54 protein-coding genes and 1 riboswitch (1 of these 55 cut by a window edge) are annotated in these 56011 nt (G+C 71.1%); of the genes, 20 read left to right on the top strand and 34 right to left on the bottom strand.

The features are described from left to right. The 5 genes in view from KCH48_RS36480 to KCH48_RS36460 are tightly spaced (at most 43 nt apart) and all read left to right on the top strand, a layout consistent with a single transcriptional unit that may run on beyond the window. Positions 1-897, top strand: partial view of an MFS transporter gene (locus tag KCH48_RS36480; protein WP_210581408.1) — the 3' portion only. It extends 405 nt beyond the left edge of the window; 897 of the gene's 1302 nt are visible here — the last part of the coding sequence; its start codon lies off the left edge, out of view; it ends in the stop codon at positions 895-897. Beyond that, the gene (locus KCH48_RS36475) at positions 894-1715 is read left to right on the top strand and encodes a putative hydro-lyase (RefSeq protein ID WP_210581406.1); all 822 of its coding nucleotides are present in this window, start codon (positions 894-896) and stop codon (positions 1713-1715) included. The genes KCH48_RS36480 and KCH48_RS36475 overlap by 4 nt, the downstream gene beginning before the upstream one ends. Positions 1716-1758: 43 nt before the next feature. Next, positions 1759-2517: a LamB/YcsF family protein gene (locus KCH48_RS36470; protein ID WP_210581405.1), complete on the top strand. Its 759-nt coding sequence runs from the start codon at positions 1759-1761 to the stop codon at positions 2515-2517. Next, positions 2514-3131 (top strand): 5-oxoprolinase subunit PxpB, encoded by a 618-nt coding sequence (pxpB, locus tag KCH48_RS36465; RefSeq protein ID WP_210581403.1) that lies wholly within the window; start codon positions 2514-2516, stop codon positions 3129-3131. Before KCH48_RS36470 ends, pxpB begins: the two co-directional genes overlap by 4 nt. Further along, positions 3128-3997, top strand: a complete 870-nt coding sequence (locus KCH48_RS36460) for a biotin-dependent carboxyltransferase family protein (protein WP_210581401.1) — start codon at positions 3128-3130, stop codon at positions 3995-3997. The genes pxpB and KCH48_RS36460 overlap by 4 nt, the downstream gene beginning before the upstream one ends. Before the next feature lie 118 nt (positions 3998-4115). On the opposite strand, the gene KCH48_RS36455 is transcribed toward KCH48_RS36460, so the two are convergent. The 3 genes from KCH48_RS36455 to KCH48_RS36445 are packed head-to-tail and all read right to left on the bottom strand — an operon-like array spanning position 4116 to position 7266. Beyond that, the gene (locus tag KCH48_RS36455) at positions 4116-4976 is read right to left on the bottom strand and encodes an SGNH/GDSL hydrolase family protein (RefSeq protein ID WP_210581399.1); all 861 of its coding nucleotides are present in this window, start codon (positions 4974-4976) and stop codon (positions 4116-4118) included. Then, positions 4973-6139, bottom strand: a complete 1167-nt coding sequence (locus KCH48_RS36450) for a glycosyltransferase (protein ID WP_210581397.1) — start codon at positions 6137-6139, stop codon at positions 4973-4975. Before KCH48_RS36450 ends, KCH48_RS36455 begins: the two co-directional genes overlap by 4 nt. Further along, positions 6136-7266 carry a glycosyltransferase family 1 protein gene (locus tag KCH48_RS36445; RefSeq protein ID WP_210581395.1) on the bottom strand — a complete coding sequence of 377 codons (1131 nt, stop codon included), beginning with the start codon at positions 7264-7266 and terminating at the stop codon, positions 6136-6138. The genes KCH48_RS36450 and KCH48_RS36445 overlap by 4 nt, the downstream gene beginning before the upstream one ends. Here KCH48_RS36445 and KCH48_RS36440 point away from each other — a divergent pair. Continuing rightward, a complete protein-coding gene (locus KCH48_RS36440) occupies positions 7168-7386 on the top strand; it encodes a hypothetical protein (RefSeq protein WP_210581477.1) in 219 nt (72 codons plus the stop codon). The two genes, KCH48_RS36445 and KCH48_RS36440, sit on opposite strands and share 99 nt — an antisense overlap. Positions 7387-7405: 19 nt before the next feature. Here KCH48_RS36440 and KCH48_RS36435 read toward each other — a convergent pair whose 3' ends face one another. Further along, on the bottom strand, positions 7406-8824 hold the full coding sequence (locus KCH48_RS36435) for a HEAT repeat domain-containing protein (RefSeq protein WP_210581393.1): 1419 nt from the start codon (positions 8822-8824) through the stop codon (positions 7406-7408). A 323-nt stretch (positions 8825-9147) separates the two neighbouring features. Next, a complete protein-coding gene (locus tag KCH48_RS36430; RefSeq protein WP_210581391.1) occupies positions 9148-9540 on the bottom strand; it encodes an ankyrin repeat domain-containing protein in 393 nt (130 codons plus the stop codon). A 256-nt stretch (positions 9541-9796) separates the two neighbouring features. Between KCH48_RS36430 and KCH48_RS36425 the strand changes: the two genes are divergently transcribed. Together KCH48_RS36425 and KCH48_RS36420 are read left to right on the top strand one after the other, a co-directional pair. Then, positions 9797-9991, top strand: a complete 195-nt coding sequence (locus KCH48_RS36425) for a hypothetical protein (protein WP_015661880.1) — start codon at positions 9797-9799, stop codon at positions 9989-9991. Positions 9992-10030: 39 nt separating this feature from the next. Continuing rightward, the gene (locus KCH48_RS36420) at positions 10031-11635 is read left to right on the top strand and encodes a hypothetical protein (protein ID WP_210581389.1); all 1605 of its coding nucleotides are present in this window, start codon (positions 10031-10033) and stop codon (positions 11633-11635) included. A gap of 40 nt (positions 11636-11675) precedes the next feature. Here KCH48_RS36420 and KCH48_RS36415 read toward each other — a convergent pair whose 3' ends face one another. Continuing rightward, complete coding sequence (locus KCH48_RS36415; RefSeq protein ID WP_210581387.1) at positions 11676-13184, bottom strand: PLP-dependent aminotransferase family protein; 1509 nt, start codon at positions 13182-13184, stop codon at positions 11676-11678. Between the two features lie 101 nt (positions 13185-13285). Here KCH48_RS36415 and KCH48_RS36410 point away from each other — a divergent pair, with 101 nt between their 5' ends. From KCH48_RS36410 to KCH48_RS36395, 4 genes are all read left to right on the top strand, one after another. Continuing rightward, on the top strand, positions 13286-13939 hold the full coding sequence (locus tag KCH48_RS36410; RefSeq protein WP_210581385.1) for a YitT family protein: 654 nt from the start codon (positions 13286-13288) through the stop codon (positions 13937-13939). Then, a complete protein-coding gene (locus tag KCH48_RS36405; RefSeq protein ID WP_210581383.1) occupies positions 13936-14703 on the top strand; it encodes a glycerophosphodiester phosphodiesterase in 768 nt (255 codons plus the stop codon). The genes KCH48_RS36410 and KCH48_RS36405 overlap by 4 nt, the downstream gene beginning before the upstream one ends. A 42-nt stretch (positions 14704-14745) precedes the next feature. Continuing rightward, positions 14746-16092: an MFS transporter gene (locus KCH48_RS36400; RefSeq protein ID WP_210581381.1), complete on the top strand. Its 1347-nt coding sequence runs from the start codon at positions 14746-14748 to the stop codon at positions 16090-16092. Positions 16093-16360: 268 nt separating this feature from the next. Continuing rightward, a complete protein-coding gene (locus KCH48_RS36395; protein ID WP_003977404.1) occupies positions 16361-16735 on the top strand; it encodes an RNA polymerase-binding protein RbpA in 375 nt (124 codons plus the stop codon). Positions 16736-16853: 118 nt separating this feature from the next. On the opposite strand, the gene fxsA is transcribed toward KCH48_RS36395, so the two are convergent. The 4 genes from fxsA to KCH48_RS36375 all read right to left on the bottom strand — a co-directional run bounded on the left by fxsA (position 16854) and on the right by KCH48_RS36375 (position 20952). After that, entirely contained in the window at positions 16854-17429 is a 576-nt protein-coding gene (gene fxsA / locus KCH48_RS36390; protein ID WP_210581380.1) for an FxsA family membrane protein, read from the bottom strand. 72 nt (positions 17430-17501) lie between these two features. After that, entirely contained in the window at positions 17502-18302 is an 801-nt protein-coding gene (locus KCH48_RS36385; protein ID WP_210581378.1) for a polyprenol monophosphomannose synthase, read from the bottom strand. 554 nt (positions 18303-18856) lie between these two features. Beyond that, positions 18857-20464 carry an amidohydrolase gene (locus KCH48_RS36380; protein WP_210581376.1) on the bottom strand — a complete coding sequence of 536 codons (1608 nt, stop codon included), beginning with the start codon at positions 20462-20464 and terminating at the stop codon, positions 18857-18859. A gap of 47 nt (positions 20465-20511) precedes the next feature. After that, positions 20512-20952 carry an Lrp/AsnC family transcriptional regulator gene (locus KCH48_RS36375; protein ID WP_039932055.1) on the bottom strand — a complete coding sequence of 147 codons (441 nt, stop codon included), beginning with the start codon at positions 20950-20952 and terminating at the stop codon, positions 20512-20514. 262 nt (positions 20953-21214) lie between these two features. Between KCH48_RS36375 and KCH48_RS36370 the strand changes: the two genes are divergently transcribed. Beyond that, positions 21215-21661 carry a hypothetical protein gene (locus KCH48_RS36370; RefSeq protein WP_210581374.1) on the top strand — a complete coding sequence of 149 codons (447 nt, stop codon included), beginning with the start codon at positions 21215-21217 and terminating at the stop codon, positions 21659-21661. Between the two features lie 10 nt (positions 21662-21671). Here the strand turns inward: KCH48_RS36370 and KCH48_RS36365 are convergent, their stop codons facing one another. Beyond that, positions 21672-21812 (bottom strand): hypothetical protein, encoded by a 141-nt coding sequence (locus KCH48_RS36365; RefSeq protein WP_210581373.1) that lies wholly within the window; start codon positions 21810-21812, stop codon positions 21672-21674. A gap of 291 nt (positions 21813-22103) precedes the next feature. After that, on the bottom strand, positions 22104-23276 hold the full coding sequence (locus tag KCH48_RS36360; RefSeq protein ID WP_210581371.1) for an acyl-CoA dehydrogenase family protein: 1173 nt from the start codon (positions 23274-23276) through the stop codon (positions 22104-22106). Positions 23277-23596: 320 nt separating this feature from the next. On the opposite strand from KCH48_RS36360, the gene KCH48_RS36355 reads away from it, so the two are divergent. After that, complete coding sequence (locus tag KCH48_RS36355) at positions 23597-24829, top strand: glycoside hydrolase family 18 protein (RefSeq protein ID WP_210581369.1); 1233 nt, start codon at positions 23597-23599, stop codon at positions 24827-24829. Between the two features lie 57 nt (positions 24830-24886). Here KCH48_RS36355 and KCH48_RS36350 read toward each other — a convergent pair whose 3' ends face one another. From KCH48_RS36350 to KCH48_RS36340, 3 genes are all read right to left on the bottom strand, one after another. Beyond that, positions 24887-25546, bottom strand: a complete 660-nt coding sequence (locus KCH48_RS36350; protein ID WP_210581367.1) for a TetR/AcrR family transcriptional regulator — start codon at positions 25544-25546, stop codon at positions 24887-24889. Positions 25547-25612: 66 nt separating this feature from the next. After that, positions 25613-25759 carry an SCO1431 family membrane protein gene (locus tag KCH48_RS36345; RefSeq protein ID WP_210581365.1) on the bottom strand — a complete coding sequence of 49 codons (147 nt, stop codon included), beginning with the start codon at positions 25757-25759 and terminating at the stop codon, positions 25613-25615. A 65-nt stretch (positions 25760-25824) separates the two neighbouring features. Beyond that, positions 25825-27177, bottom strand: a complete 1353-nt coding sequence (locus tag KCH48_RS36340; RefSeq protein WP_210581363.1) for a peptidase C39 family protein — start codon at positions 27175-27177, stop codon at positions 25825-25827. Between the two features lie 169 nt (positions 27178-27346). On the opposite strand from KCH48_RS36340, the gene KCH48_RS36335 reads away from it, so the two are divergent. Then, on the top strand, positions 27347-27961 hold the full coding sequence (locus KCH48_RS36335; protein ID WP_374104749.1) for a uridine kinase: 615 nt from the start codon (positions 27347-27349) through the stop codon (positions 27959-27961). Positions 27962-28433: 472 nt separating this feature from the next. After that, positions 28434-30296 (top strand): AAA family ATPase, encoded by a 1863-nt coding sequence (locus tag KCH48_RS36330; protein ID WP_210581361.1) that lies wholly within the window; start codon positions 28434-28436, stop codon positions 30294-30296. A 115-nt stretch (positions 30297-30411) separates the two neighbouring features. On the opposite strand, the gene KCH48_RS36325 is transcribed toward KCH48_RS36330, so the two are convergent. The 9 genes from KCH48_RS36325 to KCH48_RS36285 all read right to left on the bottom strand — a co-directional run bounded on the left by KCH48_RS36325 (position 30412) and on the right by KCH48_RS36285 (position 37690). Beyond that, positions 30412-31497 (bottom strand): hemolysin family protein, encoded by a 1086-nt coding sequence (locus KCH48_RS36325; protein ID WP_210581359.1) that lies wholly within the window; start codon positions 31495-31497, stop codon positions 30412-30414. Further along, positions 31494-32822 (bottom strand): hemolysin family protein, encoded by a 1329-nt coding sequence (locus KCH48_RS36320; RefSeq protein WP_210581358.1) that lies wholly within the window; start codon positions 32820-32822, stop codon positions 31494-31496. The genes KCH48_RS36325 and KCH48_RS36320 overlap by 4 nt, the downstream gene beginning before the upstream one ends. A 174-nt stretch (positions 32823-32996) precedes the next feature. Next, positions 32997-33440: a PH domain-containing protein gene (locus KCH48_RS36315; RefSeq protein WP_210581356.1), complete on the bottom strand. Its 444-nt coding sequence runs from the start codon at positions 33438-33440 to the stop codon at positions 32997-32999. Between the two features lie 13 nt (positions 33441-33453). Continuing rightward, on the bottom strand, positions 33454-34302 hold the full coding sequence (gene hisG / locus KCH48_RS36310; protein WP_210581354.1) for an ATP phosphoribosyltransferase: 849 nt from the start codon (positions 34300-34302) through the stop codon (positions 33454-33456). 45 nt (positions 34303-34347) lie between these two features. After that, positions 34348-34620: a phosphoribosyl-ATP diphosphatase gene (locus tag KCH48_RS36305; protein ID WP_086760055.1), complete on the bottom strand. Its 273-nt coding sequence runs from the start codon at positions 34618-34620 to the stop codon at positions 34348-34350. A 34-nt stretch (positions 34621-34654) separates the two neighbouring features. Continuing rightward, positions 34655-35140: a 6,7-dimethyl-8-ribityllumazine synthase gene (ribH, locus tag KCH48_RS36300; protein WP_210581352.1), complete on the bottom strand. Its 486-nt coding sequence runs from the start codon at positions 35138-35140 to the stop codon at positions 34655-34657. A 20-nt stretch (positions 35141-35160) separates the two neighbouring features. Continuing rightward, entirely contained in the window at positions 35161-36450 is a 1290-nt protein-coding gene (locus KCH48_RS36295; RefSeq protein WP_210581350.1) for a bifunctional 3,4-dihydroxy-2-butanone-4-phosphate synthase/GTP cyclohydrolase II, read from the bottom strand. Continuing rightward, entirely contained in the window at positions 36447-37088 is a 642-nt protein-coding gene (locus tag KCH48_RS36290; RefSeq protein WP_210581348.1) for a nicotinamide mononucleotide transporter family protein, read from the bottom strand. The genes KCH48_RS36295 and KCH48_RS36290 overlap by 4 nt, the downstream gene beginning before the upstream one ends. Beyond that, positions 37085-37690, bottom strand: coding sequence for a riboflavin synthase (locus tag KCH48_RS36285; protein ID WP_210581346.1), 606 nt, complete (start codon positions 37688-37690; stop codon positions 37085-37087). Before KCH48_RS36285 ends, KCH48_RS36290 begins: the two co-directional genes overlap by 4 nt. A 146-nt stretch (positions 37691-37836) precedes the next feature. Further along, positions 37837-37967, bottom strand: a riboswitch (FMN riboswitch). A 371-nt stretch (positions 37968-38338) separates the two neighbouring features. Between KCH48_RS36285 and KCH48_RS36280 the strand changes: the two genes are divergently transcribed. After that, positions 38339-39094, top strand: a complete 756-nt coding sequence (locus KCH48_RS36280) for an SDR family oxidoreductase (RefSeq protein ID WP_210581344.1) — start codon at positions 38339-38341, stop codon at positions 39092-39094. Between the two features lie 43 nt (positions 39095-39137). Here KCH48_RS36280 and KCH48_RS36275 read toward each other — a convergent pair whose 3' ends face one another. Next, on the bottom strand, positions 39138-40508 hold the full coding sequence (locus tag KCH48_RS36275; protein ID WP_210581342.1) for an ROK family transcriptional regulator: 1371 nt from the start codon (positions 40506-40508) through the stop codon (positions 39138-39140). Positions 40509-40617: 109 nt separating this feature from the next. Here KCH48_RS36275 and KCH48_RS36270 point away from each other — a divergent pair, with 109 nt between their 5' ends. Further along, positions 40618-41829 (top strand): MFS transporter, encoded by a 1212-nt coding sequence (locus tag KCH48_RS36270; RefSeq protein ID WP_210581340.1) that lies wholly within the window; start codon positions 40618-40620, stop codon positions 41827-41829. A gap of 22 nt (positions 41830-41851) precedes the next feature. On the opposite strand, the gene KCH48_RS36265 is transcribed toward KCH48_RS36270, so the two are convergent. Continuing rightward, positions 41852-43117: an alginate lyase family protein gene (locus tag KCH48_RS36265; protein WP_210581338.1), complete on the bottom strand. Its 1266-nt coding sequence runs from the start codon at positions 43115-43117 to the stop codon at positions 41852-41854. A gap of 281 nt (positions 43118-43398) precedes the next feature. Between KCH48_RS36265 and KCH48_RS36260 the strand changes: the two genes are divergently transcribed. Beyond that, a complete protein-coding gene (locus KCH48_RS36260) occupies positions 43399-44085 on the top strand; it encodes a DUF5995 family protein (RefSeq protein WP_210581336.1) in 687 nt (228 codons plus the stop codon). Positions 44086-44091: 6 nt separating this feature from the next. Here KCH48_RS36260 and KCH48_RS36255 read toward each other — a convergent pair whose 3' ends face one another. Together KCH48_RS36255 and KCH48_RS36250 are read right to left on the bottom strand one after the other, a co-directional pair. Beyond that, complete coding sequence (locus tag KCH48_RS36255; RefSeq protein WP_210581334.1) at positions 44092-45789, bottom strand: NAD(P)/FAD-dependent oxidoreductase; 1698 nt, start codon at positions 45787-45789, stop codon at positions 44092-44094. Positions 45790-45838: 49 nt separating this feature from the next. Beyond that, a complete protein-coding gene (locus KCH48_RS36250; protein WP_210581332.1) occupies positions 45839-46627 on the bottom strand; it encodes a carbon-nitrogen hydrolase family protein in 789 nt (262 codons plus the stop codon). Between the two features lie 299 nt (positions 46628-46926). On the opposite strand from KCH48_RS36250, the gene KCH48_RS36245 reads away from it, so the two are divergent. Beyond that, entirely contained in the window at positions 46927-47463 is a 537-nt protein-coding gene (locus KCH48_RS36245) for a hypothetical protein (RefSeq protein ID WP_210581330.1), read from the top strand. Between the two features lie 7 nt (positions 47464-47470). Here KCH48_RS36245 and KCH48_RS36240 read toward each other — a convergent pair whose 3' ends face one another. From KCH48_RS36240 to KCH48_RS36210, 6 genes are all read right to left on the bottom strand, one after another. Beyond that, positions 47471-47848: a DUF742 domain-containing protein gene (locus tag KCH48_RS36240; protein WP_210581328.1), complete on the bottom strand. Its 378-nt coding sequence runs from the start codon at positions 47846-47848 to the stop codon at positions 47471-47473. A 7-nt stretch (positions 47849-47855) separates the two neighbouring features. Next, the gene (locus KCH48_RS36230) at positions 47856-50786 is read right to left on the bottom strand and encodes a nitrate- and nitrite sensing domain-containing protein (protein ID WP_246886422.1); all 2931 of its coding nucleotides are present in this window, start codon (positions 50784-50786) and stop codon (positions 47856-47858) included. Between the two features lie 143 nt (positions 50787-50929). Then, positions 50930-52066: an MFS transporter gene (locus KCH48_RS36225; RefSeq protein ID WP_307841049.1), complete on the bottom strand. Its 1137-nt coding sequence runs from the start codon at positions 52064-52066 to the stop codon at positions 50930-50932. Positions 52067-52169: 103 nt separating this feature from the next. Next, positions 52170-52622: an Lrp/AsnC family transcriptional regulator gene (locus KCH48_RS36220; protein WP_062713983.1), complete on the bottom strand. Its 453-nt coding sequence runs from the start codon at positions 52620-52622 to the stop codon at positions 52170-52172. A gap of 10 nt (positions 52623-52632) precedes the next feature. Then, the gene (locus tag KCH48_RS36215) at positions 52633-54102 is read right to left on the bottom strand and encodes an amino acid permease (protein ID WP_210581324.1); all 1470 of its coding nucleotides are present in this window, start codon (positions 54100-54102) and stop codon (positions 52633-52635) included. A gap of 355 nt (positions 54103-54457) precedes the next feature. Next, positions 54458-54811 (bottom strand): transposase, encoded by a 354-nt coding sequence (locus tag KCH48_RS36210; protein WP_374104748.1) that lies wholly within the window; start codon positions 54809-54811, stop codon positions 54458-54460. Positions 54812-56011 lie beyond the last annotated feature (1200 nt).

Raw genomic sequence — 56011 nt, 5'->3', positions numbered from 1 at the left:
GCCCTCCAGGGCCTCGGCTTCGGCGGTGAGTGGGCGGTCGGCGCGATCCTGGTCGCCGAGTACGCGAGCGCCAAGCACCGGGGCCGCACGCTCGGCGTGATCCAGAGCTCCTGGGCGGTCGGCTGGGCGCTGGCCGCGATCATGTACACGTTGGTGTTCTCCGTCATGGACGACGATCTGGCCTGGCGCGTGATGTTCTGGACCGGAGCGCTGCCCGCACTGCTCGTCGTCTGGATGCGGCGCCAGGTGCAGGACGCGCCCGAGGCGATAGCGGTACGGCAGAAGAGCGCGGGCAAGGGCTCCTTCAAGGCGATCTTCAAGCCCGACCTGCTCCGCACCACGATCTTCGCGATGCTGCTGTCCACCGGCGTCCAGGGCGGCTACTACACGCTGGCCACCTGGGTGCCGACGTACCTGAAGACCGATCGCGGCCTGTCGGTCGTCAACACCGGCGGCTATCTGACGTTCCTGATCTCCGGCGCCTTCCTCGGCTATCTGACCGGCGGTTACCTCACCGACCGGCTCGGCCGCCGGCGCAACATCTGGCTCTTCGCGCTGCTGTCCGCGGTCTGCATCGTGGCGTACGGGAACATCCCGAGCGGCGCCAACACCCTGCTCCTGGTGCTCGGTTTCCCGCTCGGGTTCTGTATGTCGGCGATCTTCAGCGGCTTCGGTTCCTACCTGAGCGAGCTGTACCCGACCGCGGTGCGCGGCGCGGGACAGGGCTTCACCTACAACGCCGGTCGCGCTGTGGGCGCCATCTTCCCCACCACGGTCGGCTTCCTGGCCGACAGCTGGGGCGTGGGCGGAGCGCTGGTCTTCGGGGCGATCGGATACGGGGTGGCAGCGCTGGCGCTGCTCGGGCTGCCCGAGACGCGCGGGAAGGAGCTCGAGTGAACCGCACGGAAGACCGCCCCTTGGCCCTCGTCGACGGGCACGCGCACGCGTGGAGCCCGAGCAACGCCCGCACCCGTTTCCGCGCGGGTCTGACGGGCCCCACCGCCGGGGTCGCCGCGGGCCACACGCAGGCCAATCTGATCGCGGTGCCCGCGGACTGGGCGTACGACCTGGTGGTGTTCTGCCAGCGCAACCCGAAGCCGTGTCCGGTGCTCGACATCACGGATGCCGGTTCCTTCACGACGGTCCTCGCGGACGGCGCCGACCTGCGCACCGATCTGCCGCGCTACCGGGTGTGGGAGAACGGCGAGTTGGTGGACGAGCCGACGGATGTGCGCGGACACTGGCGGGACGATCTGGTGTCGGTCCTGATCGGCTGCAGCTTCACCTTCGAGTGGGCGCTGGCCGAGGCGGGGGTCCCGATCCGCCATCTCGAACAGGGCCGGAACGTCCCGATGTACGTGACCGGCCGTCAGTGCCGTCCGGCGGGGCGGCTGCACGGCCCCATGGTGGTGTCCATGCGCCCGGTGCCACCGGAACACCTGGCGGCGGCGATCCGGGAGAGCAGTCTGCTCCCGGCGGTGCACGGCAGCCCCGTGCACTGCGGCGATCCGTCGGGGCTCGGCATCGGCGACCTCGCCCGTCCCGACTTCGGTGATCCCGTGGACATGGCCCCGGACGACATCCCGGTGTTCTGGGCCTGCGGAGTGACTCCGCAGGCCGCGGTGATGGCCTCACGACCGCCGTTCGCCATCACCCACGCACCGGGCCAGATGTTCCTCACCGACGCCCGCGACGAGCAGTTCCGCGTGGGATGAACAGCAGTGGGATGAGCAGCAGCACGAGAACCAGAGGAGACCGATGACCGCGATCGATCTGAACGCCGACCTCGGCGAGGGCTTCGGCCGCTGGCGGCTCACCGACGACGAGCAGTTGCTCTCCGTCGTCACCAGCGCCAACGTGGCCTGCGGCTTCCACGCCGGGGACCCGGTCACCATGCGGCGCGTGTGCGAGCTGGCGGCCGAGCGCGGGGTGCGGATCGGGGCACAGGTCGCCTATCGGGATCTGGCGGGGTTCGGGCGGCGCGCGATGGACGTGCCGCCCGCCGAACTGGCGGCCGAAGTGGCGTACCAGATCGGCGCCCTGGAGGTGTTCGCCCGCGCGGCGGGCACGCGCGTGTCGTACGTCAAGCCGCACGGCGCGCTCTACAACCGCGTCGTGCACGACGAGGAGCAGGCCCGGGCGGTCGTCGACGGCGTGCTCCTCGCGGACACCTCGCTGCCCGTGCTCGGGCTGCCCGGCTCCCGGCTGCTGGAGCTGGCCGGGAAGGCCGGACTCCCGGCCGTCACAGAGGCGTTCGCGGACCGCGCGTACACCGACGAGGGCACGCTCGTCCCGCGCGGGCAGGACGGCGCGGTGGTCACCGACCCGGACACCGTCGTGGAACGCTCGGTGGGACTGGCCCGCCTCGGTGTCGTCACGTCTCACTCCGGGGCGCAGATCGACGTACGGGCCCAGTCCTTGTGCCTGCACGGCGACACCCCCGGCGCGGTGGAGCTGGCCCGCCAGGTCCGGCACAAACTTCTGGAGTCGGGTGTCCGGGTGGAGGCCTTCGTATGAGGGTGCTGCCTGTCGGTGACGGCGCCCTGCTCGTCGAGGTCGCTTGCGGGGACGAGGCACAGGCCCTGCACGCGGAGCTGCTGCGGCGCCGTGCGGAGGGCTCCCTCTCCGTGGGCGAGATCGTCCCCGCCGCCCGTACGGTCCTCCTCGACGGCCTCGCCGACCCGACCCGGCTGGCCGCCGAACTGACCGCCACCGCAGTACCGCCCGCTCCCCCACGCACGCGTGACGTGATCGAGCTCCCGGTGCGCTACGACGGTCCGGACCTGGCCGACGTGGCGGCGCACTGGGGTGTGCCCGAGCGGGAGGTGGCCCGTATCCACGCGGAGACCGAATTCCGCGTCGCCTTCTGCGGTTTCGCGCCCGGCTTCGGCTACCTGTCCGGTCTGCCGGAGCGCTACGACGTCCCACGCCGGGCCACGCCACGCACTGCCGTCCCCGCCGGCGCGGTGGGACTCGCGGGCCCCTACACCGGCGTCTACCCGCGCTCGTCGCCCGGTGGCTGGCAGCTGATCGGCACCACGGACGCCGTGCTGTGGGACCACGCGCGCGTGCCGGCCGCGCTGCTGTCACCGGGCACGCCCGTCCGTTTCGTTCCGGTGGGGCCCTCATGACGGACCGTGCGCTCGTCGTCGTACGAGCCGGTGCCCTGACCACCGTGCAGGACCGCGGACGTCCCGGGCACGCCCACCTTGGCGTGCCCCGCTCCGGCGCCCTGGACGGGCCCGCGGCGGCCCTCGTCAACCGCCTCGTCGGCAATCCCCCCGAGGCCGCCGTACTGGAAACCACCCTCAACGGCTGCGCCGTACGCCCTCGTTCGACAGTCACCGCGGCGGTCGGAGGCGCCCCCTGCCCCGTCACCGTGGACGGCCGCCCCGTCGCCTGGGGCACACCGGTACGCATTCCGGCAGGGTCGGTGCTGGACATCGGCTCCGCCGTCTCCGGCGTACGCAGCTACCTCGCCGTCGCCGGCGGCATCGCCGTCGACCCCGTGCTCGGCAGCCGCTCCACGGACCTGCTCTCCGGCCTCGGCCCACCACCCCTCACGGACGGCACGGTGCTGCCCCTGGGACAACCCCTCACGCCGCACGCGCGCGTGGACGCGGCTCCCCACCCGGCACCTCCGGCCGAACTGATCCTGCACGTCACCCTCGGCCCGCGCGACGACTGGTTCACCCACGACGCGATCCGCACCTTCACCTCACAGCCGTACCGCGTCTCCACCTCCAGCAACCGCATCGGCCTACGCACCGAAGGCCCCGCCCTGGAACGAGCCCTGCCTGGCGAACTCCCCAGCGAGGGAATGGTGCTGGGCGCGGTCCAGGTACCCCCCGACGGCCACCCAGTGATCTTCCTGGCCGACCACCCGACCACCGGGGGCTACCCAGTGATAGCGGTAGTCCGCCCCACCGACCTCCCACCCGCCGCCCAGGCAGCTCCTGGAACCCAGGTCCGCTTCATACCCGTACGCCGCCACTGACCCCCTGCGGTCCTGCCTTACAAACGCCGGGGGCGAACCGCGCCCCGTCAGGGGCGCGGGGAACTGCGCGACCAGCCACAACCAACCCGCAGATCCAAACGGCGCCCACCCGCCCCGGCTACGCCGCGTCAGGTTCCGGCCGCTGCTCCAACTCCATCGACAGCGCAGCCAGCGCAGCGGACACCGCATGCGCCGCCCGCAGATCGAGCTTCGCACTCGTCCCGCGCGCCCGGTGCCTCATCTCGTCGACGGCCAGCGTCAACAGGTTGGGCAACAGATCGGTGCACCGCCGGATCACCCAAGCCGTACCCGCCGTGGCCAGCCACAACAGACTCGCCGACCTGGTCGGCGGCGCGAACTCCGGCGCGGGCGAGGGCGCGAACCCCTTCGCGACACCCCTCTCGGCCAGCAGCCCGTGGAACCGCAACGCCAGCTCCCGGTGCCCCCGCTCGCTGGGGTGCAGCCGGTCCGCGCTCCAGATCGCCCGGTCCTGGGCCCATTCCTCCTCGGCGGCGTGCAGATGCACCGCGCCGTACCGCTCGGACAGCGCGTGGACCACCGTGTTGACCGCGCGCTGCCGCCGAGCCAGCGGGCGGGCCAGTGACCCCGGCAGCCTCAGCATCGAACCGGGGTCGGGCAGACAGGCGGTGAGGACGATCGTGCCCTGGGCGGCGAAGGCCGCGTACACCTTGTCGAGCCGTTCGGCCACGGCGTGGATATCGAAGGTGTAGCGCAGCGTGTCGTTGACGCCTATGACGACGGACGCCACGTCGGGCCGCAGGTCCAGCGCGGCGGGCAGCTGACGTTCCAGCACATCACGCGTCTGCGCCCCGCTCACGGCGAGGTTGGTGAACTGCGCGGGCTCCACGCTGAGCCCGTCGGCGAGCAGCGCGGCCCAGCCGCGCCAGACCTTCCCGACGGGATCGCCCACCCCTTCGGTGAGCGAATCCCCGAGGGAGACGAAACGCAGCGGTCTCATGTCACACGCTCCGGCACGACCCGGTGCGTCTGTCCTGTCACCACCGCGTCGTGCGCGGCGAGGAACGATTCGACCGCCGCGCCCCATCCGAAACACTCGGCACGCGCGCGTGCGGCCTCCCGGCGGTCCGCCTCGGACCGCTCCAGCATCATGTCCACGGCGTCCGCGAAGGCCGCCCCGCGGTCCGCGGCGGTGGCCCCGGCGGAGCCGATCACCTCCGGCAGCGCCGACGAGGCGCTCGCCACCACGGGCGTGCCGCAGGCCATCGCCTCCAGCGCGGCGAGTCCGAACGTCTCGGCGGGCCCGGGCGCCAGGCACACATCGGCGGACGCCTGGAGCGCGCCCAGCGCTCCCTTGTCGTTGAGGTGCCCCAGGAAGGTGACCGGAAGCGAACGCTCCCGCGCCCGCTGCTCGAGACGCTCCCGCAGGGGACCGTCACCGGCCACCACCAGCCGCACCCGGCGCCCGCGCCGGACCAGCTCGTCGACGGCGTCGATCGCGGTGCTGGGCCGCTTCTCCACCGACAGCCGGGAGCACATCACCAGCAGAATCTCGTCCACGCGCGCGTACTCCTCGCGCAGACCCGCATCCCGCAGTGCGGGGTGCCGTTCCATCACATCGACGCCCAGCGGGGCCCGTACGACATTGCGTGCCCCGATCCGCACGAACTCCCGCTCGGCGAACTCGGTGGTGCACACGACCCGCGAGTAGGTGTGCGCCGTACGGACGTTGAGGGCGTCGGCGGTCCGTCGGGACAGGTTCTCCGACAGGCCCCAGGTGCGCAGCACGCCGTCGGCGGTCTCGTGGGAGACCATCACGGCGGGGACCCGGGCGCGACGCGCCCACTTGCCGGTCCAGCGCAGGGTCGTACGGTCGGAGACCTCCAGACGGTCGGGGCCCAGCTCCTCCAGGAGCTCGGCCACGCGCCGCTTGTCGATGAGCACGCGGTAGCCGCCGGTGCCGGGCAGCAGCGGCCCGGGCAGGGTGATCACCCGGCCCTGCTCGGTCTCCCGGTCGGAATACCGCTCACCGGGCACGATCAGCACCGGCTCGTGCCCGGCCGCCTTGAACCCTTTGCCGAGCTCGCGCAGGGCCGTGCGCAGACCGCCTGAGGCGGGCGCGACGAAGTTCGCCAGCCGGACGATGCGCAGTGACTCGTTCACGCCGCCACCACCGTCTTGTTCCGTGTCTTGAGCACCTGGGCATAGTGCCCGATGAGCTGGTCTCCGACAGCCGCCCAGGTGCGTCCCTCGACCATGTCGCGCGCGGCGGTGCCGTACGCGGTGCGCAGCGCGGGGTCGGCGGCCAGCTTCTGGACCGCGTCCCGTACGGCGGCCGCGTCACGCGGCGGCACCAGCAGCCCGGTGCGCTCGTGGGCGACCAGGTCCAGCGGACCGCCCGCGGCGGGCGCGATGACGGGCACACCGCTCGCCATGGCCTCCTGGACGGTCTGGCAGAACGTCTCGAAGGGGCCGGTGTGCGCGAACACGTCGAAGGAGGCGAAGATCCGGGCCAGGTCGTCGCCGGTGCGGCGGCCGAGGAAGACAGCGCCCGGCAGCGCCTCGGCCAGGTTCGGCTGGCTGGGTCCGTCGCCCACGATCACGACGCGGACGCCGGGCAGCTCGCAGGCACCGGCGAGCAGTTCGATGTGCTTCTCGGGGGCGAGCCGCCCGACGTAGCCGACGATCAGCTCGCCGTTCGGCGCGAGTTCCCGGCGCAGCGCCTCGTCCCGGAGGTCGGGGCGGAAGCGGACGGTGTCAACGCCGCGCGGCCACAGCTTCACCCGGGGCACGCTGTGCGCCTCCAGGTCGCGCAGGGACACGCTGGACGGCGCGAGGGTCAGGTCGGCGGCGGAGTGGACGGAGCGGATACGACGCCAGGCCGCGGCCTCGCCGGCGCCGACGTAGGTGCGGGCGTAGCCGGCCAGGTCGGTCTGGTAGATGGCTACGGCGGGGATGCCGAGCCGGGCGGCGGCGGCCATGCCGCGGACGCCGAGGATGAAGGGGCTGGCCAGGTGGACGATGTCCGCGCGGTGCTCGATGAGCGCGGCGGCGAGGCGTCGGCTGGGGAGAGCGACGCGCACCTGGGGGTAGCCGGGGAGCGGTAGGGAGGGGACGTGGACAACGGGGCACGGCGCGAGGCCGGCCACCTTGTTCCCGGGAGCGGGAGCGGGAGCGACGACGAGTGGAGCGTGACCGCGATCGACGAGGTGTCGGGCGGTCTGGAGCGCGCAGTGGGCCACGCCGTTCACGTCGGGGGGAAAGGATTCGGTCACGATGACGACACGCATACCGGTGTTGTCGCCGCACTGGACGTGGCCGCGTCAACGTGGATCTTTCCCGGCGGCGAACGACTCGTGAGCGTTCCGCTGTCCACCCAAGCAGGCCAGATCTCGTCCATACGACCCTGACTCGCGAGTCATCCCGTGTTCACACAGCGGGCGCGTCGGGGCCGATCCGGCTGCGTACGGCTGTCTGGACTTCGGCCTCCTCGGCCGGGTCCGCGGCGAGTCTGCGCAGTTGGTCCACAACCCGGGTGTCGCCGGTCTCGGCGTGCCGGGCGGCGATCTCCCGGGTGGATTCCTCGCAGTCCCAGAGGCATTCGACGGCGAACCCGGCGGGGAAGGAGGGATCGGTGGCGGCGAGGGCCCGGGCGGCCCGTCCGCGTAGATGGGATGACGCCGTCTCACGGTAGATATGCCGCAATACGGGCGCGGCACAGGCGATTTCAAGCCGCCCGGCGCCGTCCGTCAGGGTCCACAGGGTCGGTGCGTCGGGCCCTTCGCCCCGCACGGCCTCCCGCAGCGCCCCCAGAACCAGGTCCCGGTCCCCGGTGCCGCCACGGCACGCGAGCACCCGCCCGGCGGCGGCACCCAGGACGTCGGGCCGCCGGGCCCAGCCCCGGGCCCGGTCGACGGCGGCAATACTGCGCATACGTTCGAATGTGCCGACGGCGGCCTCCACGACGGCCGTCGATCCGGTGGTCACGGCCCGCTCGATCAGATCGAGGGCATCCGGATCGTTGCTGTCGGCGAGATAGCGCAGCGCGGTGCAGCGGGCGCCCTCGGTGCCGTCCTTGGCGGCGGCGACGATGTCCGGCCGATCCTCGGGGCCGGCCACGGCGGTGAGACAGCGGGCGGCCGGAACATGGAGCGCCACTCCGCGCTCCACGCCCTGCTGGGCCCACTCGAAGACGGCCTGCACGCTCCACCCGGGACGCGGTCCGGTCGGGCTCATCTGACGCTGCCAACGGTCGAAACAGCCGGTCTCCTGGGCGGCACGCACGCGCGTGGAGATCGATTCGCGCGGATCCTCGGCCCACAGGCGCCACGGCCGTGGCTCGAAGGCGTCACGCACGGTGGCGGCCAGCTCGGCCTCACCCTCGGCATCGGCGGGGAAGCGCGCCAGGACGGGGGCCGCGAGGGCACGCAGTCCGGCGTCGTCGTCCCGCAGGGCGAGCTCGTCCAGCGCCCAGGCCCAGTTGGAGCCCGTGGCGGCATACCTGCGCAGCAGTTCCAGGGCGTCCCGCCTTCCGTACGAGGCGAGGTGACCGAGGACGGCCAGGGACAGCCCGGTGCGTGACTCCTCGGTGTCGAGGGTGTCCTCGACGTCGAAGAGGTGGGCCTCGATCTCGTCCAGCTCGCCGTTCAGGTCGAGGTAGAGACGGGCGTAGTACAGCGAGCGGTTCTCCACCTGCCAGTCGTGGCGGGGGTCGTGCAGCACGCAGTGGTTCAGGGCCGCGAGCGCTTCGGCGCGCGGGGCGGTGAGCGCGTGCAGCGTGCCGTCGCCGCGGCCCCGCTGGAGCAGGCCGAGCAGCGTACCGCTGGGCGCTATGACCGGATCGAACATGGGAAACAGCCTCACATCAAGCGTCGACGCAACCGGGATCTTGCTCTACCTGGCCGCGTGACAACACGTCGGGGCGCCCGCCGTTTCCTGCTTGCTGTAAGCCATCTTCCTCTGCCTCTCGTTGGTGGGCCCGTGCGGACCGCTCACGGCCCGCGCGGTGCGGCAACATCTGCCCGGCCATCGCGTCCGTGAATCACGACGTCATGATGACTCGGCAGTTCTGCCTGCCGCGACCGAAATTTCGGGCGGCCCCGTACCGCCTCCCCCGTTGTTCGTTTCCTGCCTGCTTCAGATTTCCGTTTTGCCTGGTCAGGGCGGTCGGATCAGTGTGCGCCGAACAACTCCAGCAGTTCGGCCTTGCCGAACATCCGGGCTGTGTCGATGGCCGACGGAGTACCCGCGGCCGGGTCGGCGCCACCTTCCAGGAGGGCTCGGATCACTTCTTCCTCGCCCTTGAAGACCGCCCCGGCGAGGGGCGTCTGCCCCCGGTCGTTGATCCGGTCGGCCTCGGCGCCCCGGGCCAGCAGCGCCCGTACCGCGTCCGCGTGCCCGTGGTAGGCGGCGAGCATCACCAGGGAGTCGCCGCGGTCGTTGGTGAGGTTGGCCGGTACACCCGCGTCGACATAGGCCACGAGCGCCTCGGTCCGCCCCTGCCGGGCAAGATCGAAGATCTTGGTCGCCAGCTCCACGACCTCGGGGTCGGGGCCTTCAGTCATCGGCCGGACCGCCTCTCACTAGTACGGGTGAATCGCCAGCGTACTGGCTTCCCGGGCACATGACCGGGTGCGCGCGGGGCAATGATCATCGCAGGACCGCGCCGCGCGATCCGACCTGCCCGAACCGCCGATGAACGCTGCGCCGGGTGGGGGAAATCAGCCGGAATTCACCCAGTTGCACCTTTAATAGTATGGATACATCCTGTGAGCCTGGAAGTACTCATGGTGACTGTCCCCGCGAACCAGGAGAACTCACATGATTCTGTCCATCTCAGGCGTGGTCCTGCTCGGCATCATCGTCTTCCTCTTCTTCAAGAAGGACGGACTCAAGGCCTCCCATGCCCTGGTGGCCGCACTCTTCGGCTTCTACCTGGCGAGTACGGCCATCGCCCCGAGCATCAAGGCCGGCGGCGAGAGCCTGGCGAGCCTCCTCGGCGGAATCAAGTTCTGACGCCGCCCTCCCGCCCGTACGCATCTCCAGGAGACAGCAGTGGCCCGCCGCCCCCTCCCCCGCATTCTGAGCAACGGCAGCGCACAGCTCGCCCGGAGCCGGGAGCTGGCCCGGACGGCGGCCGACAGCGCCACCGATGTGCTCCACCCGCTGATCACGATCACCCGCGGTCTGCGCCGGCTGGCAGCGGCCGGACGGCGCAAGTGGGCCGACACCGCCAAGGACCGGCGCGGACCGCTGCTGTTCCTGGTGGCCTCGGTGATCCTGGTCGTGGCGCTCCTTCCGTACGGCCCACTGCTGGCCGTCATCACCGTGATGGCGGCGGCAGCCTGGCAGGGCCGGGACCGCACCCGGCCGACCCCGGACGGCCCCGACGAGTCGCAGGCCAAACGCCTCCAGGCGCTGTACGAGGCCCTGGTCCCGTACTTCTCGACCGCCGAGGACCCCGCGCCCCTGTATGCGCACGGCGGGGCATGGGAGAAGGCCTTTCCGACCTACGGCTTCGACGGCACCGGCCGCGTCAACCACCTGGTGATCCGCTACCCGGCGTACTTCACGGACGGCGAGGCCGAGGCCCGGGCCCGGATCGAGTATCTGATCACCGCCAAGTCGGGCCGCGGCCGCGAGTACCACTTCACCTGGGACGAGGAGGGCAACCTGCTCACCGTCACGGTCCTCGCCCCGCTGCCGACCGACATCGCCGCCCAGCGTTTCGTCACGTCCCCCGGCGAGACCGTCCTCGGCTTCACCGACCCCATCCAGGTCCAGCGCACGCTCCCCCTCACCTTCGGTGAGGAACAGCGCGATGTCCCGCCGGTGGTCTGGCGCACCGGCGTCCGCTCGACCGAGCCGCACCTGCTGGCGGTGGGGCAGCCGGGCAGCGGCACCTCGACCCTGCTGCGCTCCATCGCCCTGCAGGCCCTCCAGCACGGCGACGTACTGATCGTCGAGGGCGGCGGCACCGGCGAGTACGCCTGCCTCATCGGCCGGGACGGTGTGCTGGCCGTGGAGTGCGCACTGGCCGGGGCACTGGCGAGCCTGGAGTGGGCCTCCGCTGAGACGGAGCGCCGCCTGATCGCGGTCAATCGCGCGCGCCAGGCGGGCCACCCGCCGCCGGACGACACCAAGCGCCCCCTGTGGATCCTCCTGGACCGCCCGAGCGCCTTCACCCACGTCGCCGCCGCGGACGGCCGCAAGGACCCGCAGTCCCTGCTCCAGGTCCCACTACGCCACGGCCGTGCGGCGAACGTCACCGTGGTCGTGGCCGACCAGTTCGACAGCCTGGACACCCTGAGCGATCCGGTACGACAGCACACCCGCGCGCGGGTCGTCCTGGGCCCCGCCACAGCCGACCAACTGAAGACGGTCCTCGGCACACCCCCGCACACCACCCCCGTCACCCACGTCCCTCCGGGACGCGGCTACGCCCGCCTGGGCACGGGCCAGGTCCACCGCCTCCAGGTCCCCGCCACCCCGGACCCCTACGACGACACCACAACAGAGGCCCACCGCCAGGCGGTACTGGCGCTCCTGCCCCCGAAGACAACACCGGCAGACGCGGAACCGGAACAACTGCCGGAAGCGCCGGAAGAGTCGGATCCGAAGCAGCTCACCGAAAAGGCGGCGGCAGTGGAACCCGCGTAGCCGAGACGTCAACCCAAGCTGCGCCCACCCACACGCACAGTCACGCCACGAACGTACGAGGCGTCTCAGTCCCCCCGGTTCCCCCAGCCCCACCGCTCTCCACCAACCGTGCCGCGGCAGCCAGCCGCGCCGCGGCCTCCTCCGCCACCGCGCCCCCCACGGTGAATGGCAACCGCACATACCCCTCGAAGGCCCCGTCCACCCCGAAGCGAGGCCCGGACGGCACCCGTACCCCCACCCGCTCCCCCGCCTCCGCGACCCGCGACCCGGACAGTCCCCCGGTCCGCACCCACAGCGTCAGCCCCCCTCGCGGCACCTCGAACTCCCACTCCGGCAACTGCCTGCGCACCGCGGCCACCAGCGCCTGACGGTTGTCCCGCGCCTGACCACGCCGCACCTCCACCGCCTTCTCCCAACCCCCGGTGCTGAACAGCCAGTTCACGGCCAACTGCTCCAGCACAGGCGTCCCCAGATCCGCGTACGCACGCGCGGCGACCAGGCTGCGGATCACATCGGGAGCCGCCCGCACCCACCCGATCCGCATCCCGGCCCAGAAGGCCTTGCTCGCGGACCCGACGGTGATGACGGTCGAGCCGGCAGGGTCGAAGGCACACACGAGCCGCGGCATCTCGACCTCGTCGTCCAGCCACAGCTCGCTCATCGTCTCGTCGGCGATCAGCACGGTCCCCGCCGACCGCGCCGCATCGACCAACTGCCGCCGCTGATTCTCATCCGCCAGCGCGCCGGTCGGATTGTGGAAGTCGGCGACGACATACGCGATCCGCGGCGCCGCCTCCCGCAGCACCTGCCGCCACCGGTCCATGTCCCATCCGGCAAGCCCCTCGGCCATGGCGACGGGCACGAGCCGAGCACCCGCCTCCCGCATCAGCTGCAGGATGTTGGCGTACGAAGGCGACTCCACCGCGATCCGCTCGCCCCGCCCGCCGAAAAGGTGGCAGATGGCGTCGATGGCACCCATCGCACCCGTCGTCACCATGATCTGCTCGGGCATGGTCGGAATCCCGCGTGCGGTGTACCGCTCGGCGATCATCGCGCGCAGCGCCGGCAGCCCCGCCGGATAGTCGCCATGCGTGTGCGCGTACGGCGGCAACTCCTCCAGCGCCCCCTGCACCGCCCGCGTCAGCCACGGCTCGGGCGCGGGCAGCGCCGCGCAGCCGAGGTCGATCATCGAACCGAGCGCCTCGGGCGGCAGGGGCTCCAGACCACGCGCCGGCAGCGGATTGCCGGCCGGCACGGCGGTCCAACTGCCCGCCCCGCGCCGGGACTCCAGGAATCCCTCGGCGCGCAGTGCCTCGTAGGCCGCGGCGACGGTCGTACGACTGACGGACAGGGAGAGGGCCAGCTCGCGTTCGGCGGGCAGTCGCGCGGCCACCGGGACGCGGCCTTCGAGCACGAGCAGCCGGATGCCGTCGGCGAGCGCGCGGTAGGCGGGCGGACGGCGCGTGCCCGGGCCCGCCGGGCGGTCCTGCTGGGAGCTGAGCAGCCGGGCGAGCTGAGCCGCCCCAACCGCCGACGTCCACTGCGCCATGGAAATCAGTCCACCTTCCCCGAATTGGCCATGGATCATGCTTCTCCACAAGCCACAGGGTGTCATGCATCAGGCCACAACCACCACCAGGGGGGAACGTCGTGTCCGCGAAGGGCCAATTGACGCGCCGACTGATCCAGCTGTACGCCGGTCTCGCGCTCTACGGAGCGAGTTCGGCTCTCCTCGTGGAGGCGGGGCTGGGGCTCGAGCCGTGGAACGTGCTGCATCAGGGCCTGGCCGAGCTGACGGGCCTGACGATCGGCGTGGTGTCGATCGTGGTCGGTGCGGCGGTCCTGCTCCTGTGGATCCCGCTGCGCCAGCGTCCCGGCCTCGGCACCGTCTCCAACGTCTTCGTCGTCGGCATCGCCATGGACGGCACCCTCGCCCTGCTGCCCGCCGCCCACTCCCTGGCCGTACGCATCCCTCTCCTGCTTGCCGGAATCCTGCTCAACGGCGTGGCCACCGGCCTCTACATCGCCGCGCGCTTCGGTCCGGGCCCCCGGGACGGGCTGATGACCGGGCTGCATCGGCGCACCGGCCGCTCGATCCGGCTGATGCGGACGACCGTCGAGGTGGCGGTGGTCGTGACGGGCTTCGCCCTCGGCGGCACGATCGGCGTCGGCACCCTGCTGTACGCGGTGTCGATCGGCCCGCTGGCCCAGCTCTTCCTGCGCGTGTTCGCCGTTCCGCCGGCACCGGGCCGCAGCACGGTCGTTGCCGAAGGGCAACCCCATGGGGCGATACTTCGTCCGTGAGCACGCGGATACGCCACCCCTATCTCGACCATCCCGGCCCGATCGCCTTCGCTCACCGCGGCGGCGACGCGGACGGCCTGGAGAACACGGCGCTGCAGTTCCGGCGCGCGGTGGAGATGGGCTACCGGTACCTCGAGACCGACGTCCACGCCACATCGGACGGAAAGCTCGTCGCCTTCCACGACGCGACCCTGGACCGGGTGACCGACGGGGCGGGCCGGATCGCCGACCTGCCGTGGCAGGACGTGGCGCACGCGCGCGTGGCGGGCAAGGAGCCGGTGCCCCTCTTCGAGGACCTGCTCGAGGAGTTCCCCGACGTCCGCTGGAACGTCGACATGAAGGCCGAGCCCGCGCTCCACCCGCTCCTCGAGCTGATCGAGCGCACGAACACCTGGGACCGGATCTGCGTCGGCTCCTTCTCCGAGGCGCGCGTGGTGCGCGCCCAGCGGCTGGCCGGGCCGCGCCTGGCGACGTCGTACGGCACCCGCGGCGTCCTGAACCTGCGGCTGCGCTCCTGGGGCGTGCCGGCGGCGCTGCGGCGCTCGGCGGTGGCCGCGCAGGTGCCCGAGGCCCAGTCCGGCATCCAGGTGGTGGACCACCGCTTCCTCCGCACCGCCCACGCGCGCGGGCTGCAGGTGCATGTGTGGACGATCAACGAGGCCGACGCCATGCACCGGCTCCTCGACCTGGGAGTCGATGGCATCATGACCGATCACATCGACACATTGCGCAAGGTCATGGAGGACCGCGGCCTCTGGGTGTGAGCCCCGGCAGGCGCTGGCCTTCTCGGGGAAGCGAGGGCACGGGTGGGCACCGGCACCGTGCGGACGGAAGCGGCCGACGAGGCCACGGAGCGGCGGCGTGAGCAGCGCGGCTGGTATTTCTACGACTGGGCGTGCTCCGTCTACTCGACGAGCGTGCTCACCGTGTTCCTGGGCCCCTATCTGACCTCGGTCGCGAAAGAGGCCGCGGACGCGGACGGATTCGTGCACCCCCTGGGGATCCCGGTCCGCGCGGGGTCCTTCTTCGCGTACTCGGTGTCCCTGTCGGTGATCGTGGCCGTGCTGGTGATGCCCCTGGTGGGCGCCGCCGCCGACCGCACCGGCCGCAAGAAGCCGCTCCTCGCGGCAGCCGCCTACGTGGGAGCCGCGGCGACGACGGCGATGTTCTTCCTCGACGGGGACCGCTATCTGCTCGGCGGCCTCCTGCTGATCGTCGCCAACGCCGCCCAGTCCGTGGCGATGATGCTCTACAACTCCTACCTGCCGCAGATCGCCCCGCCCGAGGAACGCGACGTGGTCTCCTCCCGGGGCTGGGCGTTCGGCTATGCGGCGGGCGCGCTGGTCCTCGTACTGAATCTGGTGCTCTATCTCGCCCACGACACCTTCGGTGTCTCGGAGGGCACCGCCGTCCGCATCTGTCTCGCCTCGGCCGGTCTGTGGTGGGGCGCCTTCACCCTCATCCCGCTACGACGGCTGCGCGACCGCCGATCCACGGCGAAGGAGGCGACCGCCCCCGGATTCCGGCAGTTGGCGGCGACAGTCCGGGACATGCGCCGCCATCCGCTGACGCTGGCGTTCCTGCTGGCGTATCTGGTCTACAACGACGGCATCCAGACGGTGATCTCCCAGGCCTCCGTCTACGGCTCCGAGGAGCTGGGGCTCGGGCAGTCGACGCTGATCGGGGCGATTCTCATGGTCCAGGTGCTGGCGGTGGTGGGCGCACTCGCGCTGGGGCGCCTGGCCCGGACGTACGGCGCCAAGCGCACGATCCTCGGCTCGCTGATCGCCTGGACGGTGACGTTGGGCGCGGGCTACTTCCTGCCGGCGGGCGCTCCGGTCTGGTTCTTCGTGCTCGCCGCCGGGATCGGCCTCGTCCTCGGCGGCAGCCAGGCACTGTCCCGCTCTCTGTTCTCGCATCTGGTCCCGCCCGGAAAAGAGGCCGAGTACTTCTCGGCGTACGAACTCAGCGACCGGGGCATGAGCTGGCTGGGCCCTCTTCTGTTCGGTCTCACCTACCAGCTGACCGGAAGTTACCGGGACGCGATCCTCTCTCTAGTGGCCTTCTTCATCCTGGGATTCGCCCTGCTCGCACGGGTTCCGGTGCGGCGGGCGATCGCCGACGCGGGCAACCCCGTCCCGGACAGGATTTAGCACTCAAGGCGAAAGGGCGGTAGTGTACGCGTTTGGCCTGCCAGGCGTACCGTTACTGCGCGTCAAAGATACTGAAACGCTGGGTGACATCTGCTAGCAGATGTGACAAACCGGGCGCTGGTGGGTACAACAAGGGGCGGCTACGACGGCGACGCATGACCCCGGAACGGGACACGGAACGGGAATCTTTACCGCCGACCGGACGTTGACCGGATGACGACGACAGCGACACCTGTCCTGTGGGCGACAAGCCCGGGAGGCACGATTCATGAGTGAGCGAGCTCTTCGCGGCACGCGCCTCGTGGTGACCAGCTACGAGACGGACCGCGGCATCGACCTGGCCCCGCGCCAGGCCGTGGAGTACGCATGCGAGAAGGGACATCGCTTTGAGATGCCCTTCTCGGTCGAGGCGGAGATCCCGCCGGAGTGGGAGTGCAAGGTCTGCGGGGCCCAGGCACTCCTCGTTGACGGCGACGGCCCTGAGGAAAAGAAGGCCAAGCCCGCGCGTACACATTGGGACATGCTGATGGAACGGCGCACCCGCGAGGAGCTCGAAGAGGTCCTCGAGGAGCGTCTGGCAGTTCTGCGGTCCGGTGCGATGAACATCGCGGTACATCCGCGCGACAGCCGCAAGTCCGCGTGATAGCTGCGGGGCTTGGGCAGTAAGCAACACACGCACACAACCGCGGGCGCCGTACGTGAGACTGACGTACGGCGCCCGCGGTTTTCGTGTGCCCGGGCGGGCCTCAGCCCGTGATCGCTCAGCCCGTGATCGGCGGGCGCGGACCCTGCGGGGCGTCCCCCGGCTCGTCCCGGATGACCTCTCCCTGCACGACCTTGCCGTCGGGGCGGTGCATACGCGCCTGCTGGAAGGCATCGCCCAGGGTGCCGGAACCGGCCTCGCGCAGGGTCCGCTCGAAGGTGCGCTGCGCATAGCGGCTGATCGACTTCTGGACCGGTGGGACCAGCAGGAGCAGGCCCACCGCGTCCGAGACCAGGCCGGGGAGCATCAGCAGCAGACCGCCGAGCATCATCAGCCCGTTGCCCTCGCTGTTGCCCGACGGGGCCGGGGGCGTGGCACCGCTCTGCTGCTGTTGCAGCGTCTCGGTGAGGTTCCGGAAGGCACGGCGGCCGGCCCGCTTGATGACCACCGCGCCGAGCACCAAGCCGGCGAGCAGCAGCAGGAACACCGTGAACACGCTGGAGGCGCCCGCGACCACGGTCAGCAGCCAGATCTCCAGCACCAGCCAGGCGGCGATGGACAGCGGCAGGAAGGTGCGCAGCCGGGAGCGCCGGGGCCGTGCGGGGTGGGTGGGGGTCGGAGCGCCAGTCGTCATGCGTCCAGTGTGCCTGGGTCCGGCTCAGTACGGGATAAGAGGACGATCAATGGTGCCTGTGAGGCCGTAGGTCTACGACTGTGACGGCTTGCCCCGGCCGAGGATCTTGCCGACCCGCTCCCCCACGCCCCATGTGGTGACCCGCCACAGCGCCTCCACGAGGATGTCCCGGCTCATCTTGGAGTCGCCGTGCTCGCGCTCCACGAAGGTGATGGGGACCTCGACGACGTGGTACCCGGCCTTGATCGCGCGGCGGGCCAGGTCGACCTGGAAGCAGTAGCCCTGGGAGGCGACCTCGTCGAGGCCGAGGCCCTCCAGGGTCTCACTGCGGAAGGCGCGGTAGCCGCCGGTGACATCACGGATGGGGACGTCGAGCAGCACGCGCGAGTAGAGGCTGCCGCCGCGGGAGATGAACTCCCGGGACTTGGGCCAGTTCACCACCCGGCCGCCGGGCACCCAGCGGGAGCCGAGCACCAGATCGGCGCCCTTGAGCGCGGTGAGCAGCCGGGGCAGTTCCTCGGGCTGATGGGAGCCGTCGGCGTCCATCTCGATCAGTACGCCGAAGCCGTGCTCCATGCCCCAGCGGAACCCGGCGAGGTAGGCGGCGCCGAGGCCCTCCTTGCCCTGGCGGTGCAGGACATGGACCTGGTCGTCCTCGACGGTCAGCTCGTCGGCGAACTTGCCCGTGCCGTCGGGGCTGTTGTCGTCGGCGACGAGCACGTGAGCCTTGGGGACGGCCTTACGCACCCTCCCGACGATCGCCTTGATGTTGTCCGCCTCGTTGTAGGTCGGGATGATCACCAAGGCCGTGCCGAGCGGCCCGAACTGCCTCCCCTGGCTCTGTGCCGCGAGGGTCCCGTCGCCGTCGTTCACTGCTGCCCCTTCGTGTCCGTGCGCAGGGCTCCACCATAGTGGGCGCTGCCTGCGTGGACGCGTCAGAAGGGTCGTACACTGGTGTCGATTCGGCAAGGGCCGGGTATGTGTCCCCTTTTCGACGTCTGTGATCCATGACGTCCGCGGGACTGCGGATGGGGGCCCGGCGCCCTTCGGGCCGACCTGGGACCCGCTGGCTGCGGGTCGACCGAAAGGCCGTTGTCTACTGAGCGCCCGGGCCCCACCCGGGTCACACCTCCCCGACCGGCCGGAACGCTCCCTCGTCGCGGCGCGGGCGCTGAGCCTGGCTGCCAGTGGCGGTGCCCCGGTGCGGCGACACCGTCCCTGACCCAGCGGCGTGGCGACGACTGCACGGAGGTTCTCCGGTCGGGCGTCCGGTGGTGGACTGGGCCGAACCTACCGGCCCCCCGCCATCGGCTGTCAACAGCCGTTTGACCTGCGGATATCTACTCAAAGCCCTGGTCAGTGCGGAGGATACGCAGGTCGAGCGACAGTGCGTGGGGCGCCGATCTTGTGCGCGCCACCCCGTGACGTCACTCGCCCGGCCGTACAAACACGGTTCGTCCGCCCACCACGGTCCGCAGGCAGACGGGGAGGTCGGCGCCCGGGCTCAGATCGGGCAGACCGGGGGTGCCTGAACGGGGGTCGGTCGACCAGCGTGCGACCCGGTCGTCCGGGGCTTGGACGACCAGCGCGTCGGTGCGCCACACGGCGTAGTCCGCGGGTGCGCCCGGCACCAGCACCCCCGCGTCGTCCCGTCCGACGGCCCGCCAGCCGCCCCGGGTGTGGGCCGTGAACGCGGCGCGCGCGGAGACCCGGTGCTCGGGCGTCCGGTGGAAGGCGGCGGCCCGGACGGTGCCCCAGGGGTCGAGGGGCGTGACCGGGCTGTCGGAGCCGAAGGCGAGCGGGACGCCGGCGCGCAGCAGGGCCGCGAAGGGGTTCAGCAGGCGGGCCCGCGGTACGCCGAGACGCTGTGCGTACATGCCGTCCTCGCCGCCCCACAGCGCGTCGAAGGCGGGCTGCACGGAAGCGGTCAGGCCGAGCTCAGCGAAGGCGGCGACGGTGTCCGGGGTGAGCATCTCGGCGTGCTCGACGCGATGCCGGGCGGCGCGGACGCGGGCGAGGCCGACCTTCTCCGCGGCGGCGCGCACGCCGTCCACCACGGCCGTCACGGCGGCGTCCCCGATCGCGTGGAAGCCCGCCTGGAGGCCCGCCTCGGTGCAGGCGGCGACATGGGCGGCGACCGCGGCGGCGTCCAGGTAGGAGACGCCGGTGTGGTCGGCGTCGGCGTACGGCTCGTGCAGACAGGCGGTGTGCGACCCGAGGGAGCCGTCGACGAACAGGTCGCCTGCCGCGCCGACGGCACCCAGCTCGCGCGCCTTCTCGACATCCTGCTCGGCCCAGTAGCCCACCACCCGCGGGCCCGGCTCCTCGGTCGCGAGCCGCAGCAGGCCCGTGAAGTCGTCCTCCGAGGAGATGTCGGGGCCGGCGCACTCGTGGACCGAGCCGATGCCGACGGAGGCGGCGTGGGCGAGGGCGGCGCGCTGGGCCTCGGTGCGCTGTGCGGGCGTCACGGCTGCGAACGCGGCAGCGCGTACAGCGTGATGGGCGTCGCGGGTGAGCGGTTCGTCGGCCCGCGTGATCCCGCCGGGGACCAGATCGAGCAGGGCCGTCGTGACGACCGCCGAGTGGACGTCGATGCGGGACAGGTAGAGGGGGCGGCCGCCCGTGGCCGCGTCGAGTTCCGCGCGGGTCGGCGGGCGGCCTCCGGGCCAGCGGGCGGCGTCCCAGCCGTGACCGAGAAGGACCCGGTCGTCCGGGCGGGCGGCGGCGAAGTCCCGTACGGCGGCGAGGGCCGCGTCGAGGGAGGGAGCGTTGGACAGGTCCAGTCCGGTGAGGGCGAGACCGGTGGACGTGGTGTGGACATGGGCGTCGGTGAACGCGGGGGTGACGAGCGCGCCGTCCAGGTCGACGACCTCGTCCACGCCCTCGGCGAAGGCGTCGGCAGCACCTTCGGAGCCCACCCAGGCGACCTGTCCGCGCTCGACGACCATCGCGGTCGCGAACGGATCGGCGGGGCTGTGGACCTCCCCGCGGCGGAGGAGGACGGTGCGGGGGGAGACAGCGGCGCGTTCACTCATGAGGGACAGTTTCGCGCCTCACGCGCGGGGGCCTGTCGGCAGGGCGCTCAGATCCTCGGCGGCCGTGCCTCGTACGGCGTCGACAGCACGACCGTCGTCCGCGTCGAGACACCCGCCAGCGACCTCACCCGGGCCAGCAGCTCCTCCAGCTCGTGCGGGGTGGCGACCCGGACCTTGAGGATGTAGTTCTCGTCGCCCGCGACGCTGTGGCAGGCCTCGATCTCGGGCACGCCGGCCAGTCGCTCGGCGATGTCGTCGGGGGCGCTGGGGTCGAACGGCTTGACCGAGATGAAGGCGGTCATGGGCAGCCCGACGGCCTCGGGGTCGACGACCGCCGCGTAGCCGCGGATGACGCCGCGCTGTTCCAGTCGGCGCACGCGCTGGTGCACGGCCGACGTGGACAGGCCCGTGGCCTTGCCCAGGTCGGTGTAGCTCATCCGCCCGTCCTTGACGAGCAGCTGCACGATCTGTCGGTCCAGCTCCTCCATGGCGCAAGAACCTACAGTGCCGTTGATCTCCTCGGATACCTGAGCAGTCCAGGTCATACCCGGTTCGTGATGTGCCCGAGAGCAGCCTGTGAGCGGACTGAGGCGTGCCGCCCCGGGCATCTGCGGATGGCATGTGACGAACGCCACAGGCCCGCCGAACTCTCCGTGATGTTCCCGTGATTAACGCAGAGACGGGGCGGGAAGTGCTTGCTGTGGTCGAGGCCGCAGTGCCGTCACGGCCCAGCCCGAGGGGGAGAATCCCATGCACAGTGTTAAGCGCCCTGGTCGAACCACGCCCAAGAGGCAGCAGCCGGTCGTCGAGCCCCAGCCGGAGGGCGTCGAACCCGACGCTGCCGAGGCTCTCGAAGCGGAGGAGTTCGACGCGTACGACACCTTCGAGATGTACCGGGTGATCTGCCCGGACTGCGCACAGCCCATCGCCCTGCTGGCGGACGAGGAGATCCTGCCGGAGCACGCGCTGTGCGCTTCGCCGTGGAACCCGTTCGGGCTCACCGTCTGCGCCGGCACCGGCCGTCGCGCGTCCGAGGCCCGTCCCGCGGACGAGTCGGCCGAGCCCCAGGAGCAGGACACCGCCCTGCTGCTGACGCTTCCGCAGGGGCTGGACTGGCGCAAGCAGCCCTTCTCGCACGTCGGCGGACCGGGTTCGCGCCCCATGAGGGTCCCCGTGATGCGACGTCACGCCGCCTGAGCCGGCTCGCTCAATCCCCGTAGCCGCCCTGCACCACGGCTCGCACGCCGCCGTGGTGCAGGATCGGTGCGTCCAGGTCCGCCGCCAGGTCGCCGTGGCGCGGTGCGGTGCGGTGTGACTGACGATGTGTCAGGTAATCGGAGGAAACCATATACCGAGCAATACGTCCGCGAACTCACAGACGATTTCGCCGCTCGGTGACCTGCCGATCGGCACGGGCGTTGGCCAGGTATGACCCCCACCTATCCGGCGACGGAACGAGCCCGCCGGGTGTTCGTTCCGGCGCCCGCAAAACCGGTTCCACCGGCGCCGCCGCAGCCCCAGGATCCCCCCATCTACCGCGATCTCATGCGCAAGTGGGCCGACCGCGGGCGCACCCTGCCGGGGCGCCACGACCCGGAGTGGACCCGGCTCGCGGCGCCGCCGCGCGGACTGAGTCAGGTCAGCGGGTCTCGGGACCCGCGAGATGACGGGCGATGACCATCCGCTGGATCTGGTTGGTGCCCTCGACGATCTGCAGCACCTTGGCCTCACGCATATAGCGCTCGACCGGGAAGTCGGCCGTGTAGCCGTACCCGCCGAGGACCTGGACGGCGTCCGTGGTGACCTTCATCGCCGTGTCGGTGCAGTGCAGCTTGGCCATGGCGGCCTGCTTGGCGAACGGCCGGCCGGCGTCCCGCAGCCGCGCCGCCGCCAGATACAGCGCCCGGCCCGCCTCGAGCTGGGTCGCCATGTCGGCGAGCAGAAAGCGCAGCCCCTGGAAGTCGGAGATCGGCCGCCCGAACTGCTGCCGTCCGGTGGCGTACGCCAGCGCCTCGTCGAGCGCCGCCTGAGCCAGGCCGATGGCGCAGGCCGCGATGCCGAGCCGCCCGGAGTCGAGCGCGGCGAGGGCGATCGCGAAGCCCTGCCCCTCGTCGCCGATCCGCCGTTCGTCGGGCACTCGCACCCCGTCGAAGTGGACCTGCGCGGTCGGCGACCCCTTCATGCCCATCTTCTTCTCCGGCGCCGCCGCGCTCAGCCCCTCCGCGTCGGCGGGCACCAGGAACGCGGTGATCCCGCGCGCGCCTTCCGCTCCGGTGCGGGCCATGACCGTATAGAAGTCGGCGACCCCGCCATGGGTGATCCAGGCCTTGGTGCCGGTGATCACCCAGTCGTCGCCGTCCCGCACGGCCTTCGTACGCAGTGAGGCCGCGTCCGAGCCGGACGACGGCTCGGACAGGCAGTACGCGCCGAGCAGTCCGCCGCCGAGCATGTCGGGCAAGAACTCGACCTGCTGCTGCTTGCTGCCGTAGGTGGCGAGCGCATGGCAGGACAGGGAGTGGACGCTCACGCCGAGGCCGACGGTGAGCCGGGCCGCGGCCAGCTCTTCGAGGACCTGGAGGTAGATCTCGTACGGCTGGTCGCCGCCGCCGTACTCGGAGTCGTACGGCAGTCCGAGGAGGCCGGATTCCGAGAGCAGGGTGAAGATCTCGCGCGGGAAGCGTCCGGCGTCCTCCTCCTCGGCCGCCTTCGGGGCGATCTCGCGCTGAGCGATGTCACGAACGAGGGCGAGCAGATCCCGTGCCTCGTCCGTGGGTAGTTGTCGGTCCACCGGCTGCGGGGTGCGGTCGGTCATGGCGACGCTCTCCTCCCTGACGGGCACTGACGGGCTCGCCTGGTGGGTGGGGCGGCTCCGACGGTCTGTCTCGATGCGGGCCGACGCTCGGGTTCTCCCGGGTTGCGGAAGGTTCTGACCAGCGGCTCTGCGCTGTGAGTATGCCCGATCGAAGGCTCTCCGTCACCAGTTAACGACCGCTTACTCCAGGTAAATTCAAGGCAGCGGAAATTGGTCCGAACCATTGACCTACTGGTCTAGTCCTCCTACTCTGGCGCATCACCGCTTCACCGCGTTCATGCCAATCGGCCCGCGCTCCCTCCCCCACGAGGAGACACCCGATGCACCGTCCCCACCGTCCCCGCGCCCGGTTCCGGGCACTGATGTCCGCCGTCTGCTGCGCCGTCCTCGGCGCGGGACTCCTCGCCGGCGCGAGCACCGCCACCGCCGAACCCACCAAGAAGGCAGCCGCCGGGTCCAAAGTGATCGGCTACTTCACAGAGTGGGGCACCTACGACCGCAAGTACTACGTCAAGAACATCGAGACCTCCGGCTCGGCGGCCAAGCTCACCCACATCAACTACGCCTTCGGCAATGTCACCGGCGGCAAGTGCGCGGCGGGCGACAACTACGCGGCCACCGAACGGACTTACACCGCCGCCGAGTCGGTGGACGGTGTCGCCGACACCTGGGACCAGCCGCTGCGCGGCACCTTCAACCAGCTGCGCGAGCTGAAGAAGAAGCACCCCGGCCTCAAGGTCCTCTGGTCCTTCGGCGGTTGGACCTGGTCGGCCGGTTTCGGCGAGGCCGCCAAGAACCCCGCCGCGTTCGCCCAGTCCTGCTACGACCTGGTCGAGAACTCCAAGTGGGCGGACGTCTTCGACGGCATCGACATCGACTGGGAGTACCCGAACGCCTGCGGCGCCACCTGCGACACCAGCGGCCGGGCCGCCTTCACGAACCTCATGCAGGCACTGCGGGCCAAGTTCGGCGCGAGCAACCTGGTCACCGCGGCGATCACCGCCGACGCGACCGCGGGCGGCAAGATCGACGCGGCGGACTACGCGGGCGCGGCCCAGTACGTCGACTGGTACAACCCGATGACCTACGACTTCTTCGGCGCCTGGGACGCGGCGGGCCCCACCGCACCGCACTCCCCGCTGACCTCGTACAACGGCATCCCGAAGGCGGACTTCCACTCCTCGGCGACCATCGCGAAGCTCAAGGGCCTCGGCATTCCCGCCTCCAAGCTGCTGCTCGGCATCGGCTTCTACGGCCGCGGCTGGACCGGCGTCACCCAGTCGGCACCCGGCGGCACCGCGACCGGCCCGGCGGACGGCACCTGGGAGGACGGCATCGAGGACTACAAGGTGCTCAAGACCACGTGCCCGGCGACCGGCACCGTGGGCGGCACCGCGTACGCCAAGTGCGGGTCCAACTGGTGGAGTTACGACACCCCCGCCACCATCGCGACCAAGATGACGTACAAGAACCAGCAGGGTCTGGGCGGCACGTTCTTCTGGGAACTGAGCGGTGACACGACCGGCGGCGAGCTGATCAAGGCGATCAAGTAGCCCGATTCCACGGGGGCTTGGGGCGGGGGACCACGAGACCTCCGCCCCTCGGGCTGTTCAGGTGTCGCGGCGGGCGGGCTGGGGAGCGGGGTAGGCCGGATCCAGTTCTTCGATGGCGCGCATCGCGCCGCCCAGCGACTTGACCAGCAGTTCGCACATGACGTCGCGGGAGAGTTCGGGGCGGTCGATCCAGTCCAGGGCGGCGCCTTCGACGCTGCACACCCAGGCGAGCAGGCCCATGCGGGCCAGCGGGGCGATGTCGCTGCGGCCGTACGCACCCTCGGCGATGGTCGCGACGATCGCCTCGCGCACCCCGTCCCGGATGGCGTGCACCTCGGCGTCGAAGCCGACGCCACCGCTCACGATGGTGCGGTAGGCGGCCTGGTTGTGCTCGGCGTAGCGCAGATAGCTGTCGATCGTGCGGTGGACGCGGTCCACCGGCGGCAGTTGGAGACCGCTCGCGGCGTAGGTGACCAGGTCGGCGACGGAGTCCTTGATGATCGCCAGGTAGTAGCCGCGCTTGGACTGGAAGTAGTAATAGATCAGCCCCTTGGCCACCTGCGCCTGCCGGGCGATGTCGTCCATCGAGAGCGCGTCGTAGGACGTGTCGGCGAACAACTTCCGCCCGATGGCGATGAGTTCGGCGCGACGCGCCAGCGAGCGCTCGGTGCCGCGCACCCGGGGGTGCGCGGTGTCGCGCTGATGGCTGATATTCAATTTCGACCCTGGTCTTCAACGGGCTGCGGGACATCCGCAGTATGTCAGGTCGAACAGGGGATCAGGTCACAGCAGCCCGAGTTGGGCCACGAGCATCGCAACCACTACGACGAGGGTCCAGCCCATGACGTGTTCGAGGATCTCCGGGCCGTCGTCCTTGGGTCCGCCCGTCCGGGCGCGGGCGCGGGAGGCGGTGGCTGCGTTCGCGGTCATGATGTCCACCTTGCCAGCATCAGGGGCTTTGCGGCCGAGACCTTGCTCACAGCCCGGCGGACGCGTCAGCCCACACCCACGGCCTCGAGCGCCAGGCGCTGCTGAGCCGTCGGCTGCGCCGGGAAGTACAGATAGCAGACCCCGCCCGTGCCGGAGACGACGTCGCCCGCGGCGTTGTACCGCTTGGAACGGAGCCAGACGTTCTCCCACTCCCGCCGCCGGTAGACGCGTCGCACCGCCTCGTTGCTCGGCGAGGCCGGGTCGTTGGCGATCACATCGCCGTCCGCCGTGAACCCGATGACCGTCATCAGATGCCCGGCGGTCCCGTACCCGGCCCCTGTCAGCTCGCTCGCCAGGAAGGACTGGGACGTCATGGCCGGAATGCCGGCCGCGATCAGCGTCTCCAGGTCGGTGAGCGAACCGAGCCGGGTGACCACGCCCTGGAGCCCCTTGAAGGTGGCGGCGTAGGCGGCGTTGAACGGCCAGTTGCCGCAGCCCTCGTACTGGTGGTCGTAGGTGAAGCGGGCCGCGTGGCACACCTGCGGATCGGCGTACGACGGGTCGACCCAGGCCAGCTGCTCGGCCGTGAGACGACCACCCCAGTACTCGATGATCATCTGCGAGGAGGTGGGGCTGCACCAGGCCTCGCCGCCGTTGTCGTACTCGGGGTACTGGCCCTGGTGGATGTCCTGCGAGTAGCGCGGCACGGCGAGCTCGCGGGCCAGGCCCGGCGTGGAGGCCGGGACGGTGAAGCGGTCGGGGACGTCGGAGCCCATCGCGCCCAGCCGCCACACGGTGGGGGTGCTCTTCGCGCCCGGCTTGCGGTAGAGGGTCAGCCGCAGCCGGTACGACGCCAGCCGCAGCCCCGTCGACGGGTCGTCGATCGCGAGGGTGTCCGTCCAGACGCTGCTCTTGCCGTCCTTCTGGCCGTCGACCGACGTGCGCTTGATGTCCCGGTCACCGGCGGCCCAGCGGCCCATCACGTACCAGGGGGTGTTCGTGCCGTCCGTATACGTCCCCCGCAGCTCGACCTGGAGCCAGGTGGCGTCGGGAGTGTGCGCGTTCCAGGACGCGATCGCCTCGGCCGAGGGGACGGAGAGCCGGTGGACGGGGGACGTCCAGGTCGCGTATTCCCAGGTGGCCGTCCTGCCGGTGTGCGGGTCGGCGTAGTCGACGGTGCCCGCCGGGGCGTCGAGCACGACGCCGGGGCGGGCACCGGCGACGGCCCGGGTGCCGCGGGCGGTGCCGCCCCGCCAGTCGGCGTACGTGGTCCAGGCGCGGTTGTCGACAAAGCGGGGCTGGGCTTGCGCGGGGTCCTCGTCATCCTCGGCGGAAGCGGGGGCCGAGCCGCCCGCGACGGCCGCGACTACGGCAGCGGCCAGGACGCTTCTGCGGGACGGCTGTTCGGCTCTGCTCATGGGCGGCAAACCCCCAGGTGTCCGAGTCGGGGCAGGTCCGGTGCACGGTGGTGCGCCCACTATGGACGGAGGCGATGCGCTCGGGCCAGCACATCCGCTCACGCCGCACCCACCAACATTGGTGTCGACCACTGTCACGACCTGCGGCGCGGCCCCGCACCTAGAATGAATAGACCCCCTTCCACCCTCGGGATTCACGATTCACGACCTCGCCCTCCGGCTCCGCCGACTCCCCCCGTCCTGCGGCCCGGTCCGTCTGATCGGGATCGACGGACACGCCGGCTCCGGAAAGTCCACGTTCGCCGGGCAGTTGGCCGACGCACTGGGCGGCGCTCCCGTGCTCCGTCTCGACGACATCGCCAGCCACGAGGAACTGTTCGACTGGACGGACCGGCTGCTGGCCCAGGTGATCGAGCCGCTCGCGCAGGGCAGGACCGCGCGCTATGCCCCGTACGACTGGCGATCCCGCCGCTTCGGACCGGACCGTCCGCTGCCGCCCGCACCCGCGATCCTCGTCGAGGGCGTCGGCGCCGGACGCCGGGCACTGCGCCCGTACCTGGCCCATCTGCTGTGGATGGAGTTGCCGCACGAGGATGCCTGGACGCGGGGGCGGAACCGGGACGGGGAGGAACAGCGGGAGTTCTGGGCCGGGTGGGTCGAGGCCGAGCGGCGGCATTTCGCCGATGACCCTTCGCGCCCCTTTGCCGACCTCCTGGTACGACAGTGCGAAAAGGGATACAAGGTGTGTCCGGGGCCCGTTGGAACGCTTGGTCCGGACCGCTGAGTCACACACGGTGACGAGTCATCGGCAATGTGCTGAACTTGTGAAGACGCGTGCGTTTGAACTTCGCGGAGTGCCCCAACTCGGCTTGACCGGGGGGCCGTACAGGTCTTACGTTCTCAATGTGCGGTCATTTGAGAGCCGCCCACAGACGCGAAGCCCCCGGTTGTTCCCCCGTGATCGGGGGCTTCGTTCTGCCCTCTTCGCCCATTTCGGGCGCTGCCCGGCATGATTCGCTCACCCTCGGTCACCGAGCCGAGTGCGCCCCATGTGCTCCCACCTCGTCAAACGGCCTGTGCGGCACCCTGGGGCGGGCGACACCTGCGCAGGTACGATGCCCTCGTTGCGACCTTCGGACGGCTGCTCTGCGCACCGTTGCAACTCCGGTCCGCGGTAGGGCGGTTCGACCAAGGATGCCGGCGGGCACCGGGCCCGGCGGCGAACCGAACGGGGGCACGGTTTGTGGGGGGACGTGATGGACTTCGGCACGCAGGGCCCCGAGGCCCCGGCCGACCTGGCCTGGCTGCGAGGCGTCGATGCCTACACGATGGGCGCTTATCCGCAGGCGGAGGAGGAGTTCCGGGCCGCGGTGCGGATGGACCCCGGGATGGCCGACGGCTGGCTGGGCCTGCATGCGCTGCGCGTGGACACGACGACCGCGCTGCTCAGGATGTTCCGGCACCGGGACCGCTTCGGCGAACAGCGCGCCCGGCACCGCCGCACCCTCAACTCCTGGTACTGGCTGGGCTGGTGGGTGCAGCCCGTGCTGGAGAGCCCCCGCGATCTGCTGCTCGCGCACGCCTCCCACTGGCTGGACGGCCGCCACGTCCCTGAACTCGACCGGGCCCTCGCGGGCCTGCCGCCGGTGGACACCGACCACCAGGTCCGCTTTCTGCACGCCTGCCGCTCCTATTTGGTCAAGGACTGGGAACAGCTCGTCCGGCACACCGACCCGCTGATCGACGACCAGATGCTCGGCATCGAAGCGGGCCTGTTCGGCGGTATGGCCCGGGTCCGGCTCGAGATGTACGGCCAGGCCGAACCCCTTCTCTCGGCGGCCCTGATGCGCTGCCGCAGCGAGCAGCCCCAGCGCAAGGAACTGCGCTACTGGCTGGCCCGGGCGCACGAGGGGACGGGACGGTCGGCCGCGGCCCTCCCGCTCTACCGGGCGGTGCACCGCATCGACCCCGCCTTCATGGACACCTCGGCCCGGCTCGCCGCGATCGCCGAGGGCGACGGATACGACGACGCCACCGACCTCGCGGCGATCACGCTGTCCGGTGGTCAGGACGTCGCCGACGGGCCGGACGCCCTCGACCCGCTCTTCGGCATGGAGGGCAGGGACCTCAAGCTGTCCGGGCCCGACCTGCCGCCGACCGGGCCGCTGCCGTCGGTGATCGATCCGGCGGTGCGCGAGAAGTCGATCGTCCCGACGCCGCCCCTGCCGGCCGGCCCGACCGACCCCGCGTTACTCGAGGAGGCGCTCGCCGAGCTCGAGCGCATGGTGGGTCTTGAGCCGGTGAAACGCCAAGTCAAGGCGCTGTCCGCACAGTTGAACATGGCCCGGCTGCGGGCCGGTCAGGGACTGCCGGTCCAGCCGCCCAAGCGGCACTTCGTGTTCTCCGGGCCGTCGGGGACGGGGAAGACGACGGTGGCGCGGATCCTGGGGCGGGTCTTCTACGCCCTCGGCCTGCTCGGCGGCGACCACCTGGTGGAGGCCCAGCGCGCCGATCTGGTCGGCGAGTACCTCGGCCAGACAGCGGTGAAGGCCAACGAGCTCATCGACTCCGCGATCGGCGGCGTCCTCTTCGTCGACGAGGCCTACTCGCTCTCCAACACCGGGTACGGCAAGGGGGACGCGTACGGCGACGAGGCGCTGCAGGTGCTGCTGAAGCGGGCCGAGGACAACCGCGACCACCTCGTGGTCATCCTGGCCGGCTACCCCGAGGGCATGGACCGTCTCCTCGCCGCCAACCCCGGCCTGTCCTCCCGCTTCACCACCCGCGTCGACTTCCCCTCCTACCGGCCCCTCGAACTCACCTCCATCGGCGAGGTACTGGCCGCGGAGAACGGGGACGTCTGGGACGAGGAGGCGCTGGACGAGCTGCGGTCCATCGCCGGGCATGTCGTCGACCAGGGCTGGATCGACGAGCTGGGGAACGGGCGGTTCCTGCGGACGCTGTACGAGAAGAGCTGCGCGTACCGGGATCTGCGGTTGTCGGCCTATCCGGGGACGCTGACGAGGGACGACTTGTCGACGTTGCGCTTGCCGGACCTCATGCAGGCGTATGGGGAGGTGCTGTCGGGGAGGGGGCCCCAGGATCCGTCAGCCATGTAAACCGGCCCAGCCTGCGGGCAGTCGTGCCGCCTGGGGCGGCACGGGTGGGCGCAGGCGGCACCCCGCAAGCGCGGGCGAGCGACCACCCGCCCGCGCCACAGCGCCGGGCTCAGCCCTAGCTGGCCAGCACCTCCTCCGGCGCCCCCGACCGAGGCTCCGAAACCTTCTGCACGGCGGTCACCGCGCGGTGCGCGGGATCCCGCACCTCGCCCACCAGCAGCTCCAGTACGTCCTCCAGCGCCACAAGCCCCAGCACCTTCCCGGCCCCGTCGGCCACCTGCGCGAGGTGGGTCGCTGCACGCCGCATCACGGTCAGCGCGTCGTCCAGCGGCAGTTCCGACCGCAGGGTCGTCATCGGCCGCCAGATCCGCTGCGGCACCGCCCGCTCGGACTCCTCCAGATCGAGTACGTCCTTGACGTGCAGGTACCCCATGAAGGCCCCGTTGTCGGCGACGACCGGGAAGCGCGAGTACCCGGTGCGGGCGGTGAGCGCGATGATCTGGCCCGGAGTGACCGAGGGACTGACCGTCACCAGCGACTCGCGGCCGAGCAGGACGTCGGTGACCTGGCGGGAGCCCAGTTCGAGCGCGTCCTCCAGCCGCTCCTGCTCCTCGGGGCCGAGCAGCCCTGCCTGGCCGGAGTCCTCCACCAGCCGGTTGAGCTGCTCGCTGGTGAAGACCGCCTCGACCTCGTCCTTCGGCTCGACACGGAAGAGCCGCAGGATGCCCTGGGCGCAGAAGCCGAGGGCGACGGTGATCGGCTTGCAGAGGCGGGCGAAGGCGACAAGGCCCGGGCTGAGCCACAGCGCGACCTTCTCCGGGGCCGCCATCGCGAGGTTCTTCGGGAGCATCTCGCCGACGACGAGGTGGAAGAAGACGACCGCCGCGAGCGCGATGACGTAGGTCAGCGGGTGGATCATCGCGTGCGGGAGATGGATCCACTCGAAGACCGGTTCCAGGATGTGCGCGACCGTCGGCTCGGCCACCGCGCCCAGCGTCAGGGAGCAGACGGTGATGCCGAACTGGGCGGCGGCCATCATCTGCGGCAGCCGCTCCAGGCCGTACAGCACCTGCCGGGCCCGGGCGGTGCCGAGCGGTTCGATCTGGCTGCGGCGTACGGAGACGAGGGCGAACTCGGCGCCGACGAAGAAGCCGTTGGTGAGCACGAGCAGTGCGGCGAACAGAAGTTGGAGCACGCTCATCGGACGGCCTCCGCGGCGACGAGGGCCGTCCTGACCAGCCGTACCCGCTCGGCGCGGTAGTGGCCGACCTGGCGCACCGCCAGCCGCCAGCCCGGCAGCTCGGCCTTGTCGCCGACGGCCGGGATCCGGCCGAGCAGGTCGGCGACCAGGCCCGCGACCGTCTCGTACGGTCCTTCGGGCACGTCGAGGCCTATGCGCTGGAGGACGTCGACCCGGCAGCTGCCGTCGACGTCCCACGCGGCCCTGCCGTCCTCCGGCGGGGCGGGGGCGAGTTCGGGCACGTCCTGACCGTCGTGCTCGTCACGGACCTCGCCGACGATCTCCTCGACGATGTCCTCCAGGGTGACGACCCCGGCCGTGCCGCCGTACTCGTCGACCACGACGGCGATGGGCTGCTCGCTGCGCAGCCGGGCCAGCAGGGGCTGCACCGGCAGGGTCTCGGGGACCAGCAGGGGCGTCTGGGCGATCCGGGTGACGGGGGTGCGCAGCCGTTCGCGCGAGGGGACCGCCAGGGCGTCCTTGAGGTGGACCATGCCGACGATCTCGTCGATCCGCTCCCGGTAGACCGGGAAGCGGGACAGACCGGTGGCGCGGGTGAGGTTGACGACGTCCTCGGCGGTCGCCGACGACTGCAGCGCGCTGACCTTCACGCGCGGGGTCATGACGTGCTGTGCGGTCAGCTCGGCGAGCGACAGGGTCCGTACGAACAGGTCCGCGGTGTCCTGTTCCAGGGCGCCGGCGCGTGCGGAGTGCCGGGCCAGGGAGACGAGTTCGCCGGGGGTGCGGGCGGAGGCCAGCTCCTCGGTGGGCTCGATGCCCAGGGTGCGGACGAGCCGGTTGGCGACCGCGTTCAACCCGGCGATCACCGGGCGGAACAGCCGCGCGAAGGCGTGCTGCGGGCCGGCGACGAAACGCGCGACCTGCATCGGGCGGGAGACCGCCCAGTTCTTGGGCACGAGTTCGCCGATCACCATCTGCACGGCCGAGGCCAGCAGCATGCCGACGACCACGGCGACGCCGGGCACCGCACCGTCGGGGATGCCGATCGCCGTGAGCGGGCCGTCAAGGAGCTGGGCGAGCGCCGGTTCGGCGAGCATGCCGACGACGAGGGAGGTGATGGTGATGCCGAGCTGGGTGCCGGAGAGCTGGAAGGAGAGCTCCTTCAGCGACTCGACCACCGTACGGGCGCGTTTGTCGCCCTCGGCGGCGGCCTTCTCGGCGTCCGGGCGCTCGACCGTCACCAGGCCGAACTCGGCCGCCACGAAGAAGCCGTTGGCGAGAATCAGCAGGAATGCGGCTGCGAGCAGCAGCAAGGGGGTGGTCATGCCGCCGCCTCGATATGTCGGGAGGGGGCGGCGCAGGTACTACAGGACGATCCGTCCATCGCTGGAAGGAGTCACTCCTCGGGTAGCAGGGGGCCTCTGAAGACCGGGGGGAACATCAGAGACGGAGGCGCAACGAGCACGCCTCCGCCAACAGATTAATCAAGACATGGCGTTCTACGTCAGATCCCTCGTCGAATGTGCTTCGGCGAGCGCCCGCAGGGTCCTGGCGTCGGCGATGGCGCGCTGCTTGGCGATGCCCGGCTGGATGCCGAGCGCGGGCAGGCTGGTGCCGTCGCTGAGGTCGAGGAACACCCAGGGGTCGCCCGGACGCAGGTTCACCTGAAGGATTTCGGCCCATTCCAGCTGCCGTCGGCCGGCGATGTTCACGACGGTCACGCCGGTCTTGTCAGCGACCACTTTCGGCCGGGCGAGCATCAGGAGGACGCCGCAGAGCAGGGCCGCCGTGAAGACGAAGCTGAGGCGCTCGGCCGGGCTGAGCTGCTCCAGCAGCAGCGCGACGGTGGTGATGACGACGAAGATCGCGGCAGCGGCGGTGAGCAGGACGGCCCGGGTGCGGGTCGGCCGGAAGGTGACGGGGAGGGCGGGCAGGTCGGACATTTCTCCACGCTTCTCAGAGACGGCAGGCGTGGATGGCCGTGGTGAGGATGGCCCGGGCGCCGATGTCGTACAGGTCGTCCATGATCCGCTGGGCTTCCTTGGCGGGGACCATCGCGCGGACGGCGACCCAGCCCTCGTTGTGCAGCGGGGAGACGGTCGGCGACTCCAGGCCGGGCGTGAGCGCGACGGCCTTCTCCAGCTGCTCGACGCGGCAGTCGTAGTCCATCATCACGTATGTCCGGGCGACCAGGACGCCCTGGAGGCGGCGCAGGAACTGCTGCACCTTGGGCTCCTCGCCGTTCTCGCCGGTGCGGCGGATCACGACGGCCTCGGACTTCATGATGGGCTCGCCGATGATCTCGAGGCCCGCGTTGCGCAGGGAGGTGCCGGTCTCGACGACGTCCGCGATGACTTCGGCGACACCGAGTTCGATGGCGGTCTCGACGGCGCCGTCGAGGTGGACGACGGAGGCGTCGATGCCATGGTCGGCGAGGTGCCCCGCGACGATGCCCTCGTACGACGTGGCGACCGTCATGCCGTCCAGGTCCTCGACGCCCTTGGCCGTGCCCGGCTTGGTGGCGTAGCGGAACGTGGAGCGGGCGAAGCCGAGCGGGAGGATCTCCTCGGCGTTGGCGCCGGAGTCGATGAGCAGGTCGCGTCCGGTGATGCCGATGTCAAGGCGGCCGGAGGAGACGTAGATCGCGATGTCGCGGGGGCGGAGGTAGAAGAACTCGACCTCGTTGTGCGGGTCGACGATCCTCAGTTCCTTGGACTCGCGGCGCTGCTGGTAGCCGGCCTCATGCAGCATCTCCGCCGCAGGGCCGGACAGTGAACCCTTGTTGGGGACGGCGATGCGCAGCATGAGGTCGGCTTCCTTTGCTCGAAGGGTGGTGCGGGGGACGGGGATTCACAGGTGGGCGTAGACGTCGTCCAGGGAGATGCCGCGGGCGACCATCATCACCTGAACGTGGTAGAGCAGCTGCGAGATCTCCTCGGCGGCCGCTTCCTTGCCCTCGTACTCGGCGGCCATCCAGACCTCGGCGGCCTCTTCGACGACCTTCTTGCCGATGGCATGGACGCCCTTCCCGACCAGTTCGGCGGTGCGGGAAGTGGCGGGGTCGCCGGTGGCGGCCTTCTGCTGGAGCTCGGTGAAGAGCTCCTCGAACGTCTTCTTGGACATAGTGGCGCCCACTTTACGCGGTGTGCCGGCCCACCTAGCGCCACGGCTCGGATACTGAGCGGAGGGTCGCCGCCGTCGCCACCGCTGCCGTCACCGCCTCGTGTCCCTTGTCCTCGTTGGAGCCGGGCAGCCCGGCCCGGTCGAGGGCCTGTTCGTCGGTGTCGCAGGTCAGCACGCCGAAGCCGATGGGGACGCCGGTGTCGACGGAGACCTGGGTGAGGCCCTGGGTGACGCCCTGGCAGACGTACTCGAAGTGGGGGGTGCCGCCGCGGATGACGACACCGAGGGCGACGATCGCGTCGTAGCCGCGACCCGCGAGGACCTTGGCGACGACCGGGAGTTCCCAGCTGCCGGGGACCCTGAGGAGGGTCGGCTCGTCGATGCCGAGGTCGTGCAGGGCGCGCAGGGCGCCGTCCACCAGGCCGTCCATCACCTTCTCGTGCCACTGTGCCGCGACGACGGCGACCCGCAGGTCCCCGACATTGCGTACGGACAGTTCCGGTGCACCCTTGCCGCTCACGTCTCTCCTCGGTTCTGTTCTTACTGGTTGCCGCAGGTGGACACGGCAGGCGTGTCCAGCCAGGGCAGGTCGTGCCCCATCCGGTCCCGCTTGGTGCGCAGGTAGCGGAGGTTGTGCTCGCCCGCCTGTACGGGCATCGGCTCGCGGCCGTTGACCTTGAGGCCGTGCCGGACGAGCGCGTCGGTCTTGTCGGGGTTGTTGGTCATCAGACGCACGCTGCGGACGCCGAGGTCCTCGAGGATCTGCGCGCCGGCGCCGTAGTCCCGGGCGTCGGCGGGCAGGCCGAGTTCCAGGTTGGCGTCGAGGGTGTCGCGGCCCCGCTCCTGAAGCTCGTACGCCCGCAGTTTGGACAGCAGCCCGATGCCGCGGCCCTCGTGGCCGCGCAGATAGACCACCACTCCCCTGCCCTCGGCCTGGATGCGCTCCAGGGAGGCGCCCAGCTGGGGGCCGCAGTCGCAGCGCAGGGAGTGGAAGATGTCGCCGGTGAGGCATTCGGAGTGGACGCGGACGACGACGTCCTCGCCGTCGCCGATGTCGCCGTGCACCAGGGCGACGTGCTCGACGCCGTCGACGGTGGAGCGGTAGCCGTACGCCGTGAAGTCGCCGAAGGCGGTGGGGAGTTGGGTCTCGGCCTCGCGGCGGACGGTGGGCTCCGAGGAGCGGCGGTAGGCGATCAGGTCCTCGATGGAGATGATCGTCAGGCCGTGCTTGCGGGCGAACGGGATCAGTTCGGGGAGGCGGAGCATACGGCCGTCCTCTCCCGCGATCTCGACGATCGCGCCGGCCGGGCGCAGGCCCGCCAGGCGGGCGAGGTCGACGGCGGCCTCGGTGTGGCCATTGCGGACCAGCACGCCGCCGGGCCGGGCGCGCAGCGGGAAGATGTGGCCGGGGCGGACGAGGTCGTCGGCCTGGGCTTCGCCGCTCGCGAGGAGTTGCAGGGTGGTGGCGCGGTCGGCGGCGGAGATGCCGGTGGTCACGCCGTGCGCGGCGGAGGCGTCCACGGAGACGGTGAACGCGGTCTTCATGGACTCGGTGTTGTCGTCGACCATCTGCGGCAGCCGCAGCCGGTCCAGCTCACCGCCCTCCATGGGAGCGCAGATCAGGCCACGGCACTCGCTCATCATGAAGGCGACGATCTCGGGGGTCGCCATCTCGGCCGCGATGACGAGGTCGCCCTCGTTCTCCCGGTCCTCGTCGTCGACGACCACGACCGGGCGGCCGGCGGCGATGTCGGCGATGGCCTGCTCGATCGGGTCGAGTGACCAGTCCTCGATGTTGTCGGTGCTGTAAAGGATCGGTGCCGCGGTCATGCCGGCGCTCCTTCCAGAACGGGCCGCGCGTCCTCGCGGGAGCGCAGCCACCAGTCGCGCATGCCCCACAGGACGAGTGCGCCGTAGATGACGTAGACGAAGCCGGAGAAGGCGTAGCCGTTGGCGAAGTTGAGCGGCACGCCGACCAGGTCGACGAGCAGCCAGGCGAACCAGAACTCGACCATGCCGCGGGCCTGGGCGTACATGGCGACGATCGTGCCGACGAAGATGTACGCGTCCGGCCAAGGGTCCCAGGACAGGGTCGGGTATGCCTTGAAGAGCAGGGCCACCGCGACCGTGCCCGCCGCGGCGGCGGCGATCATCGCCGCGCGCTCGCGCCAGGTGGCGAACCGGACGGAGATGTGGCCGTCCGCCGCGCGGTCCTTGCCGCGCTGCCACTGCCACCAGCCGTACAGCGCGACGGCCATGACGACCGCCTGCTTGCCGGCGCTGCCCGTCAGATGGCCGAAGAAGGCGCCGAAGAGGATGAGGCCGGCGGCGAACTGCACCGGCCAGGTCCACAGGGAGCGCCGCCAGCCCAGGGCGAGGGCGATCAGGCCGAAGATGTTGCCGACCATGTCCGACCAGATGATGTGCTGGTCGAAGAGGACGAACGCCTCGGAGTTCAGCCAGTTCACCGGCCCGCCCCCTGGCCCGTCGCGAGCAGCCGCTCGACGTACTTGGCGATGATGTCGACCTCGAGGTTGACCGGGTCGCCGGGCTGCTTGAGGCCGAGCGTGGTCAGGGCGAGGGTGGTGGGGATCAGGCTGACGGAGAAGTGGTCGGGGCCCGCGTCGACGACGGTGAGGCTGATGCCGTCGACGGTGATGGAGCCCTTCTCGACGACATAGCGCGTGAGGTCCGCGGGGAGGGAGATCTTCACGATCTCCCAGTTGTCGGACGGCTTGCGCTCCAGGATCTCGCCGGTGCCGTCGACATGGCCCTGCACGATGTGGCCGCCGAGGCGTGCGCCGACCGCGGTGGGGCGTTCGAGGTTGACGCGGGAGCCTGCGGCGAGGATGCCCAGGCTGGAGCGGTTCAGTGTCTCGGCCATGACGTCGGCGGTGAACTCGTCGCCCTCGTGGTCGACGACGGTGAGACAGACACCGTTCACGGCGATGGAGTCGCCGTGCTTCGCGCCCTCGGTGACGACGGGGCCGCGCAGCCGGAAGCGGGAGGCGTCGCCGAGGTTCTCGACGGCGGTGATCTCGCCCAGCTCTTCGACGATTCCGGTGAACACTTCCCGGGTCCTCCTGCCTCTTCGGGCACGGACTCCGGGGCTGTCGATGACGACAGAATGTACGGACTGCGGCACTGGGGCGACGCCGGACGGACCCGTCCCCGAGGGGACGAGCTAGATCGGCGGCGCGCACGAATGCCCGCCCGCCGCGCACTGCCTCCCATCCGGACTTTAACCGTCGGTCCAGGAATTTCACCTGGTCAACCGATCGCTGGAGGCGATCGGGTCGCGGACTGTAACCGCCGGTTCGGACTTTCACCGACCCCGGAGTGCGCTGCTTCTGGTACAGAGCCAGTGTGCCACGCCTGATCGAGGTCCATACGGGTGAAGGGTGTGCAGTGGCTCACAGACGGTGCGCCTGGAGAGCCCCTCGAGCCCACTCGAGATTGGTCCATACCTATTGACGTAGTGGTCTAGTCCTTTCTAGGCTCCTGTGCCAAGGTCTCATCCCGAGCAGACCGGCCCGGCGGCGGTGACGACGGCCCTTGCCCGTCGTCGGGCCCTCCCAGTCCCGTTAGTGTGGCCACTGGTCAGGTCGTTCATATAGGGATGCGGGCTGTGGTGAACCCCGAGAAGCTGGTGTTCTTACGACGTCAGCTCGGCGCCGCTCCAGCCGGGAGCGCCCGGCGCGGAAGGGACTGAAGCAGCATGACCACGATCCTGGTGACCGGGGGTACCGGAACGCTCGGCCGGCACGTCACCGAGCGGCTGCGAGCGGACGGGCACGAGGTGCGGGTGCTCAGCAGGCACAGCCGGCCGTACGCCGTCGATCTGCGCGAGGGCGGCACCACACTGGACGCGGCCGTCGCGGGTGTGGACACGATCGTGCACTGCGCCTCCAGTCCGCGCGGCGGTGACGAGCAGGCGGCGGAGCGTCTCATCGCGGCCGCGCACCGGGCCGGCGTGGGCCACCTGGTCTACATCTCGATCGTCGGCGTGGACCGGGTGCCGTTCGGCTACTACAAGTCCAAGCTCGCCGTGGAGAGGCTCGTCGGGGACTCGGGGCTGGACTGGACGGTGCTGCGGACGACCCAGTTCCACGATCTGCTGGCGCAGGTGTTCGGGACGCTGGCCAAGCCGCCCGTGATGCTGCTGCCGGCCGGTGTCTCCGACCAGCCGATCGAGGTGGCCGAGGTCGCGAACCGGCTCGCCGAGCTGGCCGCGGGGGCTCCCGCCGGGCGCGTCGAGGACATGGGAGGACCGGAGGTGCGGTCCTTGGAAGCGCTGGCCCGCGCGTATCTGGCGGCGACCGGGCGCAAGCGGCGGATCGTGAACGTGCCGCTGGCGGGCAAGGCTTACCGGGCGTTCCGTGCGGGCGGGCATCTCACGCCGGAACTGTCCGTGGGGAAGGGGACGTTCGAGGAGTACCTCGCGGCTCGGTTCGGAGCGGGGCAACCGTCGTGAGCACCGCGACCGTCGGCTACCGCTCTCGGGTGAGCGCCGGTCACTACTCCCCCGGCGCGAACAACTCCTCCTGAGCCCGGTCGCGAGCGGTCAGCAGGGCCCCGCGCAGCACCGCGCCACCGCCGAGGCTGCTGGCGCGTACCTCCGTGGGCAGCGGCGACATCCGGGCGAGCCGCCGCTGCACCCGGGCCGCCAGCTCATCCCCGCCCGCCCGGCCGACCTCGCCCGCCAGCACCACACAACCGGGGTCCAGGACGGAGACGACGGCGGCGACGCCGAGGACCACGCGGTCGGCGAGGGCGTCGAGGAAGCGGTGGGCTGCTTCGACGTCGGCGGTCGCGTGGTCGGTACCTCCAGTGCGGTCGGCATCGCCGTCGACTTCGTGCCCGCTCGCGCCGACCAGGCCTTCCCCGGCCGCCACCCTCGTCGCCCGCCCCACCGCCGCCCGCACCAGCCGCACCGCACGCGGCTCGTCGGCCGCGCCGGACGCCGTGGCCCCGTGCTCGGCCGCCGGCGTCGCGATCGCCGCCGTTCCGGATGCCGTGACCCCGTGTTCCACCGCCAGTGTCGCGATCGCCGCCGCGCCGGCCAGGGAGTGGAAGCCGCCCTCGCAGTCGGTCGCCGAGGGCAGACCGGTGGTGCCCGGTACCGGCAGGAAGCCGAGTTCGCCGGTGCCGCCGGAGGCACCGCGGCGGAGGCGGCCGTCGAGGACGACGGCGGCGCCGATGCCCATGCCGAGCCAGAGCAGGACGAAGGTGTCGCGGTCCCGGGCGGCGCCGTCGCGCATCTCGGCCAGGGCGGCGAGGTTGGTCTCGTTCTCGACGTTGACGCGGGCGTCGGGGAAGCGTTCCTGGAGGGCGGCCACCAGTCGGCGATGCCACTCCGGCAGGCCCGAGGAGTTCCGGAGTTCACCGTCGGCCGGGTCGATCAGGCCGGGCGCGCCGATCCCCACGGTGTGCAGCCGCCCCCACTCCTGGGCAGGCGCGCGCGGAGGCGCCGCCAGCGTCCCGGCCTCCTTCACCGCGCGCTCGACCAGGGTCACCGCCTGCTCCACCGCCGGTCCCGTACCGGCGTCGTCGCCGATCGGCACGGACGCCTCGGCCAGCACTCTGCCGAGCAGGTCGGAGACGACGACGGAGACGCCCTCGGTGCGGACGTCGAGCGCGGCCAGCTGGGCCCGGTCGGCGACGATCCCGTACACCTTCGCGTTCGGCCCGCGCCGCTGCTCGCCCGACTCCCCCACCACCTCGATCAGTCCGGCGGCGGTGAGGCGTTCGACGAGGTCGGCGACGCTCGGCCGGGACAGGCCGGTCAGCTGCTTCAACTGCCCCGCCGTCAAGGGGCCCTCCTGCTGGAGCAGACGCAGGGCGAGCCGGTCGTTGATGGCTCGGGCGGTACTCGGGGATGCGGGCATGCCGGGATCCTTCCAGATCGGGCGGCCGGTAATCCGCTATCTATCAGGCAGGGTTCCTGATAGTTTACGCGGCGCGAGCGGGAACCATGAGCCAGGGAGGGGCCGCAGAATGAGTGCAGTGGTGTACGACCTACGTGAGGTGAGGCGGGCCCGGTATGCCGTGGCCGCCGTCTTCGCCGTGCACGGCGCCGTCACCGGCTCCTTCGCGACCCGGGTGCCCTGGATCCAGGACCATGCGGGGGTGAGCGCGGGCCAGTTGGGGCTCGCGCTGGCCTTTCCGGCGCTCGGCGCCTCCGTCGCGATGCCGCTCGCGGGCCGGATCAGCCACCGCTTCGGCGCCCGGAACGCGCTGCGCGGCCTGATCGCGCTGTGGACGCTCTCGCTGGTCCTGCCCGCCCTCGCCCCGAACCTGCTGACGCTGTGCCTGGCCCTGTTCACGTACGGCGCCACGGCGGGCATGGCGGACGTGGCGATGAACGCGCTCGGCGTCGAGGTCGAGAACCGTCTGGGCCGCTCGATCATGTCCGGCCTGCACGGCATGTGGAGCGCGGGTGCCCTGATCGGCTCGGCGGGGGGCACGCTCGCCGCGCACCTCGGCGCGGACGCCCGGCTGCATCACGCACTGGCGGCGGCCGTGCTGACCGTACTCGGCGTGGTCGCCTGCGCCTGGGTCCTCGACCTCCAGCCCGCCGAGGACGAGGAGCCGCCGCCCCGCTTCGCCCTGCCGCCCAGGTCGGCGCTGCTGATCGGCGCGGTCGGGTTCTGCGCGGTGTTCGCGGAGGGCGCGAGCCTGGACTGGTCGGCGGTCTATCTGCGTGACCAGTTGGAGGCCTCGGCCGGTCTGGCGGCGGCCTGCACGACGGGCTTCACGCTCACCATGGCGATCGCCCGGATCGCCGGGGACAAGGTCGTGGACCGGTACGGCACGGTGCGCACGGTGCGCACGAGCGGCGTCCTCGCCGTCCTCGGCGGGCTGCTGATCGTCGTCTCGGATCATCCGGCGGCGGCGATGAGCGGCTTCGCGCTGATGGGCCTGGGCATCGCCGTGGTCGTCCCGCTGTGCTTCGCCGCGGCGGGCCGCAGCGGGTCCAACCCCAGTCTGGCCATCGCGGGCGTCGCGACGATCACGTACACCTCGGGCCTGATCGCGCCCAGCGCTATCGGCACGCTGGCCCAGCTGACCAGCCTGGTCGTGTCGTTCGGACTGGTGACCGTCCTGTCCGGCGGACTCGTCGCCTTCGCCGGCGTGCTGCGCGCGGGCGACCGCGACCGGCCGAAGGTCAGCGCGCCGGACACGGCGGTTCCCGACCCCCGGCCCTGACACGGTCACCAGTCCGGTCCGGTCACCCCGCGATCGAGTCCAGTTGCTCGGCCGCCGGGCGCAGCGTCCACAGGTCACCGCCGGGCGGCGCCTCCAGCAGCGGCACGGCCTGCCGCGCCCGGGCGTCGCCCGCGTCGGCCGCCGCGTGTACGACGTCGGTCGCCGCGTAGCGGTGGAACTCCATCTCCGGGTGCGGCCACGCCTCGGCGCCCGTCGCGGCCGGCAGCAGGTACCGCACCGCCTTGAACAGGCTCTGCCCGTCCGGACCTTGATGGGCCCACAGGTTCACGCCTAGGTTCCGGCCGATGGCCGCGAGCCGGGTGTAGGCGACGAGGTCGAAGGTCGAGTAGTGCCAGCTGCGGGTGCGGGTCAGCTCCTGCGGCTGGCTGCCGTCGGCCGCGATCTGCGGATCGATGCGCCGGGGGCCCGCCTCGCGGACGGTCTTGCGGGCCAGTCCCTTGTCGCCGGTCGCGTGCGCGAGGGCGGCGAGCTGCATGTCGTAGAACGTGCCGTGATTGTTGGTCGCGGCGGCCTCCTGCTTGCCGAAGTCGCTGTTCTTCAGCCAGTCGAGGAAATCGGCGTTCCAGCGGTCCATCCTCGTGCGGTCGGCCTTCGTCCAGCCGGGGGCGCCCGTGCGGAGGATCGCCAGCGCGTCGACGACGGCGGTGTACGACTGCGAGAAGTCGATGATGCCGATCGCCCGGCCGTCGTACTTGCAGGGGATGAACTGCGCGTGGTTCAGGTTCGGGTTCATCCGGGTGGCCGGGTCGAGGAACCAGGTGCGCAGAATGCGTCCGGCCTTCTCGGCGTACCGCTGCCGGCCCGTGTAGTACCAGGCGAGCGCGAGGTCGTACGTCGAGTCGAAGACCTTCTCGACGTCTTGGCGGTCGGTGCCGCTGTCCACCTCGGGGTTGCGCTCGCCGTCGCGCTGGACGTAGGGGCAGCCCCAGGGGTTGTCGGCGGTGGGGGGCTTGGTGGGCCACCAGTAGGGCGCCTGGCTCAGGTAGTCGTGGACGTCGCCGCCGGGCGCGGGCTTCGGCTTGTCGACGACCGTCCAGGGGCCCTTGTCCAGCCAACGGTCGGCGCGGGCGGTCAAGTCCCGCAGGGTACGGCGGAGTTGAGGGTCACCGCGGTCGAGCCGGATCTTCGTCTGCTGGAGGCGGGTGCCGTCGAGTACGGCCGTCTCCGGGACCTTGGGAGCCGTGTACTCGGCGGCGGCCGGGACGATCCCAGCGGCGAGCACGGCCGCCGCGGTCAGCAGGACGCTCAGGCGTTGTCTTGCACTCATCGAGCCTCCGATCACGGATGTGAACGTCGTTCATGAGCAGGACTGAGTGAGCGTAAGACCGGCAGGTACAAGTGACAATGGCTCGGGCGGTCTTCATGTACAGAGTCGCGACGCACCGACGGCGACCACGACGCAGGCCGCCGCGACCATGGCGCCACGCCGGGCGGCGCCTCCGCGCTCGGGGCCCTGCGTGTGGGCAGGCGACGGGCGCGTTACCCCATTCCGGGGAAGCGCCGGGCCCGCCGGTACCCCGGCCGGCCTAGGACTGGGACCCTGCGTGCATGGCGCAATCGGAACAGATCACCACACCCGTCGACACGGTCGTCTCCCGCATGCGCGCCCTCGACGCGGCCCTGCCCGAGCGGGACGGGCTCGCCGTGTTCAACCGCGTCTACCTCACCGTCACGGAGGCCGTGGACCGGCGTATCGACGCGGGCCGGTTCCCCGACGCGCGGGCCGCGATCACGCTGGATGTGCGGTTCGCGGAGCGGTACTTGGCGGCCGTGGACGCGGTCGCCGGCGAGCGGCGCCCGCCGGCCTGCTGGCGGCCCCTGTTCCAGTACCGCCGCCATCCCGGGGTACGTCCGCTGCAGTTCGCGCTGGCGGGCATCAACGCGCACATCGGTCACGATCTCGCGCTCGCGGTCGTGGACGCCTGTCGTACGCTCGACTGCGAACCCGCCGAGCTGGAGGACGAGTTCGACCGCGTGGGTGATCTCCTGGTCTCGCTGGAGGAACGCATCCGCGAAGATCTGATGCCGGGCCCCGATCTCCTCCAGATCGCCGACCCGCTCACCCATCTGCTCGGCTCCTGGAGCCTGGAGCGGGCCCGGGACGCCACCTGGTCGACGGCCCGGGCACTGTGGGCGCTGCGTGAACTCCCCGATGTCGCCGAGGAGTTCACCGAGCGGCTGGACGCGGTGGTGGGGTTCGCGGGACGGATGCTGCTCACCCCGCTGCCCGACTGACCCGGGTCAGTCCTCCGGAAGCTCCACCGGCGCGATCTCGTCGTACACGTCGCCCGGGCCGGGGTTGGTCGCGTCGGTCGCCCCGCCGAAGTGGTGCATGACGCCCCACACCGCGTTCAGCGCGGTCTGGATCGCGCCCTCGGCCCAGCCCGCCGTCCAGGAGATGTCGTCGCCGGCCAGGAAGATGCCCCGCTTGTCCTCGGGCAGCCGGTCCTGCATGAAGTGCGTGAACAGGCGCCGCTGGTAGCGGTAGTGACCGGGCAGGTTGGCCTTGAACGCGCCCATGAAGTAGGGCTCGTTCTCCCAGGACACCGTCACCGGGTTGCCGATGATGTGCTTCCTGATGTCGACCTTCGGATAGATCTCGCCCAGCGACTTCAGCATGACCTCCATCCGCTCGTTCGCGGACAGCGGCAGCCACTTCAGGCTGTCGTCGCACCAGGTGTACGACAGACAGATCACCGCGGGCCTGTCGGGGCCGTCGTCGAGGAGGTAAGTCCCGCGCGTCATACGGTCGGTGAGGGTCATCGACATGACGTCCCGCCCGGTCTCCTCGTCCTTGTCGAGCCAGAAGGGCCGGTCGACGGGGACGAAGAGCTTGGAGCTCTCCATGTAGTGGGTGCGCTCGATGGCGGTCCAGTGGTCGATCGGGAAGAGCGAGTCGTCGCAGGCGATTTTCGACAGCAGCATCCAGGACTGCGCGGTGAAGACGGCCGCCTTGAAGGTGCGGATGTCGCCGTTCGCGTCGGTGACGGTGATGTGGTTGCCGGCGGTGCGGTGCAGGCGGGTCACGGCGGGGCGCGGTTCACCGCCCTCGTGCAGGGACTTCAGCGAGGTGCCGTACGCCCAGTGCACGATCTTCTCCGGCTCGCGCTCCCAGAGCCTGAGCGGCAGTTGCTGCGAGCCGCCGACGATGCCGCGGTGGTGGTCGTCGGCCTCGGTGTAGACGACCCGCAGGATCTCCAGGATCGAGTTGGGGAAGTCGGTGTCCCAGCCGCCGGTGCCGAAGCCGACCTGGCCGAAGATCTCGCGGTGCCGGAAGGACCTGAAGGCCTCGGAGTCGCAGAGGAAGCCGTAGAAGGTCTGGTTGTCGAGCCTCTCGACGAGCTTCGCCCAGATCTCCCGGATGCGCGGCACGTCGCGCTCGCGCAGGGCGCGGTTCATGTCGGAGAAGTCGGCGCCCTCTTCCAGGCACCTGTTCCAGGCTTCGGCGACGTCCCGGTAGACCTGCGGCAGGTCGTCGACCGTCTCGGCGTAGTGCGACTCGCCCTTGAGGTCGACGACCGTCGAAGGGGTCGCCTCCGCGAGGGGGTTGGGGAAGGGCCGGGTCTCCAGACCCACCAGGTCGATGTAGTGCTGGAGCGCCGTGGAGGACGGCGGGAACCGCATCGCGCCCATCTCGGCGGTGAGGGAAGGGTCGCAGCCGTCGAAACCGACGGTCCGCAGCCGGCCGCCGATCCGGTCGGCCTCGTAGACCACGGGCTTGAGGCCCATCTTCATCAGCTCGTAGGCGGCCACGATGCCGGACAGCCCGCCGCCGATCACCGCGACCTCGGTGCCGTGCTCGGTCGCGGGTATCTGGCCGAGGCCCGCCGGGTGGGCGAGGAAGTCGTCGTACGCGTACGGGAAGTCCGGACCGAACATGGTGATCGGCGGCTGCTGCGCGTCGGCGTGCTGGACGGCGTTGGGCACCGTGGACGTCATGGGGTGCGGACTCCTTGCGCGGAAAGAACTGCGGGAAGATCAGGGGATTTCAGACCAGGGACCCGTAGAGGCCGGGGCGGCGGTCCTTCAGATACGGGTTGGCCTCGCGGGAGGCGGCGAGGAAGGCCGGGTCGACGTCCGCGAGCAGCAGCTCCTCGCCGCGGCCGGCGCGGGTGCGGGCGATGCCGTCGGGGCCGGCCAGCGTGGAGAGCCCGACGAACTCGAACTCGCCTTCCTGGCCGACCCGGTTGACGTACGCGACGTACATCTGGTTCTCGAAGGCCCGCACCGGGACCACGGACTCGGCGACGAACTGGAACGGGTGCATCTGCGCGGTCGGCACCAGGAGGAGGTCGGTGCCGGCGAGGGCGTGGGCGCGGACGTTCTCCGGGAACTCGACGTCGTAGCAGATCATGAGGCCGACGCGGAGGCCGTTCAGTTCGGCCTGGACGACCGGCTGCTCGCCCGGGGTGAAGTGGTCGCGCTCGAAGCAGCCGAAGAGGTGGGTCTTGCGGTAGTTCGCGAGCCGGGTGCCGTCGGCGGAGATCAGCTGGGCGGAGTTGAAGACGGTCTCGCCGGAGCGCTCGGGGTAGCCGTAGGCGATCGCGAGGCCGTGCCGGGTGGCGGTCTCGGCGACGGCGTCGGCCCAGTCGCCGTCCGCGGGTTCGGCGAGGCGGGCGATGTCGTCGCCGATGGCGTACCCGGTCAGGAACATCTCCGGCGCCACCAGCAGCCCGGCACCGGCGTCCGCCGCCCGGCCCGCGGCCTCGTCGAGGACCTTGAGGTTCTCGGCGACGGAGCCGGGACGGCCGGAGCTCTGGAGCAGGGCGGTGCGCATGCGTGATCCTCACCGGGACGGAAGGGTGGTTGTGGGGGCCACGTAGACGGTACGGGCGGCCGGCTCGGGCGGACAAGGAGGAGCCGTTGCGCGTCAGTGAGCGGATTGTTGCGTCCGTTCCGGCTCCGGCGTCGATTCGTTGCGCGACCTCGGGCGGAGGTCCGGTACCCCCTGAGGCGCAGATCACCGCGGTGTCCCCGCCGGACGGCGGAGGCAGGGTGCCGCCCCTGGCGCGATGTGGCGCGGGCGCCGCCCGGCGAGAGTGGTGAGCGTCCGGTTGACCTGCGGAAAGGACCACCATGAACCGCCGTACGAAGACCGCCGTGCTCGGCGCCGCGCTGCTGCTCACCGCCGGGGCGGCGGGATCGGCCACTGCCGGTGATGACACGGACAAGCGGCGCGAGGCCGCCGCGCTCACCGGCACCGCGAAGCTCTACCGCGTCGCCGGGGACGACATCACCTTCACCTTCGACGCGCATCTGGCGGCGAAGGACAACGACAACCCGATGAAGGCGACCGGCACCTTCGAGTGGAGCCACTACATCGACGGGAAGGGTGCCTGGGCGAAGGCGAAGGTCGACTGCCTGGTCACCGGCGGCAAGGTGGCCGTCGTGTCCGGAATCGTCACGGACACCGACCTCGACGGCGCGAAGGGCACCCGCGTGGGCATCACCGTCCACGACACCGGCGGCACCGACCGGCTCGGCTACAGCTGGGCGACGACCGAGGACCTGGGTCCGAAGGACCTGCCCAAGTGCGTGAGCTCGGCGCCGTTCGAGCGGGTGAAGAAGGGCACGGGCGACTTCAGGGTCGTGCCCTGGCAGCCGCGTTTCTAGATCTCGTCTAGATCTCGCGCAGCCGCGCGACGATCACCCGCAGCAGCTCGGGGTCGGCGGCGGGACCGTCCGGCCCCGCCCGCCGCGGTTCGTCGATGCGTACGAGTCCGGCCTCGGCCAGATCCCCGAGCAGTACGCGTACGACGGTCAGCGGCAGGTCGGCGTCCGCGGCGAGCTCGACGACCGGGCGGGGGCCGTGGTGCGCCAGGGCGAGCAGGGAGGCTCGCGCGTGGTCGACGCCTGGCGGTCCGCCGTCCGGTTGCAGGGCCGTGACCTGCGCCAACATGTCGATGTGGTCCGCGGGCCGGGTGCGGCCGTGCGTGACGGTGTAGGGGCGCACCATCGCCCCGGTCTCGTCCTCGTACCAGTGCTCGTCGTCGGTCACGGGCGGATCAGGGGTCTGCCGGGTCGGCGGCGGCCGACCGTGCGCCGGTGGCCAGATGCCGGCCGACTCGGCGGACGAGCAGGGCCATCTCGTGGGCGAGCTGTCCGACGTCGGTCTGTGTCCCGCTGAGCACGGCGAGCCGGGTGCCGTCACCGGCCGGGGTGATGAAGAGGTAGGCGTCGTCGAGCATCACCATCGTCTGCCGTACCTGCCCCGCGTCGAACCGCTCCCCCGCCGAGCGGGCGAGCCCGTGGAAGCCGGAACAGACGGCGGCGAGGTGCTCGATGTCCCTCGCCGCCATGCCCTCCGACATGCTCAGCGGGAGGCCGTCTGCGGTGAGGAGTACGGCCTGGCGGACGTGATCGGTCCGGGCGACGAGGTCGTCGAGGAGCCAGCCGAGGTCGGTGCCGGCGCGTTCTGGAACGGAGTTCTGGTCAGGGCCCATTGTCGGCGTCCGTCCCCTCGGTGTCGGTTCGCTGCGTGGTGTCGGCGGGCATGCCCTTGCGTCCGCGGTCGGTGCCGCGCTGGAAAGCACCGAAGATCGCCCGCATCTCGTCGGGCGTGACGTCGGTGCCCGGCGCGTCCTGGCCGGCCCTTCGTCGCGCAGGCCCTCGGCGAGCGAGGCCTGACGGACGCGGGTGGGGAGAGCGGGCGTGGCCTGGACGCGGGTGGGCAGCGCGGGCCCGGCCTGGTCGCGCCCCCGCAGGGCGAGCACGTCCGCCCCGCTCCCGGACTCCTCCCGCGCCTTCCGCGACGCCGGCGCCCCCGACGGCCCCGCACTCCGCACCTCAGACGCCCCTGACCTCCCGCTCCCCGACTCGCCCCGCGCCTTCCGCGACGCCGGCGCCCCCGACGGCCCCGCACTCCGCACCGCGGACGCCGCCGACCTCCCGCTCCCCGACTCCCCCGGCGCCTTCCGCAACGCCGGCGCCCCCGACGGCCCCGCACTCCGCACCGCGGACGCCCCCGACCTCCCGCTCCCCGACTCCCTCGACGTCCCGCCCTCCGCCGCCTCCGGCATCCGCCCGTCCACCTCGGCGAGCACCCCCTCCGGCAGCAGCACCACCGCCGTCGTCCCGCCGTACGGCGACCCGCACAGCGTGACCTCGATGCCGTGCCGTGCCGCGAGCCGGCCCACGACGTACAGGCCCAGTCGGTCGTGCCGGGTCGGGTCGAAGTGGTGCGGGTCGGTGAGCGTGCGCCGGGCCTCGTCGAGCTGGTCGGGGTCGAGGCCGAGACCCCGGTCGTCGATCTCCAGGACGAAGCCGCCGCGGGCCTGCCCGGTGCGCATGGTCACCCGGGTGTGCGGCGGCGAGAACACCGTGGCGTTCTCGACGAGTTCGGCGATGAGATGGACGACGTCGGCGACCGCGTCGGCCGAGACGCCCACCCGCGGCATCGGCGGCACCTCCACGCGCGCGTAGTCCTCGATCTCGCCCACCGCGGAGGAGACGACGTCGGCGATCGGCACCGGACGCCGCCATCTGCGGCCGGGCGCCGCGCCGGAGAGGATGATCAGGCCCTCCGCGTGGCGCCGCATCCGGGTGGTCAGATGGTCGATGCGGAACAACTGGTCGAGGATGTCGGGGTCGTTCGTCCGCCGCTCCAGCGTGTCGACGAGTTTCAGCTGACGGTGCACCAGTGCCTGGTTGCGCCGGGCGATGGTGAGCAGCACCGAGAACTGGCCCCGGCGAAGGGTGGCTTGCCGCACGGCCGCCTCGATCGCGGCGTGCCGGGCCGCGTTGAAGGACCGGCCGACCTGACCGATCTCGTCGGCGCCCGCCTCCCCGTCGGCCAGCGGCGGCGCCTCGGCGAGCGCGTCCACCTCGTCGTCCGCACTCAACCGCTCCATGACATCCGGGAGTTGACGCGTCGTGAGCAGATCGGCCGCGTCCCGCAGATCCTCCAGCCGACGCGAGATCCGACGCGCACCGCGCACCGCGAACCACAGCGACAGCCCTACGGCCGCCAGCCCCACGACACCCACCACCGCGGCCTTGGCCAGCTCACGGTAGGCGAACGCCCGCCCGCGCTCAGCGGAGTTCCGCGCCGCCTCGGAGCACAACTCCATGTACCGCTTGACCGCACGGTCGGTCGTCGTCCGCCATGAGTCGGCCGCGACGGCCTGCCCCGCCCCGTCGGCGCCGGCCCGCAGCAGCGCGTCCTCACCGGCGGTCAGCGCACGGTGCACCTCCCCGCGCCGGAACTCCTCGAAGAGCGCCCGCGAGTCGGACGGCAGATCGGGCACATACGTCCGCTGGAAGACCCGCCGGTCCTCGATGGTCGCCGTGAGCGTGTCGTACTGCCGGTCGCTGAGGGTGCCGGCCGCCCGCGCACCGGCGACAAGAGCGTCCTCGCGGGAGACGAACTCCCGTACCCGGACGAGCTCGATGACGACCTGCGCCTCCCGCGCCAGCTGCCCGGCCTGCAGCGCGGTGAGCGTGGACTGAACGTCGAACCCGGGCTCCACGAGGGCGCCGTACTCGGTGACGGCACGGTCCCAGGAGATCTCGCGGGTCAGCACGCGCTCGCGCAGCCCGTCGAGTCCGTCCACGGTGCCGAGCATGGTGTCGAGGGCCCGCCGCTGCCGGTCGGAGAGCCGGTCGCGGTCCCCGTCCCGGACCGCCTCGCGCAGCGCGATCACCGCGTGATCGGTGCGACGCTGCTGTTCCATGAGGTCCAGGGCGGCCGGCGTGCGGTGGCCGGCGCCCAAGTAGGCAGCGGCGAGCCGTCGTTCGATCTGGATCTGCCCGATCGCCGTGTCGACGGGGGTGCCGAAGTCGTCGTACACCCCCTCGACCCGGGCGAGAGCGCGCAGTTCCCCGGTGACCGACACCATGGCGAAGCTCCACAGCGCCATCAGTGCGACCACCGGGGCGAGTGCGAGCGCCACGATGCGGGCGCGGACCGTGGTGGGACGGCCGATGAGCCGGCGCATGGTCTCCTCAGGGTTACCCGCAGGTGTTACCCGCCGGTAGCATGCGGGCGCCTGCAACTTACGGGATGCCGCTCGGGGAACGCAACGGTTGCCGGGAGTAACAGGAACGCCCGCCGCGTGGTCGCCCGGCGTGCCCCGTCACCTCACCGCGTCGCCGCTCTACCGGCCGCCAGCAGGGCCGCTGTCACCAGGTACGGCACCGCGAACACGGAGAAGGCGGTGCTGTGAGCGGCCGTCGCGCCGATCGTCGCGTACGCGCCGTACGTGGCGACCGTGGCCAGCTCGGTGCCGAGTCCCGCGAGCGAGGTCAGGGTGGCCCGGCGGCTGTCGTCGATACGGTCCTGGAGGCGGGCGTCGACGAGCACGGTCGCCAGCTGGAAGCCGCCGAAGGCGAGGGCCACGAGGCCGACCCCGGCCACGGACGACGCCGTGGCACCGACGGCGAGGGCGAGCGCGGCGCCCGCGAGGAGCCCTGCGAACCCTGCCGTGCCGAGGCGTTCTGCGGTACCGGCCAGCAGGCTCCCGGCCGTGGCGCCCGCCCAGATCAGCAGAAGCAGGTACGGAACGCTCTCGTCCGCCACGCCGATGTCCCGCACCAGGAGCGCCGTGTACTCGTCGAGCGCGCCCCACACCGCGGTGACGGCCGGAACGAGCAGCAGCGCCCCGACCACCGACCGGTCGGCGCGGGCTTCGGCGAGCCCCGCCCGCAGAGTCGCGCACCAGTTGTCGTCGTCCTCCGGGGGCGTCCGGTGCTCCGGGAACCGGCTGGCGGTCGCCGCGGCGAGCAGACAGGCCACAACGCTCGCCGTCCCGACGGCCGGGTAACCGCCCCAAGCGAACACCGGCCCGGCGATCCCCATCGCCGCCATGACGGCGATCAGCCCCGCCGCCCGCGCCCGGCCCATGACTCGGGCGTACCGGTCGGCCACGCCGAGCCGGCCCAGCTCATCGTGGACCAGGGCCTCCAGCGCACCGGAGCCGAGCGCTCCACCCGCGCCCCACAGGACGAAGCCGGCCGCGAAGGCCCAGTACGACGGGACGATCACCCACAGCGCGAAGCCGGCGGCGGTCAGCAGTGGGCCGAGCCACAGCAGCAGCCGGCGGGAGACGGCGTCGGCCCAGGCGCCGGAGGGGACCTCCAGCAGGACGCCGGTGATCGACCACAGGGCGAAGAGGGAGGAGATCTGCCAGACCGACAGCCCGGTGTCGCTGAACAGCAGCGCGTACACCGGGTAGAGCAGGACGAACTCGTCCAGGAACGAATAGCCGTACAGCGTCACGGTCAGCCGTCGGACGCCAGGCTCTGGTGAGGATCAATGTCGCCAGGTCATGACACCGATGGTAGACCGGCCGAGCACATGCGTGCCCGGAATTACGCCGGAGTTACGTGGGCGATCCCGACGAGAAGCGGCGCAGCAGCGGCGACAGCACCAGCACCGACTTCGTCCGCTCCACGAACGGCTCGCCCGCGATCCGCTCCAGCACCCGCTCGAAGTGACGCATGTCGGAGGCGAAGACCTGGACGACCGCGTCCGCGTCACCGGTGACGGTGGACGCGGCCACGACCTCCTGATAGCGCTCCAGGCCCCGCCGGATGGTCTCCGGCGAGGTGTTGTGCCGGCAGTAGATCTCGACGAACCCCTCGGTCTCCCAGCCGAGCGCCGACGGGTCCACCCGTACGGTGAATCCGGTGATGGCGCCGGTGGCGCGCAGCCGGTCCACGCGCCGCTTCACGGCGGGCGCGGACAGGCCGACCAGTTGCCCGATGTCGGCGTAGGAGCGGCGGGCGTCCTCGGCGAGGGCGTGCACGATGCGTTCGTCGAGATCGTTCAGCACTGCGGGAAGGTCACTTCACTTCTGGTGTTGCAAGGCGGGACCGGCGATAGCCGTACACGAAGTAGAACACGAGACCGGCGGCCATCCAGCACCCGAAGACGACCCAGGTCACGGAGTCCAGGCTGAACATGTTGTACGCGCAGAAGCCGAAGCCCAGCACGGGCAGTACCGGCCCGAAGGGGACCTTGAACGTCCGCTCCAGCTCGGGTCGCTTGTACCGCAGCACGATCACCGCGATGTTGACCAGCGCGAAGGCGAACAGCGTGCCGATGCTGGTGGCGTCGACGAGCTTGCCCAGCGGGATCAGGGCGGCGAGCGCGCCGCAGAACAGGGAGACGATCACCGTGTTGAGGCGGGGCGCGCCGGTCTTGGCGTGGACCTTGCCGAGCGCCTTGGGCACCAGGCCGTCGCGGGACATGGCGAAGAGGATGCGGGTCTGGCCGTAGAGCACGGTGAGGACCACGCTCGCGATGGAGATCACGGCGCCGAGCGCCAGCAGGGTGCCCCAGTAGCTCTGGCCGCTGACGTCGTTCATGATCGCGGCGAGGGAGGCCTCGGAGCCCTCGAACTTGGTCCAGTTCCAGGCGCCGACGGCGACCGCCGCGACGAGCACGTACAGCGCGGTGACGATGATCAGCGAGAGCATGATCGCCCGCGGCAGGTCCTTCTTGGGGTTCTTCGCCTCCTCACCGGCGGTGGAGGCGGCGTCGAAGCCGATGTAGGAGAAGAAGAGCGTGGCGCCCGCCGCACTCACGCCCGCCATGCCGAGCGGCATGAAGTCCTCGTAGTTGCCGGACTTGAAGCCCATGAAGCCGACCGCGCAGAACAGCACCAGCGCGGCGATCTTCACCGCGACCATGATCGTGTTGGCGCGGGCGGACTCCCGGACGCCGCCGAGCAGGAACACCATCGCGAGCAGGACGACGATCAGCGCGGGCAGGTTGATGATCCCGCCCTCACCGGGCGCGGACGACAGCGTCGCCGGGATGGTGATCCCTATCGTCCCGTCGAGCAGCTCGTTGAGGTACTCCCCCCAGCCGACCGCGACGGCGGCCACGGACACGCCGTACTCCAGCACCAGGCACCAGCCGCAGACCCAGGCGACGAGTTCGCCCATCGTTGCGTACGCATACGAGTACGAGGAGCCCGCGACCGGGATGCTGCCCGCGAGTTCCGCGTACGACAGCGCCGAGAACAGGGCCGTGAGACCGGCGATGACGAAGGCGAGGGTGACCGCGGGGCCCGCCTCGGGGACGGCGTCGCCGAGCACGACGAAGATGCCGGTGCCGAGCGTGGCACCGATGCTGATCATGGTCAGCTGCCACAGTCCGAGAGAGCGGCGCAGCGACCCTCCCTCACCCTGGCCACCCTCCGCGACCAGGTGTTCCACGGGCTTGCGACGCAACAGGCGCGCGCCGACGCCCGAGGAAGGGGGGACGTTCTGACTGCGGTCGTGCGGGGGTGCGCCTTGGTCGAGCACGCGCTGGCTCCTTCATCGCTGCCGGTCAGGGGCGACAGGGACCGGCGGCACCCCTTCGGGCAGGGACCCACCGAGCGGGGTCCCTGCCACGCCACGTACGAGGCGACAGCCTACGAGGAATGTCGTTGCCGTTGTAATGCAGCAACCTTGCGCATGCCCGCAAGATCATTGCGTCGATCGTGGATGGGTGAGCGTTCGTTGCACGGCGACTTTCGAGCGTTGCGTGCGGGGCCCTCAGAAGCTGTGTCACATCTCCTTTCCGCAGGTCCCGGCGCCATGAGGCATGGTGATACCTCGGTTTCCCGTTCGGGTGGGCGTCGAGTGGGCGGGCAGCCGAACGGCAGTGGAGGGATCGTCAGGCGGCTGTCGCGAGGGTGTCCGGGACCGCCTCGGTGCGGCGGAGCTGCCGGGCCAGACGGCGGGACATGAGGGTGATGAACGCCCACTGGATGTGAGCTTCGGCGTGGGACATCAGTCGTTCGTAGTCCCTCGCGTTGCGCCTCGCCCGCATGGTCCACGAATTGCTCCGCTCCACCACCCACCTCTTGGGCAGCACGACAAAGCCCTTGGCGTCCTCGGGACGGGGAACGACCTTGATGGTGATGCCGAGGGTGTTCTGGGCCCAGGCGGTGAACTCCTCGCCCCCGTAGGCGTTGTCGGCCCAGACCAGGACGATTTCGGGGTGCTCGGCATGGAGCCGGGTGAGCAGGATGTCGCTTCCGGCCGTTGATCATCTTCCCTTGATCCCATCCCCTGGTGGCGTTCGATACGGTTTCCGCGCCCTTGACGGACTGGGCATCGATGATCACGCGGACCGGCCAGGGGCAGCGGCTGCCGCGCAGACGCAGCCGGACGAGCCGTCAATGGTTCGGCTGCGGCAGCCCACTCGGAGCCCGGGCCCTCCTCGACATCGTGATGCAAGCCATGTCATCACGAAGCGCCCGCGAACTCCGAAAGATCGTCAGTCGGTCTGATGCCGTCTGGAACCTTCCGTCCGCGCCTACGCCGCGGACGGAAGGTGAAGAAGAAGCTCAGCGGGGCCGATACGAGAGCCGGCGTGCGCACCACCAGCACGGCGCCCGTGAGCAGCCCAACCGCCACCCACAGCAATGTCAGTCCCGTGGCGGCGCCCAGTAGTGCGATCAGGGCAGCACCGGACGCCAGGATGGTCGCGGTCGCCCCAATCAGGTCGTACCCAGCCGCGCATAGCCGCAGGTAGAATCGTCAACGGTGTTCTGACTGTAGTCGCCGAGGCATGCAAAGAACGCTATCTGCTGCCCCTCGGCGAGATTCCCGTACGACCGCTCAGTGCAGCCACCGGCGCCAGTGGTATGCCACTTGGCCGGCAACGCGCGATAATCGCTCCCAAGGTACGCGAAAACCACGATGGATTTCCCGTCCGCGGACCGGTCACACACCCACATCTTGTCACCGTCGCCGACCCATCGGGCGAACCCCGAACCCTTCGGGTCCCCCGTGTAACAGCCGAACTTTGTGCACGCGTCGTTCCCGGCGGCAGAGGCTTGCGGCGCGGTCGCGATCCCCAGGACCAGAGCTGCACCTGCGGCCATCGTTGCGAATGTTTTCTTCAACCCAATCTCCCCGTCAGCGGGCCAAGTGTCGGTGGTCGTCCGGCACCCTTGTGATCCCCGAACGTACGGTCCGCCGCGTACGATCCGCGTCCCACGCGGGGTTGAACTCCGGCGCAGACCAGCGCGGTAGCCGCCCGGTTCCTGCAACTTTCGCGGTACCGCAGGAGTTTGACGCCCATCCACCGGAACCGGCCTTACGCTGCTGCGATGCGGATCCGCCCCCTCGCCGTCGACGCGCTGATCGCGGCGGCGCTGACCAGTGTCGCCCTGCTGCTGGGGCCGGAGGCCGCGCGCCAGGGGCAGAACCCGCTCGACGT

The organism is Streptomyces sp. GESEQ-4 (assembly GCF_017948455.1).
Classification (GTDB): domain Bacteria; phylum Actinomycetota; class Actinomycetes; order Streptomycetales; family Streptomycetaceae; genus Streptomyces.
The sequence above is the reverse complement of the archived record's forward strand: the minus strand, read 5'-3'. Positions and strand labels throughout refer to the sequence as shown.

Bases quoted from the DNA above. Each gene is read 5' to 3' on its own strand.
- KCH48_RS36365 (WP_210581373.1), bottom strand. From the start codon at position 21,812: ATGGTTTCCTCCGATTACCTGACACATCGTCAGTCACACCGCACCGCA.
- hisG (WP_210581354.1), bottom strand. From the start codon at position 34,302: ATGCTGCGCATCGCCGTCCCCAACAAGGGTTCACTGTCCGGCCCTGCG.
- KCH48_RS36415 (WP_210581387.1), bottom strand. From the start codon at position 13,184: ATGGCGCAGTGGACGTCGGCGGTTGGGGCGGCTCAGCTCGCCCGGCTG.
- KCH48_RS36470 (WP_210581405.1), top strand. From the start codon at position 1,759: ATGACCGCGATCGATCTGAACGCCGACCTCGGCGAGGGCTTCGGCCGC.
- KCH48_RS36395 (WP_003977404.1), top strand. From the start codon at position 16,361: ATGAGTGAGCGAGCTCTTCGCGGCACGCGCCTCGTGGTGACCAGCTAC.
- KCH48_RS36455 (WP_210581399.1), bottom strand. From the start codon at position 4,976: ATGAGACCGCTGCGTTTCGTCTCCCTCGGGGATTCGCTCACCGAAGGG.
- fxsA (WP_210581380.1), bottom strand. From the start codon at position 17,429: ATGACGACTGGCGCTCCGACCCCCACCCACCCCGCACGGCCCCGGCGC.
- KCH48_RS36375 (WP_039932055.1), bottom strand. From the start codon at position 20,952: ATGGAGGAGCTGGACCGACAGATCGTGCAGCTGCTCGTCAAGGACGGG.
- KCH48_RS36265 (WP_210581338.1), bottom strand. From the start codon at position 43,117: ATGAGTGCAAGACAACGCCTGAGCGTCCTGCTGACCGCGGCGGCCGTG.
- KCH48_RS36380 (WP_210581376.1), bottom strand. From the start codon at position 20,464: ATGAGTGAACGCGCCGCTGTCTCCCCCCGCACCGTCCTCCTCCGCCGC.
- KCH48_RS36230 (WP_246886422.1), bottom strand. From the start codon at position 50,786: ATGCGCCGGCTCATCGGCCGTCCCACCACGGTCCGCGCCCGCATCGTG.
- KCH48_RS36325 (WP_210581359.1), bottom strand. From the start codon at position 31,497: ATGAGCGTGCTCCAACTTCTGTTCGCCGCACTGCTCGTGCTCACCAAC.
- KCH48_RS36305 (WP_086760055.1), bottom strand. From the start codon at position 34,620: ATGTCCAAGAAGACGTTCGAGGAGCTCTTCACCGAGCTCCAGCAGAAG.
- KCH48_RS36260 (WP_210581336.1), top strand. From the start codon at position 43,399: ATGGCGCAATCGGAACAGATCACCACACCCGTCGACACGGTCGTCTCC.
- KCH48_RS36270 (WP_210581340.1), top strand. From the start codon at position 40,618: ATGAGTGCAGTGGTGTACGACCTACGTGAGGTGAGGCGGGCCCGGTAT.
- KCH48_RS36295 (WP_210581350.1), bottom strand. From the start codon at position 36,450: ATGACCGCGGCACCGATCCTTTACAGCACCGACAACATCGAGGACTGG.
- KCH48_RS36460 (WP_210581401.1), top strand. From the start codon at position 3,128: ATGACGGACCGTGCGCTCGTCGTCGTACGAGCCGGTGCCCTGACCACC.
- KCH48_RS36345 (WP_210581365.1), bottom strand. From the start codon at position 25,759: ATGACCGCGAACGCAGCCACCGCCTCCCGCGCCCGCGCCCGGACGGGC.
- KCH48_RS36275 (WP_210581342.1), bottom strand. From the start codon at position 40,508: ATGCCCGCATCCCCGAGTACCGCCCGAGCCATCAACGACCGGCTCGCC.
- KCH48_RS36370 (WP_210581374.1), top strand. From the start codon at position 21,215: ATGCACAGTGTTAAGCGCCCTGGTCGAACCACGCCCAAGAGGCAGCAG.
- KCH48_RS36425 (WP_015661880.1), top strand. From the start codon at position 9,797: ATGATTCTGTCCATCTCAGGCGTGGTCCTGCTCGGCATCATCGTCTTC.
- KCH48_RS36315 (WP_210581356.1), bottom strand. From the start codon at position 33,440: ATGTCCGACCTGCCCGCCCTCCCCGTCACCTTCCGGCCGACCCGCACC.
- KCH48_RS36435 (WP_210581393.1), bottom strand. From the start codon at position 8,824: ATGTTCGATCCGGTCATAGCGCCCAGCGGTACGCTGCTCGGCCTGCTC.
- KCH48_RS36355 (WP_210581369.1), top strand. From the start codon at position 23,597: ATGCACCGTCCCCACCGTCCCCGCGCCCGGTTCCGGGCACTGATGTCC.
- KCH48_RS36280 (WP_210581344.1), top strand. From the start codon at position 38,339: ATGACCACGATCCTGGTGACCGGGGGTACCGGAACGCTCGGCCGGCAC.
- KCH48_RS36445 (WP_210581395.1), bottom strand. From the start codon at position 7,266: ATGCGTGTCGTCATCGTGACCGAATCCTTTCCCCCCGACGTGAACGGC.
- KCH48_RS36245 (WP_210581330.1), top strand. From the start codon at position 46,927: ATGAACCGCCGTACGAAGACCGCCGTGCTCGGCGCCGCGCTGCTGCTC.
- KCH48_RS36340 (WP_210581363.1), bottom strand. From the start codon at position 27,177: ATGAGCAGAGCCGAACAGCCGTCCCGCAGAAGCGTCCTGGCCGCTGCC.
- KCH48_RS36360 (WP_210581371.1), bottom strand. From the start codon at position 23,276: ATGACCGACCGCACCCCGCAGCCGGTGGACCGACAACTACCCACGGAC.
- KCH48_RS36320 (WP_210581358.1), bottom strand. From the start codon at position 32,822: ATGACCACCCCCTTGCTGCTGCTCGCAGCCGCATTCCTGCTGATTCTC.
- KCH48_RS36250 (WP_210581332.1), bottom strand. From the start codon at position 46,627: ATGCGCACCGCCCTGCTCCAGAGCTCCGGCCGTCCCGGCTCCGTCGCC.
- KCH48_RS36430 (WP_210581391.1), bottom strand. From the start codon at position 9,540: ATGACTGAAGGCCCCGACCCCGAGGTCGTGGAGCTGGCGACCAAGATC.
- KCH48_RS36330 (WP_210581361.1), top strand. From the start codon at position 28,434: ATGGACTTCGGCACGCAGGGCCCCGAGGCCCCGGCCGACCTGGCCTGG.
- pxpB (WP_210581403.1), top strand. From the start codon at position 2,514: ATGAGGGTGCTGCCTGTCGGTGACGGCGCCCTGCTCGTCGAGGTCGCT.
- KCH48_RS36255 (WP_210581334.1), bottom strand. From the start codon at position 45,789: ATGACGTCCACGGTGCCCAACGCCGTCCAGCACGCCGACGCGCAGCAG.